The sequence below is a fragment of the Streptomyces sp. CA-251387 genome, from assembly GCF_050936625.1.
Lineage (GTDB): Bacteria > Actinomycetota > Actinomycetes > Streptomycetales > Streptomycetaceae > Streptomyces.
The window spans coordinates 337,732-394,422 of sequence record NZ_JBNJMJ010000001.1 but is presented as its reverse complement, the minus strand read 5'-3'; the positions used below and the strand labels follow the sequence as shown (position 1 = coordinate 394,422).

At 71.5% G+C, this 56,691-nt stretch carries 48 protein-coding genes and 3 pseudogenes (2 of these 51 cut by a window edge); 20 read left to right on the top strand and 31 right to left on the bottom strand.

What is annotated here, in order from left to right; translation table 11 throughout:
* Nucleotides 1-987, top strand: partial view of an L-glyceraldehyde 3-phosphate reductase gene (gene mgrA / locus ACQEV2_RS01815; protein WP_433035657.1) — the 3' portion only. The gene continues 9 nt to the left of window position 1, outside the view; the window shows 987 of its 996 coding nt (coding positions 10-996); its start codon lies off the left edge, out of view; it ends in the stop codon at nt 985-987.
* Here the strand turns inward: mgrA and ACQEV2_RS01810 are convergent.
* Both ACQEV2_RS01810 and ACQEV2_RS01805 read right to left on the bottom strand, forming a co-directional pair.
* Nucleotides 977-1,264: a DUF1905 domain-containing protein gene (locus ACQEV2_RS01810; RefSeq protein ID WP_433035654.1), complete on the bottom strand. Its 288-nt coding sequence runs from the start codon at nt 1,262-1,264 to the stop codon at nt 977-979. The genes mgrA and ACQEV2_RS01810 overlap by 11 nt on opposite strands.
* 82 nt (nt 1,265-1,346) lie before the next feature.
* Nucleotides 1,347-1,586 (bottom strand): annotated as a pseudogene (locus ACQEV2_RS01805) (nuclear transport factor 2 family protein); the annotation flags it as partial.
* A gap of 271 nt (nt 1,587-1,857) precedes the next feature.
* Between ACQEV2_RS01805 and ACQEV2_RS01800 the strand changes: the two are divergent.
* The 4 genes from ACQEV2_RS01800 to ACQEV2_RS01785 all read left to right on the top strand — a co-directional run bounded on the left by ACQEV2_RS01800 (nt 1,858) and on the right by ACQEV2_RS01785 (nt 6,266).
* Nucleotides 1,858-2,268 carry a hypothetical protein gene (locus tag ACQEV2_RS01800; protein ID WP_433035651.1) on the top strand — a complete coding sequence of 137 codons (411 nt, stop codon included), beginning with the start codon at nt 1,858-1,860 and terminating at the stop codon, nt 2,266-2,268.
* Between the two features lie 72 nt (nt 2,269-2,340).
* On the top strand, nt 2,341-4,698 hold the full coding sequence (locus tag ACQEV2_RS01795; protein WP_433035648.1) for an FHA domain-containing protein: 2,358 nt from the start codon (nt 2,341-2,343) through the stop codon (nt 4,696-4,698).
* Nucleotides 4,699-4,708: 10 nt separating this feature from the next.
* On the top strand, nt 4,709-5,278 hold the full coding sequence (locus ACQEV2_RS01790; protein ID WP_433035645.1) for a hypothetical protein: 570 nt from the start codon (nt 4,709-4,711) through the stop codon (nt 5,276-5,278).
* Nucleotides 5,268-6,266 (top strand): serine/threonine-protein kinase, encoded by a 999-nt coding sequence (locus tag ACQEV2_RS01785; RefSeq protein ID WP_433035642.1) that lies wholly within the window; start codon nt 5,268-5,270, stop codon nt 6,264-6,266. The genes ACQEV2_RS01790 and ACQEV2_RS01785 overlap by 11 nt, the downstream gene beginning before the upstream one ends.
* A gap of 12 nt (nt 6,267-6,278) precedes the next feature.
* Here ACQEV2_RS01785 and ACQEV2_RS01780 read toward each other — a convergent pair whose 3' ends face one another.
* The gene (locus ACQEV2_RS01780) at nt 6,279-7,565 is read right to left on the bottom strand and encodes a streptophobe family protein (protein WP_433035639.1); all 1,287 of its coding nucleotides are present in this window, start codon (nt 7,563-7,565) and stop codon (nt 6,279-6,281) included.
* A 145-nt stretch (nt 7,566-7,710) separates the two neighbouring features.
* Here ACQEV2_RS01780 and ACQEV2_RS01775 point away from each other — a divergent pair, with 145 nt between their 5' ends.
* From ACQEV2_RS01775 to ACQEV2_RS01765, 3 genes are all read left to right on the top strand, one after another.
* Nucleotides 7,711-8,913: a DUF6777 domain-containing protein gene (locus ACQEV2_RS01775; protein ID WP_433035636.1), complete on the top strand. Its 1,203-nt coding sequence runs from the start codon at nt 7,711-7,713 to the stop codon at nt 8,911-8,913.
* 98 nt (nt 8,914-9,011) lie between these two features.
* A complete protein-coding gene (locus tag ACQEV2_RS01770) occupies nt 9,012-9,467 on the top strand; it encodes an ATP-binding protein (RefSeq protein WP_433035633.1) in 456 nt (151 codons plus the stop codon).
* Nucleotides 9,468-9,528: 61 nt separating this feature from the next.
* On the top strand, nt 9,529-9,999 hold the full coding sequence (locus ACQEV2_RS01765) for a helix-turn-helix domain-containing protein (RefSeq protein WP_433035630.1): 471 nt from the start codon (nt 9,529-9,531) through the stop codon (nt 9,997-9,999).
* A gap of 15 nt (nt 10,000-10,014) precedes the next feature.
* Here ACQEV2_RS01765 and ACQEV2_RS01760 read toward each other — a convergent pair whose 3' ends face one another.
* The 3 genes from ACQEV2_RS01760 to ACQEV2_RS01750 form a co-directional block, all read right to left on the bottom strand.
* Nucleotides 10,015-10,617: a ClpP family protease gene (locus ACQEV2_RS01760; RefSeq protein ID WP_433035627.1), complete on the bottom strand. Its 603-nt coding sequence runs from the start codon at nt 10,615-10,617 to the stop codon at nt 10,015-10,017.
* 1 nt (nt 10,618) lies between these two features.
* The gene (locus ACQEV2_RS01755; RefSeq protein WP_433035624.1) at nt 10,619-11,257 is read right to left on the bottom strand and encodes a ClpP family protease; all 639 of its coding nucleotides are present in this window, start codon (nt 11,255-11,257) and stop codon (nt 10,619-10,621) included.
* Nucleotides 11,258-11,368: 111 nt separating this feature from the next.
* Nucleotides 11,369-12,580, bottom strand: a complete 1,212-nt coding sequence (locus ACQEV2_RS01750) for an epoxide hydrolase family protein (protein WP_433035620.1) — start codon at nt 12,578-12,580, stop codon at nt 11,369-11,371.
* 123 nt (nt 12,581-12,703) lie between these two features.
* Between ACQEV2_RS01750 and ACQEV2_RS01745 the strand changes: the two genes are divergently transcribed.
* A complete protein-coding gene (locus ACQEV2_RS01745; RefSeq protein WP_433035617.1) occupies nt 12,704-13,186 on the top strand; it encodes a VOC family protein in 483 nt (160 codons plus the stop codon).
* A 17-nt stretch (nt 13,187-13,203) separates the two neighbouring features.
* On the opposite strand, the gene ACQEV2_RS01740 is transcribed toward ACQEV2_RS01745, so the two are convergent.
* From ACQEV2_RS01740 to ACQEV2_RS01720, 5 genes are all read right to left on the bottom strand, one after another.
* Nucleotides 13,204-14,127, bottom strand: coding sequence for an SGNH/GDSL hydrolase family protein (locus tag ACQEV2_RS01740; protein WP_433035614.1), 924 nt, complete (start codon nt 14,125-14,127; stop codon nt 13,204-13,206).
* A gap of 118 nt (nt 14,128-14,245) precedes the next feature.
* Nucleotides 14,246-15,124: a geranyl diphosphate 2-C-methyltransferase gene (locus ACQEV2_RS01735; RefSeq protein WP_433054123.1), complete on the bottom strand. Its 879-nt coding sequence runs from the start codon at nt 15,122-15,124 to the stop codon at nt 14,246-14,248.
* Nucleotides 15,125-15,174: 50 nt separating this feature from the next.
* Complete coding sequence (locus ACQEV2_RS01730; protein WP_433035611.1) at nt 15,175-16,230, bottom strand: family 2 encapsulin nanocompartment cargo protein terpene cyclase; 1,056 nt, start codon at nt 16,228-16,230, stop codon at nt 15,175-15,177.
* A 16-nt stretch (nt 16,231-16,246) separates the two neighbouring features.
* Nucleotides 16,247-17,689 (bottom strand): family 2B encapsulin nanocompartment shell protein, encoded by a 1,443-nt coding sequence (locus ACQEV2_RS01725; protein WP_433035608.1) that lies wholly within the window; start codon nt 17,687-17,689, stop codon nt 16,247-16,249.
* Between the two features lie 190 nt (nt 17,690-17,879).
* Nucleotides 17,880-18,887, bottom strand: a complete 1,008-nt coding sequence (locus tag ACQEV2_RS01720; protein ID WP_433054120.1) for a zinc-binding alcohol dehydrogenase family protein — start codon at nt 18,885-18,887, stop codon at nt 17,880-17,882.
* A 150-nt stretch (nt 18,888-19,037) separates the two neighbouring features.
* Here ACQEV2_RS01720 and ACQEV2_RS01715 point away from each other — a divergent pair, with 150 nt between their 5' ends.
* Together ACQEV2_RS01715 and ACQEV2_RS01710 are read left to right on the top strand one after the other, a co-directional pair.
* Entirely contained in the window at nt 19,038-19,838 is an 801-nt protein-coding gene (locus tag ACQEV2_RS01715; protein ID WP_433035605.1) for a VOC family protein, read from the top strand.
* A 65-nt stretch (nt 19,839-19,903) separates the two neighbouring features.
* Nucleotides 19,904-20,581, top strand: coding sequence for a ribonuclease H family protein (locus ACQEV2_RS01710; RefSeq protein ID WP_433035602.1), 678 nt, complete (start codon nt 19,904-19,906; stop codon nt 20,579-20,581).
* Nucleotides 20,582-20,622: 41 nt separating this feature from the next.
* Here ACQEV2_RS01710 and melC2 read toward each other — a convergent pair whose 3' ends face one another.
* Both melC2 and melC1 read right to left on the bottom strand, forming a co-directional pair.
* Nucleotides 20,623-21,447, bottom strand: coding sequence for a tyrosinase MelC2 (melC2, locus tag ACQEV2_RS01705; RefSeq protein WP_433035599.1), 825 nt, complete (start codon nt 21,445-21,447; stop codon nt 20,623-20,625).
* A 36-nt stretch (nt 21,448-21,483) separates the two neighbouring features.
* A complete protein-coding gene (gene melC1 / locus ACQEV2_RS01700; RefSeq protein WP_433035596.1) occupies nt 21,484-21,861 on the bottom strand; it encodes an apotyrosinase chaperone MelC1 in 378 nt (125 codons plus the stop codon).
* 358 nt (nt 21,862-22,219) lie between these two features.
* Here melC1 and ACQEV2_RS01695 point away from each other — a divergent pair, with 358 nt between their 5' ends.
* Complete coding sequence (locus tag ACQEV2_RS01695; RefSeq protein WP_433035593.1) at nt 22,220-23,431, top strand: FAD-dependent monooxygenase; 1,212 nt, start codon at nt 22,220-22,222, stop codon at nt 23,429-23,431.
* Nucleotides 23,432-23,438: 7 nt separating this feature from the next.
* Here the strand turns inward: ACQEV2_RS01695 and ACQEV2_RS01690 are convergent, their stop codons facing one another.
* Nucleotides 23,439-25,130, bottom strand: a complete 1,692-nt coding sequence (locus ACQEV2_RS01690; protein ID WP_433035590.1) for a cholesterol oxidase substrate-binding domain-containing protein — start codon at nt 25,128-25,130, stop codon at nt 23,439-23,441.
* A gap of 136 nt (nt 25,131-25,266) precedes the next feature.
* Here ACQEV2_RS01690 and ACQEV2_RS01685 point away from each other — a divergent pair, with 136 nt between their 5' ends.
* On the top strand, nt 25,267-26,250 hold the full coding sequence (locus ACQEV2_RS01685; RefSeq protein ID WP_433035587.1) for an aldo/keto reductase: 984 nt from the start codon (nt 25,267-25,269) through the stop codon (nt 26,248-26,250).
* 84 nt (nt 26,251-26,334) lie between these two features.
* Nucleotides 26,335-26,832: a DUF6328 family protein gene (locus tag ACQEV2_RS01680; protein WP_433035584.1), complete on the top strand. Its 498-nt coding sequence runs from the start codon at nt 26,335-26,337 to the stop codon at nt 26,830-26,832.
* Between the two features lie 41 nt (nt 26,833-26,873).
* Here ACQEV2_RS01680 and ACQEV2_RS01675 read toward each other — a convergent pair whose 3' ends face one another.
* The 9 genes from ACQEV2_RS01675 to ACQEV2_RS01635 all read right to left on the bottom strand — a co-directional run bounded on the left by ACQEV2_RS01675 (nt 26,874) and on the right by ACQEV2_RS01635 (nt 37,859).
* Nucleotides 26,874-27,908, bottom strand: a complete 1,035-nt coding sequence (locus ACQEV2_RS01675) for a hypothetical protein (protein ID WP_433035581.1) — start codon at nt 27,906-27,908, stop codon at nt 26,874-26,876.
* 119 nt (nt 27,909-28,027) lie between these two features.
* Nucleotides 28,028-28,999 (bottom strand): LLM class F420-dependent oxidoreductase, encoded by a 972-nt coding sequence (locus ACQEV2_RS01670; protein ID WP_433035578.1) that lies wholly within the window; start codon nt 28,997-28,999, stop codon nt 28,028-28,030.
* A gap of 114 nt (nt 29,000-29,113) precedes the next feature.
* A complete protein-coding gene (locus ACQEV2_RS01665) occupies nt 29,114-30,709 on the bottom strand; it encodes a protein kinase domain-containing protein (protein ID WP_433035575.1) in 1,596 nt (531 codons plus the stop codon).
* A gap of 156 nt (nt 30,710-30,865) precedes the next feature.
* Complete coding sequence (locus ACQEV2_RS01660; protein ID WP_433035572.1) at nt 30,866-31,825, bottom strand: threonine/serine dehydratase; 960 nt, start codon at nt 31,823-31,825, stop codon at nt 30,866-30,868.
* A gap of 39 nt (nt 31,826-31,864) precedes the next feature.
* Complete coding sequence (locus tag ACQEV2_RS01655; protein WP_433035569.1) at nt 31,865-33,052, bottom strand: polyprenyl synthetase family protein; 1,188 nt, start codon at nt 33,050-33,052, stop codon at nt 31,865-31,867.
* Nucleotides 33,049-34,113, bottom strand: a complete 1,065-nt coding sequence (locus ACQEV2_RS01650; protein ID WP_433054117.1) for a tetratricopeptide repeat protein — start codon at nt 34,111-34,113, stop codon at nt 33,049-33,051. The genes ACQEV2_RS01655 and ACQEV2_RS01650 overlap by 4 nt, the downstream gene beginning before the upstream one ends.
* Before the next feature lie 185 nt (nt 34,114-34,298).
* Complete coding sequence (locus ACQEV2_RS01645; protein ID WP_433035566.1) at nt 34,299-34,976, bottom strand: AIM24 family protein; 678 nt, start codon at nt 34,974-34,976, stop codon at nt 34,299-34,301.
* A gap of 175 nt (nt 34,977-35,151) precedes the next feature.
* Nucleotides 35,152-36,522: a CAP domain-containing protein gene (locus ACQEV2_RS01640; RefSeq protein WP_433035563.1), complete on the bottom strand. Its 1,371-nt coding sequence runs from the start codon at nt 36,520-36,522 to the stop codon at nt 35,152-35,154.
* A gap of 89 nt (nt 36,523-36,611) precedes the next feature.
* Nucleotides 36,612-37,859 (bottom strand): serine hydrolase domain-containing protein, encoded by a 1,248-nt coding sequence (locus tag ACQEV2_RS01635; RefSeq protein WP_433035560.1) that lies wholly within the window; start codon nt 37,857-37,859, stop codon nt 36,612-36,614.
* Nucleotides 37,860-38,053: 194 nt separating this feature from the next.
* Here ACQEV2_RS01635 and ACQEV2_RS01630 point away from each other — a divergent pair, with 194 nt between their 5' ends.
* From ACQEV2_RS01630 to ACQEV2_RS01615, 4 genes are read left to right on the top strand one after another with little or no spacing between them, the layout of a single operon-like run.
* Nucleotides 38,054-39,232, top strand: a complete 1,179-nt coding sequence (locus ACQEV2_RS01630; RefSeq protein WP_433035557.1) for an ROK family protein — start codon at nt 38,054-38,056, stop codon at nt 39,230-39,232.
* Between the two features lie 32 nt (nt 39,233-39,264).
* Nucleotides 39,265-41,073: an alpha-galactosidase D gene (locus ACQEV2_RS01625; RefSeq protein WP_433035554.1), complete on the top strand. Its 1,809-nt coding sequence runs from the start codon at nt 39,265-39,267 to the stop codon at nt 41,071-41,073.
* A gap of 47 nt (nt 41,074-41,120) precedes the next feature.
* Nucleotides 41,121-43,481 carry a glycosyl hydrolase family 95 catalytic domain-containing protein gene (locus tag ACQEV2_RS01620; protein ID WP_433054114.1) on the top strand — a complete coding sequence of 787 codons (2,361 nt, stop codon included), beginning with the start codon at nt 41,121-41,123 and terminating at the stop codon, nt 43,479-43,481.
* Nucleotides 43,478-44,674 carry an SGNH/GDSL hydrolase family protein gene (locus ACQEV2_RS01615; protein WP_433035551.1) on the top strand — a complete coding sequence of 399 codons (1,197 nt, stop codon included), beginning with the start codon at nt 43,478-43,480 and terminating at the stop codon, nt 44,672-44,674. The genes ACQEV2_RS01620 and ACQEV2_RS01615 overlap by 4 nt, the downstream gene beginning before the upstream one ends.
* A 73-nt stretch (nt 44,675-44,747) precedes the next feature.
* On the opposite strand, the pseudogene ACQEV2_RS01610 reads toward ACQEV2_RS01615, so the two are convergent.
* From ACQEV2_RS01610 to ACQEV2_RS01595, 4 genes and pseudogenes are all read right to left on the bottom strand, one after another.
* A pseudogene (locus ACQEV2_RS01610) lies at nt 44,748-47,689 on the bottom strand (ATP-binding protein).
* A gap of 117 nt (nt 47,690-47,806) precedes the next feature.
* Nucleotides 47,807-48,160 (bottom strand): UBP-type zinc finger domain-containing protein, encoded by a 354-nt coding sequence (locus ACQEV2_RS01605; RefSeq protein ID WP_433035548.1) that lies wholly within the window; start codon nt 48,158-48,160, stop codon nt 47,807-47,809.
* Nucleotides 48,157-49,601 (bottom strand): annotated as a pseudogene (locus tag ACQEV2_RS01600) (ATP-binding protein). Before ACQEV2_RS01600 ends, ACQEV2_RS01605 begins: the two are co-directional and overlap by 4 nt.
* A complete protein-coding gene (locus ACQEV2_RS01595) occupies nt 49,598-51,274 on the bottom strand; it encodes an FAD-dependent oxidoreductase (RefSeq protein WP_433035545.1) in 1,677 nt (558 codons plus the stop codon). The pseudogene ACQEV2_RS01600 and the gene ACQEV2_RS01595 overlap by 4 nt, the downstream one beginning before the upstream one ends.
* 290 nt (nt 51,275-51,564) lie before the next feature.
* On the opposite strand from ACQEV2_RS01595, the gene ACQEV2_RS01590 reads away from it, so the two are divergent.
* Nucleotides 51,565-52,446, top strand: coding sequence for a universal stress protein (locus ACQEV2_RS01590; protein ID WP_433035542.1), 882 nt, complete (start codon nt 51,565-51,567; stop codon nt 52,444-52,446).
* A 19-nt stretch (nt 52,447-52,465) separates the two neighbouring features.
* Here ACQEV2_RS01590 and ACQEV2_RS01585 read toward each other — a convergent pair whose 3' ends face one another.
* The 4 genes from ACQEV2_RS01585 to ACQEV2_RS01570 form a co-directional block, all read right to left on the bottom strand.
* Nucleotides 52,466-53,701, bottom strand: a complete 1,236-nt coding sequence (locus tag ACQEV2_RS01585; protein WP_433035539.1) for a DUF4032 domain-containing protein — start codon at nt 53,699-53,701, stop codon at nt 52,466-52,468.
* A 41-nt stretch (nt 53,702-53,742) separates the two neighbouring features.
* Nucleotides 53,743-54,489, bottom strand: a complete 747-nt coding sequence (locus ACQEV2_RS01580) for an MBL fold metallo-hydrolase (RefSeq protein WP_433035536.1) — start codon at nt 54,487-54,489, stop codon at nt 53,743-53,745.
* A gap of 49 nt (nt 54,490-54,538) precedes the next feature.
* Nucleotides 54,539-55,720: an acyltransferase family protein gene (locus ACQEV2_RS01575; RefSeq protein ID WP_433035533.1), complete on the bottom strand. Its 1,182-nt coding sequence runs from the start codon at nt 55,718-55,720 to the stop codon at nt 54,539-54,541.
* Between the two features lie 109 nt (nt 55,721-55,829).
* Nucleotides 55,830-56,459, bottom strand: a complete 630-nt coding sequence (locus ACQEV2_RS01570; RefSeq protein ID WP_433035530.1) for an alpha-ketoglutarate-dependent dioxygenase AlkB — start codon at nt 56,457-56,459, stop codon at nt 55,830-55,832.
* 125 nt (nt 56,460-56,584) lie between these two features.
* On the opposite strand from ACQEV2_RS01570, the gene ACQEV2_RS01565 reads away from it, so the two are divergent.
* Nucleotides 56,585-56,691: the beginning of a TetR/AcrR family transcriptional regulator gene (locus tag ACQEV2_RS01565; protein WP_433035527.1), read on the top strand. The gene runs 520 nt beyond the window's last position; only the first 107 of its 627 coding nucleotides appear in the window; the start codon lies at nt 56,585-56,587; its stop codon lies beyond the right edge, outside the window.

Below are 56,691 nucleotides of genomic sequence, written 5' to 3'. Positions count from 1 at the left end.
GCACACACCGACCGCTACGCGGACATGCCCTACCGGCGCACCGGACGCAGCGGCCTCAAACTCCCCGCGATCTCGCTCGGCCTGTGGCACAACTTCGGTCCGGCGGACCGCACGGTCGAGACCCAGCGGGCCATCCTGCGCCGTGCCTTCGACCTCGGCGTCACCCACTTCGACCTGGCCAACAACTACGGCCCGCCGCCCGGGGCCGCCGAGTCGGCGTTCGGCGAGGCACTGAAGACGGACTTCGCGCCGTACCGGGACGAGATGATCATCTCCACCAAGGCCGGCTATCTGATGTGGCCCGGCCCGTACGGCGAGTGGGGCTCCCGCAAGTACCTGCTGTCCTCGCTCGACCAGAGCCTGCAGCGGATGGGCCTGGAGTACGTCGACATCTTCTACTCGCACCGCCCCGACCCGGACACTCCGCTGGAGGAGACCATGGGCGCGCTGCACTCGGCGGTGCAGCGGGGCAAGGCGCTGTACGTCGGCATCTCCAACTACTCGGCCGAGCAGACCCGCGAGGCCGCCCGAATCCTCGGCGAGCTGGGCACCCCGCTCCTGATTCACCAGCCGCGCTACTCGATGCTGGACCGCCGCCCCGAGGACGAGGGCCTCCTCGACGCCCTGGACGAGCTCCAGGTCGGCTCCATCGTCTTCTCCCCGCTGGAGCAGGGCGTGCTGAGCAGCCGCTATCTCGACGGCATCCCGGAGGACTCGCGGGCCGCGAGCGACAGCCCGTTCCTGAACTCGGACAAGCTCACCGAGGAGCTGGTGGGACAGCTGCGTGCCCTCGACGACATCGCCAAGTCCCGCGGCCAGACCCTGGCCCAGCTGGCCCTGGCCTGGGTCCTGCGGGGCGGCCGGGTGACCTCCGCGCTGGTCGGCGCGAGCAGCGTCCAGCAGATCGAGGACAGCGTCGCGGCCGCCCGCAACCTGGACTTCGACGCGGAGGAACTGGCCCGGATCGACGCGGTGATCAAGGGCTGAGCCGTTCCGTCAGGTGAACGGTCACGGAATCGCCCTCCTGCTTCCCGATGGCCTTGCGTACATCGGCCTTGACGGGGAGCCTGTGGGTGCCGTCTCCGAGGGCCATGAACGAACTCTGGAACGGATGTCCGTCGACGGTCCCGCGGATCTTGACCAGTCCGCGGGTCCCGAAGAAATCGACGGACTCCGGCCAGACGACATACGTCCAGCCGCCCTTGCTCGGGCTCTTGCGCAGGACGGCGGTGAATTCCGCGTCCACTTTCCCGCTGGTGGCCATGGTGTCCTCCGTTCGCGGCGGTCTTTCCCGGCCTCTCCGGCCTTCACTGGTCAAGACCGCCGAACGGTGCGGAATTCATCGCTCACGTCCCGGCGGGCAGCCGGTCCAGGAATCCGAGGACGGACGTGATCCGTCCCTCGGCGTCCAGAGTGATCACGTCCGACCCGGCCCCCGGCGCCGATCATCCCCGGACGGGTACCCCCGCCTCGCTCGTCGGCTCCCAGGAGAAACGTGCCGTGTCGTGGTGGCCGTCGACGGATCCGGTGAGGCGGAAGACGAACCCGGGGGCCCGTGCGGGCGCCGCCGCGGCGACGGCCACAATCACCGCAGACAATGCCCGCGCTCGACGGGAAGTTCGATTACCTCCGAGGGAATGAAAGCGGCGTTGACCTGTCCCGTCGCATTTCGGCCATCAAGGGCTGTGAATATGCCAGGAGACTGGCCGGAAAGTCGTGGTGACAGTGTTTCAGTAGTGAACATACTCACTACGAGGGAGCCTCACATGGGGCGACGGCGCCCTTACACACCGCTCACGAGCCGCATGGAAAGCGAGGCCCGCCGGCAGGCGAACACGGCAACACGGGGGAGGCTACGTGCACGACGAGTTTCTGTGCCATGTCACCGCATACGGAGTCTGCGGAGGCCGGCGCATCGGTGTACCCCTGGGAACCTACCGGGCGCCCACCCTGGCCCTGGCCCTGTGGTGGTTACGCGACCGTGCTTCCTGGATCGCCCAGCGATTAGACCCGCAGCCCGACGCCGAGCACTTCCCGCCGAGCGCGCTCGTCCCGGTCGCCGACAGCGTGCTCGACGTGCCGGCCGTGCTGCGCGCCTGGTGCAGCGATGTCGGCCAACAGGATCTGGTCGCCGACGAGTTGGCGGCCGGACGGCTGGTACGGATCGCAGTGAGCGACGACACCACCGAGTACGAGCTGCTCGCCGAGTCGGTGGATGCGCTGCGTATGCAGCGGACCATCCCGGCACTGGTCGTACCCGTCGCCTGACCCGCTGTCGCGAGGGCGTTCCGCCCCGAGCGCAGGCAGGCGCATACAGGGACAGATCGATAGAATCCTGGCATGGCGGAGCGACCGGTCGCACCGACTGCGCCCGTACTCGTCGTGGAGACCGAGTCGGGCTCCACCGTGATGATCCCGGGCCGTGACTACCACGTCGGACGCGACCCGCTCAGCGACATCGTCATCGACGACGCCCGCGTCTCCTGGCACCACGCGGTGCTGCGCCCCGAGGCCGGCCACTGGACCCTCGAGGACGAGAACAGCACGAACGGCACCTACACCGAAGGCCACCGCGTCCACGCCTGGGACGTCGGCCCCGGCACCGTCATCCGCTTCGGCAACCCCGCCGACGGCCCCCGCGCGGTACTGCTCGACCGCCGCCCCGCCCCGGCAGCCGCGCCGGTACGCCCCTCGTCGGTCCCGGGCGTTTCGAGGCCTGGCCTGACCGGCACCTTCCGGCGGCCCACCACCGTCCGCCCGCTGCCCACCCGAACCGTCCGCATCGGCCGCGCCGCCGACAACGACCTGGTCATCGACGACCTGATCGTCTCCCGCCACCACGCCGAACTGCGCGCCCTGCCCGACGGGACGTACGAGATCGCCGACCTGGGCAGCCACAACGGCACCTACCTCAACGGCAGCCGGGTCACCGGCGCCCCGGTCGGCCCCGGTGACATCGTCGGCATCGGCCACTCCGCGTTCTGCCTGGTCGGGGACCAGCTGCAGGAGTACGTCGACACGGGCGAGATCTCCCTGGAGGTGCAGGACCTCGCGGTCGCCGTCGACCACGGCCGCAAGACGCTGCTCGACCACGTCTCCTTCCCGGTGGGGGAGAAGTGCCTGCTCGCCGTCGTCGGCCCGAGCGGCGCCGGCAAGTCCACGCTCCTGAACGCCCTGACCGGGCAGCGCCCCGCCGACCACGGCACCGTCCTCTACGACGGCCGCGACCTCTACCGCGACTACGCCGAGCTGCGCCAGCGCATCGGCCTGGTCCCGCAGGACGACATCCTGCACGCGCAGCTCACCGTCCGCAGCGCCCTGTCCTACGCCGCCGAGCTGCGCTTCCCCCAGGACACCGCCAAGGCCGAGCGCCGGGCCCGGGTCGACGAGGTCATCCGCGAACTGGGCCTCGAGCAGCGCGCCGGGCAGCCGGTGCACAGCCTGTCGGGCGGGCAGCGCAAGCGTGTGAGCGTAGCCCTGGAGCTGCTGACCAAGCCGTCGCTGCTGTTCCTGGACGAACCGACCTCCGGGCTCGACCCCGGCATGGACCGCTCGGTGATGCACATGCTGCGCGGGCTGGCCGACGACGGCCGTACCGTCATCGTCGTCACCCACAGCGTGCTGAGCCTCGACGTCTGCGACCGGCTCCTCGTCCTCGCACCCGGGGGACGGATCGCCTACTACGGCACACCCCAGGAGGCCCTGCTCTTCTTCGGCTTCGGGAACTGGCCGGAGGCCTTCGAGGCCTTCGAACGCGACCGGGACCGGGACTGGGCGGGCGACTACCGGACCTCGCTCTTCCACCAGCAGTACATCACCGACGCGACCGGACAGCCCAGCCGGCCCCGCTCCGGCCCGGTCGTCATCACCCCGCCGGCCCGGCCGCGCAGCCGCGGCGCCCAGCTCGGCACGCTGATCCGCCGCTACGCCACCGCGCTCGGCGCCGACCGCACCTTCCTCGCCATCATGATCGCCCTGCCGTTCGTGATGGGCGCCATGGCCCGCGCCCTCGCGGGCAGCAAGCTGACCCAGGAGACGGCGATGAACGCGCTGCTGATCCTGTGCGTCGGCGGCGTCCTCACGGGCGCGGCGAACGCCGTGCGCGAGCTCGTCAAGGAGCGCGTCATCTACCAGCGGGAGCGCGCCGTCGGCCTGTCCAGATCGGCGTACCTGATGTCCAAGGTGGTGGTGCTGGGCACGATCACCGTGCTGCAGGCGATCGTGCTGACCCTGGTCGCCCTGCTCGGCGTGAACCTCAACGCTCCCGGCGGCGAAGGCGTGTTGATGCCGCCCCTTGTCGAAATCACCGTCGCCGTCGCCCTGCTGGCCTTCACGGCGATGATGCTCGGCCTGGTCGTCTCCGCGCTGGTGCGCAAGGAGGAGGTGACGATGCCGCTGCTGGTGCTGCTCGCCATCGTCCAGGTCGTCTTCTGCGGCGCCCTGCTGAAGCTGCACGGCGTTCCCGGCCTGGAGCAGCTGTCCTGGCTGGTGCCCGCGCGGTGGGCGCTCGGCGCGATGGCCGGCACCGTCGAGCTGTCCCGGATCGTGCCCGGCGACCTGACCGGCGATCCGCTGTTCGAGCACTCGGCCGGAACGTGGCTGCTCAACGTGGCCATGCTGGTCGTGCTCTCCGTGGCCTTCGGCTACGTCGTCTCCCGGCTGCTGCGCCGGCACGAACCCGTCGTGATGCGGAAGTAGGCGCCCGTCCATGGCTTCCCCCGGTTTCCGGCCCACCCACGTCGTCCCCCGGCAAGGCATGCCCGCCTGGGAGGCCCCCGACCCCGCCCGGCCCACCGTGCCCCTCGACCCGTTCCTGCCGGTCCAGCTCGTCGAACGGCGCGGCGACTGGGGGCACATCCTGTGCGCCAACGGCTGGTCGGCCTGGGTCGACGGCCGCTTCCTCGTGGCCGTACCCCAGGACCCGCCCACCGCCGAGGGCGGCCCGCTCACCCGCACCGCCGATCCGCGCCCGCTGCTCGCCCGCGTCGAGCGGGTGCTGGCCGGTTACCGGTCCGCGGTCGAGGACCTGGCGGCCGGCGGCCTGGGCGGCGAGGCCTTCCGCGTCCGCACGTCGGGGCTGCGGATCGGGGTCGTCGTCGACGGGGAGTCCGTGTGGTTGTACGACGCCGAGCACGGGCGGTGGGTCTACGCGGACGGCACGCGGCTGAGCACCTACGCCACGGACGACGGCCCCCGCGCCACCGAGGACCCGGGCCCCCGCGCCCCCGCGGCCCCCGACCATGCCCCGACCCAGGTCGTGATCCCCGATGGACCGTGACAGCAGCCTCTTCTCGGGCCGGCCCTCCGAGCTGATCGGCCGGCAGGTCGCGGGCTACCGCATCGAGCGCGAGATCGGCCGGGGCGGCATGGCCGTGGTCTACCGCGCGCGGGACCTGCGTCTGGAGCGCACCGTCGCGCTGAAGCTCCTCGCCCCCGAACTCGCCCGCAACGACACCTTCCGCCGCCGCTTCACCCATGAGTCCCGGGTGGCCGCCGCGATCGACCACCCGCACATCGTGCCGGTCTTCGACGCGGGCGAGACGGACGGCGTCCTCTACATCGCCATGCGCTACGTCTCCGGCAGCGATCTGCGCCATCTCCTCGACCGCCAGGGACCGTTGCCGTCCGCGAGGGCCCTGCGCATCGGCGTGCAGGTCGCCTCCGCCCTCGACGCGGCGCACGAGCACGGGCTGGTCCACCGGGACGTGAAACCGGGCAACGTCCTCGTGGCCCGCGGCACCGACAGCGACCACCCCGAGCACGTCTACCTCACCGACTTCGGCCTGACGAAGAAGTCGCTGTCCCTGACCGGCTTCACGACCGTCGGCCAGTTCGTCGGCACGCTCGACTACGTGGCCCCCGAGCAGATCTCCGGCAAGCCGGTCGACGCGCGCTGTGACGTCTACGGCTTCGCCTGCGTGGTCTACGAGTGCCTGGCGGGCCGGCCCCCGTTCCGCCGAGACGACGACATGGCCCTGCTGTGGGCCCACCAGTACGACGAGCCCCCGCCGCTGACCGAGGCGCGCCCGGACCTCGCCCCGCCTGTGGACGCCGTGTTCGCCAGGGCCCTGGCGAAGAGCCCCGACGACCGCCAGGCCTCCTGCCTCGCCTTCGTCGCCGAGCTGCGCGCCGCTGTGGCCGGGGGCGCGGCGGCCGGGCATGCGCCGACGGAGGTGGACCTGAGGGTCGTAGGAGTCCCGGAGGAGTCCGCGAAGGAGACGCCGAAACCGCCGCCCCGCTGGGCCGAGCCGGTCTTCCCACGGTGAACGCCGGCCCGCTCACCCTTCCGGGCGTGCCGTGACCTCGCCCCGGTGCCGCACGCGCCGCGCGAGCAGGCCGCCGAGGAACCCGGCGATCAGCCCCCACAGCAGCGCAAAGCCGACGGCGGTCCACACCTCGGGCCGCAGGAACAGCTCGCCGCCCAGATCCCCGCCGAGGTCGCCGATGCCGAGCACCGACAGGCCGTAGTGCGCCGAGATGCGACCGACGAGGCAGATCATCACCACGGTGAGCGCGAGCGCGACCGCCAGGTGCACGGCGTGCTGCCAAGCGCGCATCCGCGCCGGTGAACGCCTCGCCATCAGGAACGCCGCGCCCAGCAGCAGCACCGCGTCCACGGCGACCAGCCACCACACCCGGCCGTCGTGCTCGGCGAGCGTGCCCAGATTCAGCTCGGCGACATCCCGGCCGCGCAGCACCTCGTCGAGCACATGCGGCATGGGCAGCCCGAACGGCCCCTCCACCCGGCCGTTCCAGGTCGCGCCGAGGCCGATGGTGAGGGCGAGCCACACCAGGTTCGGCATGCCGAGCAGGATCACCGCGAGCGTCTCGGCCGCATGAGGGCGGGTCGCCGCGACGACCAGCCCGATGACGACACCCAGCACCACCCATGCGAGCAGCAGCACCACCATGGCGTACGCGGCCGGCCGCACCGACTCCTGAAAGCGCAGCAGCCGGCCCGGCAGCGGAGCCCCGCGCGAGACCAGCAGGGCCAGCAGCAGCACGCCCGCCAGCCACAGCAGGCCGAAGAACAGCGTCGCGGGGACGTCCGTGGTGAAACCGACCTGCGGAGAGATGCCGAACAGATCGCCCAGGTCGCCGAGCGCGTCCTCCCCGAGGTCGCCGAGGGAGAGCGAGAAGGTCTGGCGGGCGGCGAACGACAGCGCCAGAAGTCCCGCCAGCCACAGTACGGCGATCCTGGCCGCCCACCCGGCCAGCTCCCCGGCGCCGGCGACCGCCCGGTGCCGCAGCGGCCGCAGGAAACCGGCGGCCAGGACGAGGGCGCCGACGAGCGTCACCGACAGCGGGATCACGGTCAGCCCGGCATTGGACTCGGCCAGCCCTCCGGCGTTCCCCGACAGCTCGATCGTGCCGCCGACCGCCGTGACCACGGTGGCCGCGACGACCCTTGGGAAGGCGCCGTCCGGAAGTTCCGCGGCCCCGGCCGCCCACAGCCCCAGCGCGGCCACCACTCCCATCGAGACCAGCCCGGCCAGCACCGCGGCGACGGCCTGGAGCCAGCCATGCCGGGCCACGGCCGGACGAGAGGCTGTCAGCACGCTCACCCTGCCCACGCTAAGCAGCGCCCCTCGGACGCGCCCGCCGGGAGGTCCGTCCGCGTCGGCTTGCGGGCGGCGCGGGACCGGGGCACAGAATGGATCAAGCAGAAAGCGACAAAAGCGTCAATTACCCCGTAGGGAAGAAGGCTTCGTGAGCGTCGAACCTCCGTCGTCCGGCCGCCCCACAGGACCGCCCTCGGGCCCCCTGTCGGGCCCCTCCCAGCCGCCCTCCGGCCCGCCCTCGCAGCCCCCGGGCAGCGGCGGCGGGGGAGCACCCGGCCCCGGCCCCGAACCCCACCACCCCTGGTGGAGGTCCGTACCCCGCCTCGCGCTGCTCACCGCCGTGGTGGTGGGTGCGGTGATCGTCGCCGTCGTCCTGTCGCGCGGCGGCGGTGGCGGCGGCACCGCCCAGGGCGGCGAGGTCTTCCTCCAGGCGGCGGGCAAGTCGGGCCCCGACCCGTTCACCGAGTCCACGGCGACGGACAGCTCCGCCCCGCCCGTCACCCCGTCCGCGGCCACGGAGTCGGCGCCGTCGAACGCCGTACGCGGTGTCGACGGCGGTGCGGCCGGCCTGTACGGCGGCAGCCGCAACGTCGCCGCCTGCGACGTCGAGAAACAGATCGACTACCTCCGGGCGGCCCCGGAGAAGAACCGGGCGTTCGCGTCGGTCGCCCGCGTCGACTCGTCCGACGTCCCCTCCTATCTGCGCTCGCTCACCCCCGTCCAGCTGCGCATGGACACCCGCGTCACCAACCACGGCTACCGCGACGGTGCCGCCACCGGCTACCAGGCCGTCCTCCAGGCCGGCACCGCCGTCCTCGTCGACGGCCGCGGAGTGCCCCGGGTGCGCTGCGCCTGCGGCAACCCGCTGACGCCGCCGGTCGCCCAGCAGGGCACCCTGAAGCGGACGGGTGACTCCTGGCCGTCGTACCGCTCCTCGAACGTCGTGGTGGTCTCACCCTCGACGACGGTCATCAACGTCTTCGTCATCTTCGACCCCGACCGCGACGAGTGGATCTCCCGGCACCGCGGCGACGACGGCGACAAGGACAAGAAGACCCACCGGCCGGTGAAGCCCTCCCCGTCGGTCAGCGTGTCGACGCCCAAGCCGCCCAGCTCGCCCTCCACGTGCGTCTCGCTGCCCGACGACGCCACGGAGACGCCCGCCGGTTCGGTGTCGCCCTGCCCGCCCACGTCGACCGCCCCGTCCTCGCCGTCGCCGAGCCCCGAGACGTCCACGACGGAGCCGGAGTCGCCCGCGACGACGACCTCCGAGCCGCCGCCGGACGAGGACACGACCACGACGTCACAGTCGGCGTCCACCGCGAGCGCGCCGCAGTCGCCGCCGCTGTGACGTACGGCGCCACCTGCGCGGTGACTGCGCGGCTCTGCTCTGGGTACGAGGACTGGTGCAGTAGTGTCCGGCCAGTCCGGCTTCCGAGAGAGAAACGCATGATCGAGCACGTGGACGGGGCAGTGATTCCAACTGGTTTCGACGTGCCCGTGGAACCGCTTCGGCGGGCGGCGCACTACAGCGGTGAACCGGGGTGCATCGCCGAGGCCCGCTCCTTCGCCGCGCTGTTCCTCGGCCGGCTCAGGACCGAGTGGTGCGCCACCATCGGCGAGCCCGCCCAGGACAAGGTGCTCCTGGTCGTCAGCGAGCTGGTCACCAACGCCGACCGGCACAGCAACGGCCCGTACATCCTGGACCTGGAGGGCACGGACGACGCGGTGACGGTCAGCGTGTACGACAGCAGCTCCGCCCTGCCCCGCCGCTTCCCCAGGGATCCGGAAAGGGTCGGCAGGCACGGGCTGGAGATAGTGCACGCGCTGGCGGCGGAGGTCGCCGTGGAACGGGTGCCGGTGGGCAAGCGGGTGCGTGCCGTGCTGCGGCTGAGCGACGAGTGATTTCCCCCAGGGCGGAATGCTGATCCCTTCCCCGGGCGTCCCACGCTTCTAGGCTGGGGAGGTGAGCACACAAGCGACGAACGAAGCCCGCGTCATCCCCCTGCACCGGGGAACGACCCGCCCCGCGTCCGAACGCCCTGCCACCGCGGCACCCGAGACCCCGCCCGCCGCCAACAAGCCCTCCGCCGTGCCCCGGTCACCGGAGCCCAGCACGCCCGCGCCCAAAGAGCCCCTGTGGCGCGACCTGGTCGGCGACGTCCTGCGCCGTGAGCGCCTCGCCCAGGAGCGCACGCTCAAGGACGTGGCCGACGCGGCCCGGATCTCCATGCCGTACCTCTCGGAGGTCGAGCGCGGCCGCAAGGAGGCCTCCTCGGAGGTCCTCGCGGCCGCCGCCCACGCCCTGGGGCTCGGCCTCGGCGACCTGCTGTCGCTGGCGCAGGGCGAGTTGGTCCGGCTCACCAGCCGCCGCCTGCCCAACAGCCGCCGTGGCAGGGCACGTTCGTCCTACGACGGGCTGTGCCTGGCGGCGTGAGGCCGCGCCGGCGCCTCAGACCGTCACGAGGCGCCGGCTCACCACCTCGTCCGCCAGGCCGTACGCCACGGCCTCCTGCGCGGTGAACACCTTGTCGCGGTCCATGTCCGCGCGCAGCGTCGCGATGTCGTGGTGGGTGTGCCGGGCCAGCACCTCCTCGACCTGCGAGCGGATCCGGACCATCTCCTTGGCCTGGAGGGTGAGGTCGGAGATCGAACCCCGGCTGCCGCCGGTGGCGGGCTGACCCAGCAGCACGCGCGCGTGCTCCAGGACGAACCGCCGCCCCGGATCCCCACCGGCCAGCAGTACGGCGGCCGTGGAGGCCGCCTGCCCCACGCAGAACGTGGAGATCGGCGCCTGCACGTAGGTCATGGTGTCGTAGATCGCCATGAGCGAAGTGAACGAGCCGCCGGGGGAGTTGATGTAGATCGCGATCTCGCTCTCCGGTGCCGCCGACTCCAGATGGAGGAGTTGCGCGATGACGACGTTGGCGACGCCGTCGTCGATCTCGGTGCCGAGGAAGATGATCCGCTCGGACAGCAGGCGGCTGAAGACGTCGGAGGAGCGCTCGCCGTGCGCGGTCCGCTCGACGACGTACGGAATCGTGTAGTTCCCCATGTCACAGCCCCATCCGTCGCTTCGAGGCGGCCGGGCGGACGTCCGCGAGGGACTCCAGGACCCGGTCCACCATGCCGTACTCCTTGGCCTCCTCGGCCGTGAACCAGCGGTCGCGGTCGCCGTCCCGGGCGATGGTCTCCGGGGTCTGACCCGTGTTCTGGGCGAGGAGGCGCTCCATGGTCCGCTTGCTGTGCTCCAGGTTCTCCGCCTGGATCTCGATGTCGGCGGTGGTGCCGCCGATGCCCGCCGACCCCTGGTGCATCATGATCCGCGCGTTCGGCAGGGCGTACCGCTTGCCGGGCGTGCCGCCGCAGAGCAGGAACTGGCCCATGCTCGCCGCGAAGCCCATGGCGAGCGTCGAGACGTCGTTGGGGATCAGCCGCATCGTGTCGTAGATGGCGAGGCCCGCGTACACCGACCCGCCCGGGCTGTTGATGTACAGGCTGATGTCGGTGCGCGGGTCCTCCGCCGACAGCAGGAGCAGCTGGGCGCAGACCCGGTTGGCGGAGGCCTCGGTGACCTCGGTGCCGAGGAACACGATGCGCTGTCCGAGCAGTTGGGCGGCGAGATGGTCGTCGAGGCGCGTCGGCGGGGTGTCGCCCTCCTCGGCGCGGGGAGTGAGCGTGCTGAGTGGAGTCATCGGTTCTCCTCGTGGTGGCGGGAACTGCCGTCGACTCCACTGTTGACCTCGGACGGGGCCGGAATGCGGTTTCTCTGCCCGCGGCAGATTCGCTGCGGGCAGAGCGGGTGCTCAGCCCTTCTCGCGCAGTTGCCGGAAGAAGGCGCGTACGTCCGCCACCAGCAGGTCGGGCTCCTCCATGGCCGCGAAGTGCCCGCCCCGGTCGAGCTCCGTCCAGCGGACGATGTTCTCCGTCCGTTCCGCCTTGTGGCGCAGCGGGATCTGCGGGTCGCCGGGGAAGGACGCCACCGCGGTCGGGGCGGTCGAGGGCTCGTGCGGGGCGGCGACCCGGTCCCCCTGGGCGTGGGCGCGCTCGTAGTAGACCCGGGCGGACGAACCCGCCGTGCCCGTCAGCCAGTACAGCATCACGTTCGTGAGCATCAGGTCCCGGTCGACGGCCTCCTCTGGCAGTTGCTCGGAGTCGGTCCACTCCCGGAACTTCTCGACGATCCAGGCGAGTTGGCCGACCGGCGAGTCCGTGAGCGCGTACGACAGGGTCTGCGGCCGGGTGGACTGCATATGGAAGTAGCCCGTCCCGTCCCGGAACCACTCCGCCCACCGGCGCCACGAGGTGAGCGTCCGCTCCCGCTCGGCGGGGCTCAGCGCCTCCAGTTCCTCAGGGGCCGGCTCGGTGGTGGCCTGCGCGCCGGGCAGCAGATTGAGGTGGATGCCGATGGCCCGGTCGGGGTGGACACGGCCCAGCTCGCGGGAGATGGCCGCACCCCAGTCGCCGCCCTGGGCGCCGAACCGTTCGTAGCCGAGGCGCGTCATCAGCTCGGCCCACGCATCGGCGATCCGCCGTGCCTCCCAGCCGGTCTCGCGGGTGGGCCCGGAGAACCCGAAGCCGGGAATGCTCGGCAGTACCACGTGGAAGGCGTCGGCGGGGTCGCCGCCGTGCGCGGCCGGATCCGTCAACGGACCGGCGACGTCCAGGAATTCGGCGAACGACCCCGGCCAGCCGTGCGTGATGATCAGCGGGGTGGCGTCCGGTTCGGGTGAGCGGATGTGCGCGAAGTGCACGTGCGCGCCGTCGATCTCGGTCGTGAACTGCGGCCACTCGTTCAGCCGCGCCTCCGCCGCCCGCCAGTCGTAGTCGTGCCGCCAGTAGCGCACCAGCTCGCGCAGGTAGTCCGACGGCACGCCGTACGCCCATCCCACCCCCGGCAGCTCGTCGGGCCACCGCGTCCGGTCGAGGCGGTCGTGCAGGTCGTCGAGGTCGCTCTGCGGAATGTCGATGCGGAAGGGGTGCATGCTGTCGCCGTGGTCGGCGGGCGAAGACGTCATGACCGCGATGCTAGGTCCGAACGGTGTAACGGCCACCTGGATTATTCGGCCAGTGACCGATGAGTTTCGCGGCGAGGACCGGTCGACACAGATGACAGCGCATCCACGCTCCAGGAGGTACTCATGGCATCCGACGGTTTCACCACGTGTCTCTGGTTCGACGGCCAGGCCGAGGAGGCCGCCCACTTCTACGTCTCGATCTTCAAGAACTCCAGCATCGGCAAGGTCGCCCGCTACCCCGAGGGGGCGTTCCAGCCCGCGGGCAGTGTCATGACCGTCGAGTTCACGGCCAACGGACACAAGTTCCTCGGGCTCAACGGCGGACCCCAGTTCAAGTTCACCGAGGCCGTCTCCTTCATGATCTTCTGCGAGAACCAGGAGGAGATCGACTACTACTGGACCAAGCTCACCGAGAACGGCGGCGAGCCCGGACCGTGCGGCTGGCTCAAGGACAAGTACGGCGTGTCCTGGCAGGTCGTCCCGGACCGGCTCGACGAGATGATCACCGACCCGGACCCGGCGAAGGCGGCCCGCGTGACCAAGGCGTTCATGGCGATGAGCAAGTTCGACATCGCAGCCCTGGACAAGGCGTACGCGGGGGAGTGAAGCCTGGCCCGGGGGCGCTAGCCCTCCAGGTTCTCGCGGATCACCCCGGTGATCTCCCGGGCGATCCGCAGGATCCCGGGGGAGCGGACCGGGCACGGCTTCGGCGTCGAGGTCGTGGGCGCCAGGCAGAAGTGCAGGTAGTCGTCGTCGCGGTGCAGGGCGGTGCGGTCGCGGTCCGGCTGGGTGCAGTACTCGGCGTGTGCGTGCTCGTACGCCGTGCACGGCAGGTACTGGACCCAGGTGTGGCGGGCGCCGGGCGCACTCAGCACCTTGGCCGCGTCGGCGAGCAGGTCGTCCGAGGCGCCGGCCCGCAGCTCGTACAGGGCGTTGACGCGCCGGACCCGGTCGGGGGTGATCGGGTCCGGGCCCTGCAGCACCCAGACGATCCGGATGTCCCCGGCCGCGGAGATCTGGTCGGTGAGCCGCTTCAGGTCGGCCTGGTAGCGCCTGAAGTACTTGTCGGGGGAGGCGTCGTGGGTGATGCCGTCCATGCAGGGCGTGTAACCCCACGCGTTCCCCCAGAACTGCAGCACCACGAAGTCCGGCCGCAGCCTGCGCACCAGGGCGGCCGCCTTGTCCGCGACCGGCACGAGGGACCGCTTGCCCGTGCCCTCCAGGTAGTCGCAGAGGGTGGTCCCCGAGTACGGCGCGCTCGCGTACGTGGCCCCGAGCTCGCGGCGCAGCTCCTGCCCGAGCACGTTCTGTGCCTCCATCGCGAGAGAGTCGCCCAGATACAGCACGGTCGGTGCCTTCGCGGAGACGCTCGGACTCTTCCCCCGCCTCCCCGGAGCGCTCGGCGAGGCGGGCGCCTGCTGCCGCGTGGTGGCCGACGCACCCGGCATCCGAGGGGGAGGCCCGGCCTCCGGCTCCGACGCGGGATCCCCGCACGCGCCGAGCAGCACGGCGGCCAGCAGCACCCCGACGAGCCACGGCTTGCGCATACGGCAACTCCCGCCCCGGACACCGAAAACGGTTCCCCAGGCAAGCACAGCCGGGCCGAAGGGGGAAGACCCGCGCCGGCCACGCAACAGCGGTGGCCGACGCGGGTCCGACCCTTGCTCAGACGCGGTCCGCCGCGATCAGCAGGTACTGGAAGCTGCCGTTGCGGTACGCGCTCAGGAACGTGTCCTCGATGCCCGTCATCAGGTGGTCCGCCTCTCGGCGCAGCTCCCAGTAGGGGATGGTCGCCTCGGTCAGGTCCTGAACATGGACCGGCACGAGCCGGTTGCGGGCCATGGCCCGGAAGTACGCCGAGCGCGGATGGATGTCGCAGATGTAGTGGGCGTTGATGAGGGACACCTCGCGGGAGGCACGTCCGTAGGTGTCGTTGTAGCAGCCGGTGATGACCACATAGCGGCCGCCGCGGCGCAGCAGCCGGGCGTGCTCGGCGAACAGCAGGTCGAGCTCGACGTACATGGTCGACTCGTTGTTCCACGAGGCCGCGAACGCCCCGGACGGCAGCCCGGTGTCGAGCATGTTGCGGCAGTGGTAGCGCACCCGGTCGTCGATGCCCCGCTTACGGGCCTGCTCGTTGGCGAACTCGGCCTGCTTGGCGGAGAGGGTGACCCCGTCGGCCTGGCAGCCGTAGCGCAGATGGGCCACGACGCTGCCGCCGCCGCGTCCGCAGCCGGCGTCGAAGACGCGGTCGTCGGGTGTCAGCGGGCCGAGCCGGTCGGCGAGCAGTTCCGCCTGGGCGTGTTCCAGCCGGTGCAGTTCCGCGGTGATGCGCTCCCGGCGCCGGACGGGGTCGGGTTCGTCGAGCACGGAGCGGTCGGCGTCGCCGATGCCGTAGTGGTGGTGGTACAGGTCGTCGATCTTTCCGAGTTCGAGGTTGACCGGGTTCTCCTCGGCGTTCCAGTAGTCCGCGACGCGGGTCTGGTACGTGGACTGGGACGGCACCTGGGCGGCCTTGGTGCCGGCTTCGGGGGCGATGGTCAACGGTGACTCCTCGTGCTGGTTGCTGTGACGCTCTGTCATGCGATCGCGCTTTACCAGTAGTTGGGCAGGTGGTAGCGGTGGGTGTTGGTCGCGTGCCACTCGTGGTTGCCGGCCACCCAGTCGGACAGGCCCCGCGCGTAGCGCTCCACGAGGGGCGAGGTGGCGGACAGCAGGGCGGACTCCTCCTCGAAGGCCGCCATGATCCGGTTGTGGATCTCGACGGCCTTCAGATAGGCGGCCTTCAGCCCGCAGCGCTCGTTCGCGGCGATGACCTGCGGCAGGTTGAGATGCGTGGGGTCGCTCGCCAGCTCTTTGGTGAAGGAGTACAGGTCGTTGACGATCGTGGTGGCGTTGCAGGCGAGCGCCGTGATCCGCTGGATCTCCGGACGGGCGTAGAGCGCCTCGGGCAGCTCGTAGCCGTCCACGGCGTCCACGATCGACAGACAGGGACGGAAGTTGTTGAACTGCCGCATCACCAGGTACTCCCAGACCCGCGGCACATAGCGGGTCTCGGCCCAGGCCGCCTCGGCGAGGTAGCCCAGGTGCAGCCGGGCGATGTCGTGGACGAAGCGGTCGGTCTGGCTCGGGGTGGCGAAGGCGGCGTAGTCCTGGAGGGCGAAGTGGTACGAGCGCAGCGGACCGTCGGCCCGCACGCCGTGGCGCCACTCCTCCTCCAGCTCGGGAATGCCGTGATACGGGTCGAGCGCCGACTGGGCCATGATCAGGCGGCCCCCGAGACCCCGGCGCGCTCCGCCCCGGCCCTCGTCCTCCTCGCAGTAGCAGGAGTCGACGACGTTCTCCGCGAGCAGCAACTCGCCGGCGGCGGTCAGCCGGTCCAGATCGAGCGCCTCCGGATGCTGGAGCACCACGGCCCGGCCGAACTGGAACCCCGAGAAGTCGCCCTTCCACGCCTCGGGGAACAGATCGAGGCGCCGGGCCCAGGCCTCCAGCCTGCGGTCGACCTCCGCGGCCTTCACGGGGTCGGCGGGGGCGACCTGCCGGTACCGGAGCCCGGGGATCGCCCCGCCGCGCCGGGTGCGCAGCGTGCTCGCGATGTTCGGTGGCCCGGGCAGCGCGAAGTCGGAGGTGGGGGTGGACGTGCTCATCGGGTGCTCCACGCGGTCACTCGGCCGTCCGGCCGATCTGGGCGTTCTCGAGGATCCCGACCGCGTCGGGGACGAGGATCGCCAGCGAGTAGTAGGCGGTGACGAGGTAGCGGATGATCGAGTTGGTGTCGATGCCCATGAACCGCACGTTCAGGCCGGGCTGGTACTCCTCCGGGATCCCGGTCTGGTACAGCCCGATGGCGCCCTGGTCGCCCTCGCCGGTGCGCAGCGCGATGATGCTGCTGGTGTGCTCCCGGCTGATCGGGATCTTGTTGCAGGGGAAGATCGGAACACCGCGCCAGGCGGGGATCTCGTGCCCCTCGACGCTCGCCGTGCCGGGTACGAGGCCGCGCCGGTTGCACTGCCGGAAGAACGCCGCGATCGCCTTCGGATGGGCGATGAACAGCTTGGTCTTGCGGCGCATCGACAGCAGCTCGTCCATGTCGTCCGGGGTCGGCGGCCCGGTGAAGGTGCTGATGCGTTGCCCGTAGTCGGCGTTGTGCAGCAGCCCGAACTCGCGGTTGTTGACCAGCTCCCACTCCTGGCGTTCGCGGATCTCCTCGATGGTCAGGCGGAGTTGCTGCTCGGTCTGGTCCATCGGGTTGTTGTAGAGGTCGGCGACCCGGGTGTGGACGCGCAGCACGGTCTGGGTCAGGGACAACTCGTACTCGCGCGGGGCGAGGTCGTAGTCGACGTAGCCGCCGTTGATCGTCGGCTCACCGACATGGCCCGCCTGCACGGGCACGTCGGCCTCGCCCTTGCGGTTCATGGGCAGGCTCTGCCGCGCGGCGTAGGCCTCCAGGTGCGCGGCGAGGGACGGCACCCGCCCGGTGAACTCCTCGACCACGGCCCAGGGGAGCACGAGCAGCACCCCGGCCGTCTCCGCCCGCACCGAGCTCAGCCACAGAGGGTCGGGCTGTCCGATGGCCTCGTCGCCGATCTGGTCGCCGTCGGTGACGACCCCGAGGATCTCCTCATCGCCGTACTTGCCTTCCGTGAAGCGGGTGAAGCGGCCGTGCACGATGAGGTAGGCCTCCGTGACGGGCTGCCCGGCCTCGACGAGCACTTGGCCGGCCCGGACCTCCCGGACCCGGAAGCGGGTGGAGACCTCCCGGAGTACGTCCATGTCGTCGTAGCCGCGCAGGACCGGAAGCTCGGTGAGGGTCTCGGGGATGACCTTGATGTCGTCGGCGCCGTTCTGGTCGAACTGCACCCGTCCCCGGCCGACGCGCAGCTGCAGACGGCGGTTGACCCGGTAGGTGCCGCCCTTCACGTCCACCCAGGGCAGCATCCGCAGCAGCCAGCGCGAGCTGATGGCCTGCATCTGGGGTTCGGACTTGGTGGTGGTGGCGAGCTGACGGGCCGCCTGGGTGCTGAGACTGGTGAGCTGTCCGTCGGACTGGGGATCGGGAGCGGGTTCGTCGATGGCGGGTCCGGTGGCGCTGTCCGGTGTGGACACATTCCCTCCCGGGAGGTGAGCGGGCTGGCCGTGCGCGCGTCCTAGCCAAACAGCCGCCGTGACACCTTGATCAGGGCGTGAAGGGGGCGACTTCAGACCCTGGAGGTACAAACCTGGCCTGTGAGGCAGTGGACGCACCCTGGGTGACCTTGCTCCCCTCCTGTGCTCCCGCACGCCCGAGTGGCGGCGCTCAGGACAGGTCGTTCACCAGCACCGCCGCCCCGTCGAACCGGCCCGCCTTCAGATCCCGCAGAGCCTCGCCGGCCCGCGACAGCGGATAGGTGTGCGTCGTGGCGTGTACGGCGTGCTCGGCGGCGAGCGCCAGGAACTCCCGGCCGTCCTCGCGCGTGTTGGAGGTGACACTGCGCAGTTGCTTCTCGTAGAAGAGCTCGCTCTCGTAGCGCAGCGCCGGCACGTCGCTGAGGTGGATGCCCGCGATCGCCAGCGTGCCGCCCCGGTCGAGGGCCCGCAGCGCCACCGGGACCAGATCGCCGACCGGCGCGAACAGGATGGCGCTGTCCAGCGGCTCCGGCGGCGGCTCGGCCGGGTCGCGTGCCGAGGCGGCACCCAGGCCGAGTGCGAGCTTCCGGGCTGCCGCACTCCGCGTCAGCACGTGCACGGTGGCGCCCTCGGCGATCGCCACCTGCGCGCACAGATGGGCGCTACCCCCGAAGCCGTACAGCCCCAGCCGCCCGCCCGCGGGGAGCGCCGACCGCCGCAGCGCCCGATAGCCGATGATCCCGGCGCACAGCAGCGGTGCGAGGGTCACGTCGTCGAGGTCGCCGGGCAGCCGGTAGGCGTACGCCGCCGGGACGGTCGTGTACGGAGCGTATCCGCCGTCGGCGTCCCAGCCCGTGTACCGCGAGGCCGGGCACAGGTTCTCCGCCCCGCGCGCACAGTAGGGGCAGATGCCGTCGGTGCGCCGCAGCCAGGCCACCCCCACCCGCTCCCCGACGCCGAAGCCGCGCACCGCCGTCCCGAATCCGGCCACGACGCCGACGACCTCGTGCCCGGGCGTCACGCCCGCCCGGTGCACCGGCAGATCCCCCTCGGTGACATGCAGATCCGTACGGCACACCCCGCACGCCCGCACCCTCACCAGCAGTTCGTCGTCCCCCGGCACCGGAACCGGCTTCCCGACCAGCCGCAGGGACCCCGCCTCGACCGGCCCCGGCTCGACCACCGACCACGCGCGCATCGACCTGTCCGCCATACCGTGCCCCGTCCGTCGACCGGCCGCGTATGCCCCCAGTCTGGAACGGAAGCAAGCATTCGGCGCGCGACCGCACTGCCGGGTGGCTAGCGTATGAATCCGGACAACTCACCGATCCGGGAGAGGGCCGCAGCCATGGCCGTGAAACCTGAGGGAACCCCCATCTGGGCCGACGCGATGTTCAGCGACGTGGAGGGAGCCAAGAGCTTCTACGGCGACGTCCTCGGCTGGACCTTCGGCGAGGCGTCGTCGGAGTACGGCAACTACACCCAGGCCTACGCGAACGGCAAGGCCACCGCCGCGGTCGTCCCGCCCATGGCGGGCCAGGAGGGCCAGTCGCAGTGGTGTCTCTACTTCGCCACCTCCGACGTCGACGCCACCGCCGCCAAGATCCGGGAGAACGGCGGCGAGATCCTGATGGAGCCGATGGCGGTCGGCGAGTTCGGCAGCATGTGCCTGGCCCGCGAGCCCAGCGGTGCCGTCTTCGGCCTCTGGCAGCCTGGCACCCACGAGGGTTTCGAGGCGCCGATGGACCAGCCGGGCGGATTCTGCTGGGCCGAGGTCTTCACCCGCGAGCGGGAGAAGCCGGACACGTTCTTCCCGGCCGTCTTCGGGTACGGCGCCAAGCAGATGGAGGACGACGCGGTCGACTTCCGCCTCTACACGGTCGGAGACGACATGGTCCTCGGCCGCATGCAGATGACGGACGAGTTCCCGCCCGAGGTCCCCTCCTACATCAACGTGTACTTCACCGTCGCCAACTGCGACGACGCCGTGGCCAAGGCCACCAAGCAGGGCGCCGTGCTGCGCTTCGGGCCGATGAGCTCGCCGTTCGGCCGGTTCGCGGCGCTCACCGATCCGCAGGGCGCGAACTTCTCGGTGATCGACGTCACCACGACCGAGGGGGAGATGCCGAAGACCACGGACGTCTCCTGATCCTCGACTGATCCACGAGGGCACGTGCGACCGGACGGCCTGCCGGACCATGGCATGATCGGCCCATGCTTGAACGAGTTGTGGCCGCGTGCGACGGGGCTTCGAAGGGAAACCCCGGGCCGGCGGGCTGGGCCTGGGTCGTCGCCGACGAGACGGAGACCCCGACCCGATGGGAGGCCGGGCCGCTCGGCAAGGCCACCAACAACGTCGCGGAACTCACCGCGCTGGAACGGCTGCTCTCGGCGACCGACCCCGGCGTACCGCTGGAGATCCGGATGGACTCGCAGTACGCCATGAAGGCCGTCACCAGCTGGCTGCCCAACTGGAAGCGCAACGGCTGGAAGACGGCCGCCGGCAAGCCCGTCGCCAACCAGGACCTGGTCGTGCGCATCGACGAACTGCTCGCCGGCCGCACGGTCGAGTTCCGCTACGTCCCCGCCCACCAGGCTGACGGCGACCCGCTGAACGACTTCGCCGACCGTGCCGCCAGCCAGGCGGCCACCGTGCAGGAGCCGGCGGGCAGCGGCCTCGGCTCACCTCAGCCGCCGCCCTCCCCGGACACGCCGGCCAAGGCACCGCGCCGCAAGTCCGCGGCGCCCCGGAAGAACGGCAGCTCCGCGCGCACCATCAAGGCCAAGTTCCCCGGCCGCTGCATCTGCGGCCGCTCCTACGCGGCGGGCGAGCCCATCACCAAGAACGCCCAGGGCTGGGGCCACCCGGAGTGCCGTACCGCCGACGCCTGACCGGCGGCCGGGCACGGACGGAGAGCGGACCGGGCGCAGTCTCAGGCCGCGTCGAACGTGTAGTGCGCCGTGTGGTCCAGCAGGTCGGCGGGACGTACGTCGTTCCACGGCTTCATCGTGTCGTTGAGGTCGACCACGTTCGGCGTCCCGGCAACCGGCACATAAGCGGAGCCGGGGTGGCGCCGCTGCCAGTCCGCCCACAGCTTGTCGATGTAGGCGTGGTGCAGCCAGAACACCGGGTCGTTGGGGGACACGCCGGTCGCCATCTGCCCGCCCACCCAGACATGGACGCGGTTGTGCAGATTGACGCCGCGCCAGCCCTCGAGATGGTTGCGGAAGCCGTCCGACGCGCTGTTCCAGGGCGCCATGTCGTACGTCGGCATGGCGAGCACGGACTCCACCTCGGCCCGGGTCGGCAGCTCCCGTACGGCGGTGCCGAGCGACCGGCGCAGAAACGTACGCCCGTCCACGCGCACATTGATCGGCCAGTTGCCGGTCGACGCGGCGAACGGCCCGTCCATCACCCGGCCGTCGAGGCTGCGCCCGGTGCCGCCGAGGAAGTCGGGCGCCCACAGCGAGGACCGTATCGAGCGGTCGGTGCTCCAGTCCCAGTACGGCAGCGCGACCGAGGCGTCCACCTGCTGCAGCGCGCGCTCGAACTCGAGCAGGAATCTGCGGTGCCAGGGCAGGAAGGACGGTGAACGGTGGCCGGTGCGTTCCCCGTTGTCGGTGTCGCCGACGATGAAGGCATTGTGCGTGGTGACGAACTCGTCGTAGCGGCCGCTGCGCTTCAACTCCAGCACGGCGGCGACGAATCGGCGCTTCTCGTCGGCGGTCAGCAGGGCCTGGTTCTTGCGGACGGTCATGGTGGCGGGTGCTCCAAAGTGCGCGCGTGCGGCAGGTCAGTTGGCGTTGGCGGGGAAGGGGAGGAGTGGGGCGCCCTGCAGCTCGTCGACGGCGGCGCGGGCGGCGGCGCGCGGGGTGGGCACCGGGTCGTAGTGGCTGACGACGCTGATCCAGGTGCCGTCGGCGTTGCGCATCACATGCAGCTCCACCCCGTCGACGAACACGGCGTATCCGGCGCCGTGGTGCTCGTGACCGGCGCCCGAGACCGGCCGACCCTGTATCCGGCGGCCCTTGTAGACCTCGTTGAAGGACGCCGGGGCGTGGTGGTCGCGCCCGGCGGCGGTGGCCCCGGGGGCGGCGACGGTCTGGACGCCGGCCGCGGTGGCGAGGGCGGCTGCGGCGGTGAGCGCACGGCGACGGCTGAGTTCCGGCATACGGATCTCCTGGGTTTGTTCGGTTGACGACTCCGCATGCCTATCGGGCCGCATGAGAGCGGGAGAAATCGGTCGGCAGTGGTTGGCTCTGATCCGGACAAGTAGCCACATGTCGTGCAAGCTTGAATCAAGATGATCTTGCCGTGGTGGCGTCCACGGGTCACCGGAACGGGGAATTCCTCCCTCTGTAGGCCGCGTTCCGGGTGATCTTTCGCGGGTGAGCGTGTCGCCAGTGGTCTACTTCACTCGCCGAAACTGGCGCGATCCGGAATGCGACGGGACGGCACACTTGCCCTGTTACTCTGCGAGCTGCTCCGCGAATCGAAATATCCGATTTGAGTCATGCTCAGGGGTGTGTGTGAAGGTCGCCTGCGTCGGCGGCGGTCCCGCCGGCCTGTATCTCTCGATCCTGCTGAAGCTGCGGGACCCGTCCCACGACATCACCGTCCACGAGCGCAACCCGGAGGGCTCCACCTACGGCTGGGGCGTCACCTACTGGCGGGGCCTGCTCGACCGGCTCCACGCGCACGACCCCGAGACGGCCCGCGCCATCGAGGAGAACTCGGTCCGCTGGAGCGAAGGAGTCGCCCACATCCGGGATCTGACAACCCGTCGGCCCGGCGACCAGGGGCACGGGATCGGACGCCACCGGCTCCTGGACATCCTCGCCGCCCGCGCCCGCTCACTGGGCGTACGCCTGACGTTCGAGCACGAGATCACGCCGGACCGCCTGCCCGCAGCCGACCTGGTCGTGGCGGCCGACGGCGTCCACAGTGCCTTGCGCACCCGGCACACCGACCACTTCGGCACACGGGTCACGGCGGGCCGCAACCGCTACATCTGGCTCGGCACCAGCAAGGTCTTCGACGCCTTCACCTTCGCCTTCGTCGAGTCCGACCACGGCTGGATCTGGTGCTACGGCTATGGCTTCGGCCCCGAGTCCGGCACCTGCGTCATCGAATGCGCCCCCGAGACCTGGACCGGCCTGGGCCTCGACACGGTGAACGAGGCGGACGGACTGTCCCTGCTCGAGAAGCTCTTCGCCGACGTCCTCGACGGCCACCCCCTCATCGGCCGCTCGTCCGCCGACGGCAGTGCCCAGTGGCTGAACTTCCGCACCCTCACCAACCGCACCTGGCGCTGCGGCAACCTCGTCCTGCTCGGCGACGCCGCCCACACCACGCACTACTCCGTCGGCGCCGGCACCACCCTCGCCCTGGAGGACGCCATCGCCCTCGCCCGCGCACTGCACGAGCACCCTGCCCTCCCACAGGCCCTCGCCCGCTACGAAGAGGAGCGCAAACAGGCCCTGTTGTCCCTCCAGAGCGCGGCCCGCTACAGCGCCCGGTGGTACGAGAACCTGCCCCGCTACATCCAGCTGCCCCCGCACCAGATGTTCGCCCTGCTCGGCCAGCGCCACTCACCCCTGCTGCCCCTCGTGCCGCCCCAGCTGTACTACCGGCTCGACAGGGCGGCCGGGCAACTGGAGACGCTGCGCCGCTTCAAGCGCTGGCTGGGCCCGAAGGTCGCGCGCACCGTGCACGCCAGGGCACTGGCGTCCCGCAGGTAGCCGCACCTCACCGGAACAGCCGGTCGAGGAAGGCGTTGCCGAACACCCGGTGGGGGTCGAGCCGGTCGAGCACCCCGGACGCCTGCCCCCACGCCTCCTCGCCGATGGACCCGGGCACGACCGTGTCCAGCACCTCTGCGTCGCTCCAGGCGGCCACGTCCGTGTAGGCCCAGCCCTTCGACCACTCGACCCGGGGCATGGCATACCCGCCGTCGAAGGTGCGCAGCACGAACCGCTCGATCTCGCGCAGGAACGCCTCCGCGTGCGGAGTTCCGGGCAGCGTCAGGATGTTGAGCCAGACGGCGGTGTCCCACTCGGTCCGGTCGCCGCGCGGCCGGAGCGCCGACAACAGCGGGGTCCGCGCCCCCTCCAGGCCGACCTCCGCCGGATCGTCGAGGCCCGTCACGCGGATCTCCACCGAGCCGTTGACCGGGAACTGCCCCCGGCCGGCGTACGCCGCGAGCCGCTCCCGGTAGAAGGCGGTGAACTCGGCAAGAACACGCTGCACTTGGGCCCGGCTGGTGAGCACCGCGTAACCGTTCGTGGCAATCCTCAGCGTCGTCGGCCGCAGATACAGCAGGGTGTTCTTGGACGGCCCCCAGATGTCCGCCGACAACGTCGCCACCAGCCCGAGCGCGGCCGTGTCGTACTGCGCGTTGCCGAGCACCGGCGCCAGATACCAGGCCCCGTCCGCCACCATGCGCCCGACCAGCTCCGCCACCGGGCGCGGGACGTTGTCGGAGAACGGGTAGTTGTACGGCGTCGTCACGTGCCGCGAGGTCAGCGGCCGGCTGGGGGAGACGCTCCACACCTTCAGCCACGGGCACTCGGTGAAGGCGAACCAGATCGCCTCGACCCGCCCGGCCCGGTCCAGGAAGCTTGCGAGCGTGCGTCCGTCGGTGCCCGGCGCGGCGAAGAGCTCACCGGCCGGGATGTCCGTACGGCTGACGCACCGCAGGTTGGTGTCGGCGCCCACGCGCAGCACGACCTCGGTGATCAGGGACCGGCCGAGATGGGTGAGCAGCGCGGCGCAGTCCGCCTCGTCACGGTCGTAGGTCCGCAGTGCGTACGCGCCACTGGCCTCGTCCCAGACGACGGCCGTCAGGGACACCACCAGATTGCTGAGTGAGCCGTACGTGTGCCCGGGCAACCGCTGTTCACCCCGCGCCGGTACGGCGGTGCCGTGCGCGTCGATGGCCAGGGCGCCGCCCAGGGTGAGGTTGCCGGGCGCCGGGGCAGCGGTGACGCCGAGACCGTGCTCCTCCAGGTAGGTGAGCAGGGCCTCCAGGGTGACGCCGGTGCCGGCGCGCACGGAGGTCGGCGACTCCAGGGAAAGGCCGGTGAGGTGCGAGGCGGTGTCGACGAGGAGGACCGGTGTGTCCGGCGGTGTGTCCCGCGTGATGGTCAGCGGTGACCAGCCGTGCGAGGAACCGCGGGCGCGGACCCTCCAGCCGTGCCGCCAGGCCCAGTTGACGACGGCGACCACCTGGTCCGGGGTGGCCGGCGCGCAGGCCCACAGCCCGTCGGCGGTGATCTCACCGACCCAGTTCCGGTATGCCGAGCGGTACAGGGCGACTTCGGGCGGGAAGTCCGGTAACTCCTGCGCCGCGACGGCCGGATCCGCCGGGAGAAGAGTCGGTACGGCGGCCAGGGCTGCAGCGGTGCGCAGGAAGCCCCTGCGGCTGAAGGCGTCGGTCACGGGTCCACGCTAGGGACCGGCTTGACGTCGTCCGTCAGCCTGTCGAAATGATTCACCTATGTGAGTGACGATTCACAGGTGGCTGCGCGGAGGGGCCCGTTCCGCGCACGCGCATGACGAATGACACACTGACGCCATGGACGAGCGTGTAATCGGTAGGTCGGGTCAGCGGGCATCCGTCGTCGGTCTCGGGACGTGGCAGCTGGGCGCCGACTGGGGAGACGTCGACGACAAGGAAGCGCTGGCGGTGCTGGACGCGGCGGTCGAGTCGGGGGTGACCTTCTTCGACACGGCCGACGTGTACGGCGACGGACGCAGCGAGCAGACGATCGCCGCCTTCCTGCGCGGCAGGCCCGACCTGGACATCTTCGTGGCGACCAAGATGGGCCGCCGCGTCGACCAGATCCCCGAGAACTACGTCCTGGACAACTTCCGCGCCTGGAACGACCGTTCCCGGCGCAACCTGGGTGTGGACCGCCTCGACCTGGTCCAGCTGCACTGCCCGCCGACCCCCGTCTACTCGACGGACGAGGTGTTCGACGCCCTGGACACCCTGGTCCAGGAGGAGCGGATCGCGGCGTACGGCGTCAGCGTGGAGACCTGCGAGGAGGCGCTGACCGCGATCGCCCGGCCCGGTGTGGCCGGCGTGCAGATCATCCTGAACCCGTTCCGCATGAAGCCGCTGCGCGAGGTGCTGCCCGCCGCCCAGGAGGCGGGCGTCGGCGTCATCGCCCGTGTCCCGCTGGCCTCAGGCCTCCTGTCGGGCAAGTACACCAAGGACACCGTCTTCCCGGCCAACGACCACCGCACCTACAACCGGCACGGCGAGTCCTTCGACGTCGGGGAGACCTTCTCCGGTGTGGACTACGCGACGGGCGTCGAGGCCGCCGCCGAGTTCGCCGACCTCGCCCCCGAGGGATTCACCCCGGCCCAGCTCGCGCTGCGCTGGATCATCCAGCAGCCGGGCGTGACCACCGTGATCCCGGGCGCCCGCTCGCCGGAACAGGCCCGCGCGAACGCGGCCGCCGCCGCGCTGCCGGAACTGTCCGAGGACACGCTCACCGCGATCCGGGACCTCTACGACCGGCGGATCAAGGACCAGGTCGAGAGCCGCTGGTAGGACGAACGTCGGCCCGGCCGGACAGAATCGCCGCTCACGGGGTACTCGCGGGACAGGACTCAGGCAGTTCCGACCCGGGAGGACATGGTGACGGCCACGGAGAGTGGAGAGACCAGGCGCAGGGGACGCAACGAGACCGAGGAGGAGAGAGCCGACCGCATGTGGGTCGAGCTTCTCCAGGAGGTCCGGGTGGCCCAGATGGGCGTGCAGATCCTGTTCGGTTTTCTGCTCACCGTCGTGTTCACACCGAAGTACGACGACCTGAATCCGACGGACCGGGCCATCTACATCGTGACGGTCGTGCTGGGCGCCGCCGCCACCGGCGCCCTCATCGGTCCCGTGTCCCTGCACCGCCTGGTGTCCGGGCGGCGCATCAAGCCGCAGACGGTGGAGTGGGCCTCCCGGCTGACCTTCGTCGGGCTGGTCCTGCTCCTCGTCACGATGGCGTCGTCGCTGCTGCTGATCCTGCGGGTCGCCACCCACGACGGCTTCGTGCCCTGGCTGGTCGCGGGCGTGGTCGTCTGGTACGTCGTGTGCTGGTTCGTGCTGCCTCTGTGGACCCGCCACCGCTACACAGAGTGAGCGGTGGCGCTCGGACGGTGTCTCGGCGGGTGTGAGGCCGGCTACGACTGCGGCGCCGTGCCTCCGCGCGCCCCGCGCAGCGCCGAGATGCACGTGGCGATGGCCTGCTGGAGCTCCTCCAGCTGCTCGACCATGTCGTCCTCGACGAACTCCTGCACATCGTCGAAGGTCAGCTCCTCGAAGACCTTCGTCGCCCGCTGCAGGCTGCTGTAGAACTTCGTCCGCCGCTCCTGCACCCGCAGCTCGGGGTCGGCCTCCACGGCTTCCACGACGAGGGACTTCATGGTGTCGTAGGCCTCGGTGGCCCACTCGCCGCTGTCCTCGTCGTCGTGCAACTCCTCGATGAGCGACAGGTGCCGCTCGGCCTCCTGGCGCAGGTCGACGGGCGCGTCGACGGTCTGCCCGGCCGGGGTCTTGATCTGGCCCGACTCGGCGATCTGGCGGACGTAGCCGATCCGGTCGGCGGCCCGGCTCTCGCCGGCCACGGCCTTCTTCAGCTCCTCGGTGCGGACCACGTCACGCGCCAATTCGGCCTGCAGTTCCGGGTCTTCGCGGACCCGGTCCAGGAGCGCCTGGCGGGCCGCGCGGGCGGTGGAGGGGTCGGCGAGGATCGCGGCGCGCAGCGCGGTGGGGTTCTCGGCGACCTCCAGGGCCTTCGTCGGACGGATGCCCTCGGCCTCGGCGGCCTCGGCGATGGCGGTGCCGCGCTCGGAGGTGGCGCTGTTGCGGGAGACGTAGTAGCTGAGCCACACGTCGGCGTCCGGCAGCTCCACCTCCTGGCCCGGCGTGAGCGCCTCGAAGTGCGGGACGAGGCCGTCGTCGGCGGCCCGGTCCCAGGCCTTGTAGTAGCGCATGACGCGCTCGGCGGAACACCCGGCGAGCTCGGCGAACTCCTTCGCCGACACCTTCGGCGTCTCACCCGCGCCCTGGCCGCCGGGCCGCACGCTGCGCGCCACCATCAGGCCGAAGGCCCAGCCTCCGGTCCGGGCGTAGACCCCGAACTCCCGGGCGTCCCGGGCGACGAGGTCGGACAGGGGCACGGGGGACGTGTCGGACGGGACGATCGCCAGGCTCACGGATGACTCTCCTGTACGGCTGCTCGGACGGCAAAAGTGCAGACCAGCAGCCTATGGCACCCGCACACCGTGCTCGGTCCGCCCCGGTGCCGCCCCGTGCCGTTGTGGTGCGCGAGCTGTCATCCGAAGGCGTCCCGCAGCGCGGGCAGCAGCGTCTTCTCCGCCCAGTCGAGATACGGCAGCTGTGCCTCGCCCCCGATCTGCACCAGGGCGATCTCGTCGAACCCGGCCTCGGCGTACGGGCGTACTGCCTCGACGAAGGCGTCCGGGTCGTCGCCGCACGGGATGGAGTCGGCGACGTCGTCCTGGGTGACGAACTGCGTCGCCGCCTCGAAGGAATCCGGGTGCGGCAGCTCCGAGTTGACCTTCCAGCCGCCGCCGAACCAGCGGAACTGGGAGTGGGCGCGCTTGATCGCGGTGTCCCGGTCGGGGTCGTGGCACACCGGAAGCTGCCCCACGCGCGGCTTGCCCTCGCCGCCGTGCCGGTCGAACGCCTCCAGCAGGCCCGCCTTGGGCTCCGTGGCGATCACCAGGTCGCCGAGCCTGCCCGCGAGCTCACAGGACTGTTCCCCGGAGACGGCGATGCCGATGGGCGGCGGCTGGTCCGGGAGGTCCCACAGGCGGGCGGACTCCACGTCGAAGTGCGTGCCGCGATGGTTCACATGGCCGCCCTTGAAGAGCGCCCGGATGATCCCCACCGCCTCCTCGAGCATCTCGTGCCGCACGTCCACGGGCGGCCAACCGCCGCCCACGACATGCTCGTTGAGGTTCTCGCCGGAGCCGAGGCCCAGCCGGAACCGGCCCTCCGACAGTAGTTGCATCGTGGCGGCCTTCTGTGCCACCACCGCCGGGTGGTAGCGGACCGTCGGACACGTCACGTACGTCATCAGCGGAATCCGCGACGTGGCCTGGGCGGCCGCGCCCAGCACACTCCAGGCGTACGGCGAGTGACCCTGCGCACGCAGCCACGGAAAGTAGTGGTCCGAGGTCACGGAGAAGTCGAAGCCCGCCTCCTCGGCACGGACCAGGTGGTCCACCAGCTCACGGGGGCCGGCCTGCTCGGTCATCATCGTGTATCCGATCTGCACCATGCGGGCCGAGTCCCCGGACACGGGGTGACGAAAACGGGACCGACGGGGGCAGGAGCGAGGGCGCGGGAGAAGAGATCCGGGAGAGACTCGGGCGCGCCCCGCTCGTCCGCCTGATCAGTCCTCCGGCACCCGGAAGCTCCGCAGGAAGACGTCCAGCGCCTGCTGGTTGTCCGGGTCGTCCCAGTCGGCCTCCGGGGTCGTCCAGCGCAGGGAATAGCCGCGGTGGTCGCCGATGAGGAAGCCGCGGCCGAAGGTGTGCAGACGGGTGCCGTCCTGCACGGAGAGCCACTCCATGTCGGCCGCCTTGTATCCCTGGTACGTGGTCGCCTCGATCTCGCCGATCCGCTGGAACCCGCTCCGCTCCTCCAGATCAGGCTCGACGTCGTCGCGCCACACGGCGACGGGGTCCGGGCCCACGGCCTCGCTGTAGGTGACCGCCAGTGTGCGCGTATCGCCGTCGGCACTGAAGAAGATCCGGTACGCCACGTCCGAGGCACGCGTGGTGCCGAGCGGCTTCCAGCCCTCGGGCAGGGCGACGGAGAAGCCCTCGGGTGACGTGTACGTCCGGTAGCCGGAGGGCAAGGCCGTTCCGGAGGGGGAAGCGGTGGGCGTCCCTGACTCCGTCGCGTCCTGCGTAGGGGACGAGCTGGGCGTGGGAGTGGGGGACGGGCCGGTCGGTGCCTCGGCCGAGGCCGACGGACTGGGTGCCGTACCGGCCGCCGACGAGGCCGAGTCGTCCGGCCCGCCGTTGGTCACCACGAGGACGGCGGCCGCGACGGTGACCACGGCGAGGGCGATGCCGACGACCATGGTGCGTCTGCTCCAGCCCGGGGCCACGGCGTACAGACCGCGCAGGCGGGGGTGGTGCGTCGCCTGCGAGGACGGCTCCGGGTCCTCGTTCAGGACACGGACGAGCGCATCGCGGACCACGGGTCTGCTCAGCCGCTCCCGGGAGTCCTTGCGCAGCAGCCCCTGTACGGCCTGGGTGAGCGGCCCGGCACGCACCGGGGCGCGCAGCGGCAGCCGGTCCACCCCCTTCAACGTGGCCTCGGGCCGGTCCCGTTCGCGGTACGGCGGACGCCCCTCGACCATCGTGTAGAGGATGGCGCCGAGCGCCCACAGATCGGACGCCGGCCCGATGCGCTCGTCACGGGCCTGTTCGGGGGACGCGTACGACGGTGCGGCGACCCGGGGCGCGAGGGTGGCGCCGGCCAGCCCGAAGCCGGTGACGACGACGGAGCCGTCGTCGCGCACGAACACCTGGCCCGGGCTCAGCTCGCCGTGTGTGATGCCCGCGACATGCGCCGCCTCCAGCACATCCAGCAGTTCGAGGCCGATGCGGGCGGCCCGCACGTAGTTGAAGGTGCCCTGCTGGGTGACGAGCTCGCCCAAGGGTTCGCCGTCGATCCACTCGGTGACGATCCACAGGCTGCCGGACTCCTCGACGGCGTCCAGGACGGTGGCGACCCGGCCCGGACGCAACAGCCCCATCCGTTCGGACGTCCGCAGGATCCGCGAGGTCGCCCGGCGCCGGTCGTCCGGACCGGGATCGTCGGGCAGACCGACCTGACTGAGGAGGCACGGGCGTTCGGTTTCCGTGTCCTCGCCGTAGTAACTGACGCGGTTCGTCTCGCGATGCACGACATCGACGAGCCGATACCTCCCGGCGACCAACTCGGCTGTGGAGACGCGCGCCTTGACCATGGCCATCCCTCGCTGAACCCCTGGCTCTCATTTCCCCCAGGAAGTACGGGAGATGTGACGGGCTGCGTTCAACGAAATCCTCAACTAAAGGGCGCTTCTTTTCCTTTGCTTCTTACGCGCGAGTAAGCTGACGAAAAGTTAAGGGAATTGATCCGGAATGCTTCAGCGAAGGCCGAAATCGGCCGCCCAGCGCAGCACGTCCGAGGTCGTCGCATTGCCTCCGCACACGACCAGCCCGAGCCGGGCGCCGTCCCCGACCCGCTCCAGCACCCGCCGGGCCGCGGGCAGCAGACAGCCGGCAGCCGGCTCGGTCCACACCTTGGCGTGTTCGGCCAGGTCGAGCACCCCCCGCACCGCCTCCCGGTCCGGGACCACGAGCACCTCGTCGACCAGGGCGGACACATGCTCGTACGTCAGCCGGGACACGCTCGGCGCGCTCAGCGTGGACACGATCGACGACAGCGCCACCGGCACCGGGCCGCCCGCCGCCAGCGCTTCGGACATGGCCTCGGCGCCCTCGGTCTCCACACCCCAGATCCGCACGCCCGGCCGGCGCGCCCGCAGCGCCACCGCGACACCGGCGACGAGCCCGCCGCCCCCGACGCTGACGAGTACGTCCGTGAGGTCACCGGCGTCGTCGGCGAGCTCCAGCCCGACAGTGCCCTGCCCGGAGATCACCAGGGGGTCGTCGAAGGGGTGGACGAGCGTCAGTCCCTCGTCGCGCAGCCTCGTGACGAGCGAGAACGCCCCGTCCATGTCGTCCGTCAGCCGCACCGAGGCTCCGGCGTCCCGGGCGATCTCGACGGCGCGGGCGGGCGCCGAGCGGGGCATCACCACGGTGGCCTTCACATCGAGGACGGCGGCCGTCATCGCCAGGGCGATTCCGTGGTTGCCGCCGCTGACCGCCACGACCCCGGCCGCACGCTGGGCGTCGCTGAGCGACAGCAGCTTCGCCGTCGCCCCGCGCGCCTTGAACGAGCCGGTGCGCTGGAGGAGTTCGAGCTTCGCCGTGACCGGCACGCCGAGCAGGGCCGACAGGCCGGGGCTGGGGACGGTCGGGGTGTGCACGACGTGTCCGGCGATGAGGTCGGCCGCGGCTTCGACGTCCGAGATCCCGATCAAGGCAGTCACCTTTCCGGCGTGGGGCGGTGATCCACGCTTTCACAGGTCGCGCCGCACGAGGAAGTCCAGCAGCGACCGCAGCTCCTCGACGGCCCCCGCCTCCAGCGGTACGCCGGCCAGAGCCGCCTCGGCGGCGGTCATCTGGCGCCGGGCCTCGGCCAGCGCGGCCCAGCGGCCCCCCGCCTCCTCGATCAGTGCGGCCACCTCAGCCGGTTCGGCGGCCGACTCCAGCAGCGCTGAGAGCCGACCGGCGGCGGGGGAGTCGAGCGCGGCCAGCACAGGGAACGTCTTCTTCCGCTCCCGCAGATCGCCGTACACCGGTTTGCCGGTCACCGCCGGGTCGCCCCAGATGCCCAGCAGATCGTCGACCACCTGGAAGGCGACGCCCAGATGCCGTCCCGCACGATCGAGGGCGGAGACCGTCGCGGGCGGCGCCCCGCCGAGCAAAGCGCCCAGCGCCGCCGCACACCCCAGCAGGGCGCCCGTCTTGTGCTCGGCCATCGTGCGGTACTGGTCCGGCCGCACCCGGCCCGGCCCCGTCCAGGGACGGGTGGCGAACAGCAGGTCGTCCGCCTGTCCGCGCACCAGGTCCTGCAACGCCACGGACAGCAGCCGCACCGCCTGCGGCCCCGCCGGCGCCACGGCGAGCGTCTCGACGGCCAGCGCGAACAGTGCGTCCCCCGCCAGTACGGCGGGTCCCGTGCCGTACGCCTTCCACACGGTGGGGCGGCGCCGTCGGGCCGTGTCGCCGTCCATGATGTCGTCGTGCAGCAGGGAGAAGGCGTGCACCAGCTCCACCGCGACCGCGCCGGGCACCGCGACCCGCCCGGGCGCACCGGCCGCCTCGGCGCCGAGCACGGCCAGCGCCTGCCGTACGCCCTTCCCGCCGGAGGCGTCGGCCGGTGCGCCGCCCACCTCGCACCAGCCGAAGGAGTACCCGGCCATCTCACCGACCCACGGATGCGTGCGCCCCACGGCCTCCCGCAGCGCGGGCCGCACCAAGGCGCGGCAGCGGTCGAGGACTTGGTGGGCGTCGGCGGGAGGGTGTGCCGGTGAGGGGGTTTGGCGGGCGTCGGCCGGAGGGTGCGCGGGTGAGGGGGTTTGGCGGGCGTCGGTGGGAGTCTGCGCGGGTGAAGGGGTTCGGCTGGCGTCGGCCGGAGCGTGTGCCGGCGAGGGGGCCCGACGGGCGTCGTGCGGAGTCCGAACCGCTGAAGAGAACGCCGTCACTGTACGACCACCGCCCCAGCGCCCTCCAGCGCATCGTCCGAGACGCCGAACTCCTCCTGCGCCCGCGCCACCATCTCCCGCGCGTGCCGCAGCCCGATCCGCTCCAACACCACGGCCAGCTCGGCCAGTTCGGCCGCGGTCTCGGCACGGTCGCGCCCCAGCCGGGCCCGCGACTTGACCAGCCCCAGCCGGGACAGCGCCTCCCCGCGCGGCTCGCTCATGGCGCGGAACTCCGTGAGCGCCTGCTCGTACAGCTCCCGGGCCTCGGCGTAACGCCCCGCGCGGTAGAGGACGTTGCCGCGCATCTTGTGGTTGTAGGCCAGCGCGCTGGAGAGCTTCATCGTCCGGCACGTGGTCTCGGCCTCGGACAGCAGGGCCAGTGCACGCTCGGTGTCGCCGTCGCGCACGGAGACGATGTCGGCGAGCCCGCGCAGCGCCCAGGCGTGCCCGCGCCGGTCCTCGGCCCGCGCGGCGATCTCGGCCGCCTCCTCGAACAGGGCGTACGCGGTGTCGTAGGACCCGGTGTTGCGGTGGATCTGGGCGATGCCCTCCAGCGCCCACACGGTGTGCCGCGCCTCGCCGCGCCGCCGGGCCTCGGCCAGCAGCTGCTCGTGCAGCCGGCGGACCGCTTCGTAGTCCCCCTGGATGCGGCCCGTCTCCGCCAGACCGGCCAGCGAGTAGCCGCGCACGACGATGTCGCCGCCGCGCTCGCCGAGGTCGGCCGCGAGCTGGAGCAGCCGACGGGCCAGGGCGAACGCACCGCGCTGCCGGGCCAGCGTGCCGCCGCTCCACAGCGCCCAGGCCATCGCCGCGGTGTCACCGGCCTCCCGGGCGGCGCGGTAGCTCGCCTTCCACGCCCGGTCCGCGTCCCCGACCTGCCCCAGCCGGCGGTGCGCCTCGGCGACCGCGAGCCCCGAGCGCGCCGCCTCGCCGTGCTCCCCGGCCCGCTCGGCCGCCCGCAACTGCTCCGTCCCGGCGGCGAGCACGTCAGTGAGCGACGAGTTGACGGACAGTGTGGTCAGGGCGCCCTGGTACTCGGGGGCGAATGCCTTGCCGTACATCGATCCCTCTCGGTTCATATACATGCGGTGTATGCACTATGTGTATACGTCATGTGTATACATCGCGTGTATAGAGCGTCGAAAAGCCGCCCTGGCCCAGGGGCCAGGGCGTCACCTGTTGCCGATCAAGACGCCGACACGACAGAGAGGGTTGCCCGTGAGGCGCAGATCACTTCCGGGGGCGGTCAGTGCTGCTGGGCCTTCTGCGGCGTCGCCTCACTCGGCCGTACGACGACATAACCCTGCCCCTGCAGCATCAGCTGGACCGCCTCCCCGGACCCACCGCGCAGCATCGAACCGAGGGACTGCGAGCGGTGCAGCGACGTCTGCAGTCCGGCGGTCCAGCCGACCACCGCGTCGGTGTCGACGTACACCGGGTACTGCGGCGAGACCGGGATGACCAGCGGGTTGCCCTCACACACCAGCCCCAGCCGGCCGTGCCCCGTGAAGACGCTGTTGAACAGGCCGCCGCCGGCGATGCCCGCGCCCTTCACCGTCGCTATCCGGTACGCCAACGAGGCGTCGAAGCACAGGACGTTGCGGCCGTTGACCGTGAACTCGTCGCCGGGGTCGACGTCGACGATGAAGCAGTTCTGCGCCTCGTGCGCGAACCAGGCCTCACCCTGCCCGCGCACCGCCATCAGCGGCAGCCCCTCACCGGTCATGGCCCGCTTGAGCATGCCGCCCACGCCCTGGCCCTTGCGCTCGAACTGGAGGTTGCCGCGGTAGGCGATCATCGCGCCCTGCCGGGCGTGCATCTCGCCGTTCACCGCGTACTTGATGCACTTGGCGTTCTCGATCGTCATGCCCGGCGCCGTGGCGGGCTGGACCATGTGCTCGCTGGAAAAGAGGTCACCCTTCATGCGGGCATCCTGTCCCGGACGGTCCCGTTCCGACCAGATCGCGGCGTGTCGTCTCCCGGATGAACCGGTTCCGGCCGGTCGTGGCGTGTCGCCGTCCTGTGCCCCTGCACGGCGGGCCCGAGCTCGACCTCGTCCCGAGCTGACCTCGTAGCGGGTGACCGTCCGCCCGCGCGCGTCAGGCGCCGAAGAGCTGTGTCCAATACGTGCCCGCCGGACCGCCACCCGCGAAGCCGATCCCGATGTGGGTGAAGTCGCGCTTGAGGATGTTGGCGCGGTGGCCCGGGCTGTTCATCCAGCCCTCCACGACCTCGGCGGGGGAGCGCTGGCCGCATGCGATGTTCTCGCCGATCGTGCGCATGCGGGAGCCGGCGGCCGCCCGGTCCCATGGTTGGCTTCCTTCGGGCGAGGTGTGGGAGTAGAAGGCGCGGGCTGCCATGTCGGCGCTGTAGGCCTGCGCGGCGGTGGTGAGCGCCGGATCGACGGCGAGGGGACGCAGTCCGGCCCTGGCGCGCTCGCGGTTGGTGAGGTCGACGACCTCGGCGGCGGTGCGGGACAGGCCGCCCGGTGTGAGTGGTCTGGCCCACAACGCCGTCCAGTAGGTGTCGCCCGAGCGGCCGCCCCTGACGTACGCCAAGGCGGCGTGGGTGAATGCCGGGTCGTGCAGGGTGCGGCGGGCCTGCTCGGTGCGCAGGCAGTACGCGACGAACTCGGCGGGTGCGCGCGGGCCGGAGACCAGGTGTTCGCCGACGGTGACATAGGTGTGCCCGGCGGCGGTGATGCGCTGGTACACCGAGACGCCGTCAGGGCCCTCGACGCCGAGTCGTCCTGCCGTGGCCATGGCGGAGGCGTGGGACCGGGCGGCGGAGGCGAGGCGGGCGTCGAGGGCGACGGCAGGCGAACCGGCTTCGGAGCGCGCCGAGTTGACCAGACCGAGGAAACCGTCGGGGTCGGCGTCGGGGGAGGGGGCCGACGGGGTGCGGACGGCGGACGGGGTGTGCAGCGTGGACCGTGCGGCGGACGCCGGGCGCGCGGTGGGCATCGGCTCCGGCGCCGGGGACGGCGTCGCGTCCTCGATGACGTCCACCCCGAAGTCGCGCGCGAGCCCCGCCAGCCCGTCCGCATACCCCTGCCCCAGTGCGCGCAGCTTCCATCCGTCGCCACGCCGGTAGATCTCCGCGAGCAGCAGCACCGTCTCCTGCCGCGGGCGCGGCGGGACGAACCGGGCGATGGCGCGGCCGCCCGACCCGCTGACATGGAGCGTGGGAGCGGGCAGCCGGCCCAGGGGAGTGCCGGGGTCGGCCGGGCTGACGACCACCGTGACCCGGGTGGCCCCGGGGCGCAGTCGCGGCGGGTCGACCGTCAGGGTGTCGTCGTGGAGCCGGGCGCCCGACGCGGACGGCTGGTTGTAGAACACGAAGTCGCCGTCGCCCCGGACCTTGCCGCTGTCGTCGGTGATGAGCGCGGACACGTCGAACGGGCCGGGCACCCGGACGGTCACACTGCCGCCGGGGAGGGGCAGATGGCCCCCGGGAACCAACTCGCTCATCGTGCCGTCCTGCTGGGTGCTGCGAGATCCGATGGGGATGTCCGGAAAACGTCCACCGGATCTCGCGGGTTCCCGCCCGGCGTGTGGGCTCAGTTCGCCTTGGGACTCACCGGGGTCTGCGGTGCGATGTCCTCATGGCGTTCGACGGTCCCGGACCCCTTCCGCGCCTTCGCCTTCTTGCCGCAGAACGCGGACTCCAGCGTGCCCCGCAGAGAGTTGAGGACCGTGCCGTTGTTGGAGGTGTTGGCGAGCGCGGCGAGGCTGCGCTCGCCGTCCTTGGACGCGAACGCGTAGGTGTAGTAGCCCTGGACGGCGCCCGTGTGGCCGTACACGGAGATCCCGCACGACAGGTCGCGGCGCCGCAGCCCGAGCCCGTACGCCTGCGAGCCGCCCGCCGGCACCCACCGTTGCATCTGGGCCAGCTGCGCCCGCGACGTCAGCCGGCCGGCGAGCAGAGCGGACAGGAAGGTGTTGAGGTCCCGTGTGCTGGAGATGAGGGCGCCCGCGCTCTGCGCCCAGGACACCGTCTGCTCGGTGGAGTCGACGAGCGCGGCGTCGGCCGTGTCCGGGGTGAGATAGCCGCGGGCATGCCGGCCGGGGATCTTCGTGCCGGGGTGCACATAGAAGGTGTCGCGCAGGTGCAGCGGGTCGATGATCCGGTTCGTGTACTCGGTCCGCACGGAGTGGCCGGTCAGCTTCTCGATGAGCATTCCGGCGACGACGAAGTTGGTGTTGGAGTAGGAGTACGCGCCGCCGGCCCTGGTGGTCCTTGGCTTGTCCAGGGAGCGGTTCACCAGCTGCCGGTAGGTGAAGACCTTGTTGCGGACCGCCTCGAAGCCGGGAACCGTCCGCGCGAACATCTCGTTGGTGTAGTCGTGCAGGCCGCTGCGGTGGCTCAGCACATGCCGCACCGTGATGCGGTCGTCGGGCAGCAGCCCCGGCAGATAGCGGTTGACCGGCGCGTCGAGCTCCAGCTTCCTCTCGTCGGCCAGTTGCAGCAGGACGACGGCCGAGAAGATCTTGGTGACGCTGCCGATCCGGAACCGGTCGGCGTTGCTGATGGTCCGTCCGGTCCTGCGGTCGGCTACACCGGTGGCCGCCCAGTGGACCGCGTCGCGGTCGTCGAGCCGCGCGATCGCGCCGGGGGCGCCCTGCCGCCGCGCCGTGCGCAGGACGTCCCACAGGCCCCTGACGTCGGGTTCGGGCAGCGCGCTCGTCGCGGCGTCGACCGCCGTGGTGCCGGGTACTGCCGGGGGTGCGGCGTGCGCGGGAACCGCCAGGAGTGACACGAGGGCCGCCGCCGTCGCCGTACCTCGGACCACCGTTGCTGAGACCATGCGGCTTCCTCTCGCTCGCGTCGATGTGCTGCTGATACGAGAACGATCACCTTCGCGCGGGGCAACTTTCGCGGACCCGTCACATCGCCACAGACGACGCACAGTTGGACAGTCGTGCGTCACCGGGCGCGAGTCATCGATCGAATCCTGCTTCTTTTATTGACGGCGGAAAATAAGGGCTCTAGGTTCCGGGCATGCCCTCGATCCGCCGCGCCGAGACGTTCCCGGCGAACACCCCGGCCGCCTCGCAGATCTTCACCACGGTCCTCTCCCACGGACCGCTGACCCGCCTGGAGGTGGCCCGGCGGGCGGGACTGTCACCGGCCGCCGTCACCAAGGCGGTCCGGCCCCTCATCGAGGCCGGCTACCTGGTGGAGGACGTGGACGAGCAGGCTCGCCCGGCGCTCGGCCGCCCCGCCAACCTGGTGCGGGTGGACGGGGGGCGGGCCCTGTTCATCGGCGTCAAGGTGACCGGCGACGAGATCATCGGCGTGCTCACCGACCTGTGCTGCCGGATCCGGGTCGCCCGTCACTCGGGGCTGGTGGACCGTGAGCCGAAGGGCGTGCTGGCCTCCGTCGCCGAGCTGGTGGGCGAACTGCTCGCGGCCGCGGGCGACTTGAACGTGCCGGTCCTGGGCCTCGGCATCGCCGTCTCCGGTGACGTCGACCGCGGTGCGGGAGTCGTCCGTTACTCGCCGTTCCTGGAGTGGCGGGACGTGCCCCTCGCCGAACTCGCCGCCACGACCACCGGGTTGCCCGTCACCGTCGACAACGACGTACGGGCCCTCACCGTCGCCGAGCAGTGGTTCGGCGCGGGCGTGGGGCTGTCCGACTTCGCCGTGGTGACGGTCGGCGCCGGCATCGGCTGCGGCCTCGTCGTGCACGGTCGGGTGGTCGCCGGTGCGCACGGCGTGGCGGGGGAGATCGGGCATGTGACCGTCGACCCGGCCGGACCGCCCTGCCACTGCGGCAACCGCGGCTGCGTGGAGGCGATCGCGGGGGACGCCGCGATCCTCCGGCGGATCCGTGAGACCACGGGCGTCGAGGTCGCCGACACGGCGGAAGCCGCGGCACTCGCCCACCGCGGCGTCGCCGGAGCACGCGAGGCCTACGCGCGCGCGGGCGAGGCGATCGGCCGCGGCATCGCCACCGTGGCCAACCTGCTCGGCCCCGAGCGCGTGATCATCTCCGGCGAGGGCCTCGCCGCCTACGACCTGTTCGCCGAACAGATCCGCGACGCCCTCGCCGCGGCCGCGTTCGGCTCCGCCGCCCAGTGCGACGTACTGACCCGCCCGCTGCCCTTCGAGGAGTGGGCGCGCGGGGCCGCGGCCACCGCGATCCAGTCCTTCATCAGAGCCGACGACCAGCGCTAGAGCCGCTGGACCGACCCCGGGAGGTACGACCCATGCGGTCATCCTCGTACTCCGTCATGCCCGCCCGCGCCCTGAGAGCCCTGGTCGTCCTGGCGCTCACCGCGGGTGCCACCAGCGCCGTCCCCGCCGCGCGAGCGGAGACCGCCGCGCCGGTGGAGAGCACGGCCCTCGCCGCCAAGCCCTACATGGGCTGGTCCAGCTGGAGCATGCAGTCGTCGAAGTATCCCGGCCTCAACCCGGACGGCGACTACAGCTACCTGACCGAGGCGAACGTCATCAAGCAGGCCGACGCCATGGCCGCCAAGCTGAAGAAGTACGGCTACGAGTACGTCAACATCGACGCCGGCTGGTGGCGCGACAACACCTGGAAGCCCCGCTTCGACCAGTACGGCCGCCAGCAGGCCGACCCCGTCCGCTTCCCCAGCGGCATGAAGGCCGTCGCCGACCACATCCACGCCAGGGGCCTCAAAGCGGGCATCTATCTGCCGGTCGGCCTGGAGAAGGAGGCGTACGGCGACGGCAAGGTTCCGATCCGGAACGCCGACGGCTGCACCACCGCCGACATCGTCCACGACGACCTGCGCACCACCAACGGCTGGGACAGCTCCTACAAGCTCGACTTCTCCGACCCCTGCGCGCAGAAGTACGTCGACTCCCAGGCACGGATGTTCGCCGACTGGGGCTACGACTTCCTCAAGCTCGACGGCGTCGGCCCCGGCTCCGGCAAGAGCGGCGACCAGTACGACAACGTTGCCGACGTGGCCGCCTGGCAGAAGGCCATCGCCGCCACCGGCCGCCCCATCCACCTGGAGCTGTCCTGGTCGCTCGACATAGGCCGCGTCGCCGACTGGAAGAAGCACTCCCAGGGCTGGCGCATCGACATCGACGTCGAGTGCTACTGCAACACCCTCGTCAGCTGGGAGAACTCCGTCGACGACCGCTGGGACGACGCCCCCGGCTGGACCCGGCACGCCGGCCCCGGCGGCTGGAACGACCTCGACTCCCTCGACGTCGGCAACGGCGCCATGGACGGCCTCACCAAGGCCGAACGGCAGAGCTACGCCACCCTGTGGGCCATCGCCAAGTCCCCGCTCTACACCGGCGACGACCTCACCCGCCTCGACACCTACGGCCTGTCCCTGCTCACCAACCGCGAGGTCATCGCCGTCAACCAGGGCGCCACGCCACCCGCACGCCCGGTCACCCCCTCCGACCCGCAGCAGGTCTGGGCCGCGAGGAACCCCGACGGCACTTACACCGTCGCCCTGTTCAACCTCGCCGACGCCCCCGCAGCCGTCACCGCCCACTGGGCCTCCCTCGGCTTCACCGGCAAGGCCACCGTCCGCGACCTGTGGAACCACGAGAACCTCGGCACCTACCAGAACAAGATCACCCAGGCCCTGCCCGCCCACGGCTCGCGCCTGTTCACCGTCACCCCGCGCGGCAGCGCCCTCACCACGACCGCCTACGAGGCCGAGTCCCCCGCGAACACCCTCGGCGGCAACGCCTCCGTCGCCGACTGCCCGGCCTGCTCCGACGGCCGCAAGGTCGGCAACCTCTACCTCGGCGGCACCCTCCGCTTCAACGACATCGTCGTCGACAAGGCCGGCACGTATCTGATCAAGGTGGCCTACGTCAGCGGCGACCCGCGGTCGGCCGACGTCTCCGCCAACGGCGGCGGCGCCACCCGCCACAAGTTCCCCTCCACCGGCGACTGGGGAACCGCCGAGACGGTCAACGTGCCCGTGACCCTCAAGGCGGGCGCCAACACGATCACCTTCGACAGCGGCACCGGCTACGCGCCGGACATCGACCGGATCGACGTACCGAAGTCGTCCTGAACGACCCGCAGGAGCCCGAAGACCGACTGCCAGGAGCCGCCATGGACATGGACACCTCCCCGTCCGACCGCCTGCCCAGACGCAACCTGCTCGCCCTCGCCGCGGCGACCGGGGCCCTCACCACCCTGCCCGCCTTCACCGCGTCGGCCGCACCACAACGCCCCATGGACTCGCCCTTGAGCACGGGCAGTTCACGCCACCAGCTGTGGTGGCAGGCCCCCGCCGACGAACACTCCATGATCGAACAGGGCCTGCCCGTCGGCAACGGCCGGCTCGGCGCCCTCACCGGCAACGACCCCGGCCGCGAACTCCTCCTGATCACCGACGCCACGATGTGGACCGGCGGCCTCAACGACACCCTCGACGCCGACGGTCAATTCCACTACGGCCGCGAGAACTTCGGCTCCTTCACCCTGCTCGCCCGCCTCACCGTCGACCTCCCCGACCACGACCTGTCGACCGTCAACGGCTACCGCCGCAGCCTCGACCTCGCGCAGGGGCTGGTGACCACGTCGTACACCCGCTCCGGAGTGACGTACCGAAGACGGATCTTCGCCAGCCGGCCCGACGATGTGATCGTCCTGCACTTCACCCAGAGCGGAGGCGGCCGCTACACGGGCACGGTTGTGCTGGAGGGGACGCACGGTGAGGAGGCCGCGGTGTCGTTCGGCGCCGCCTTCCCGAACGGTCTGCGCTACGGGGCCGCCGTCACGGCGTACGGCAGCGGAGGCCGGGTCACCGTCAGCGGCTCGCGCATCGACTTCACCGGGTGCCGGGAGCTGACCGTCGTGGTGAGCGGCGGCACCAACTACGCGCCCGACGCGGCCAAGGGCTACCGCGACCCGTCCCTCGACCCGCGGGGTCTCGCCCGCACCAAGGTCCGTGCCGCCGCCGCCCACTCGGCCGACACCCTGCTGCACACCCATGTCGCCGACTACCAGACCCTGTTCGGGCGGATGGACCTCTCGCTCGGCACGTCGACCGCCGCACAGCGCTCGCTGGACACCTGGGAACGGCTCAGGGCGCGTGCCCGGGACGGCGAGCCCGACCCCGAACTCGAGGCCGTATACGTGCAGTTCGGCCGCTACCTGATGATCTGCGGCTCGCGGAGCAGCCTGCCTCTCGCTCTTCAAGGACTGTGGCTCGACGGCAACGACCCGGACTGGATGGGCGACTACCACACCGACATCAACATCCAGATGAACTACTGGATGGCCGACCGGACGGGCCTGTCGCCCTGCTTCGACGCCCTCACCGACTACTGCCTCGCCCAGCTCCCGTCCTGGACCGACCTCACCCGCCGCCTGTTCAACGACCCGCGCAACCGCTACCGCAACTCCACCGGCAAGAACGCCGGCTGGACCGTCGCCATCTCCACCAACCCCCACGGCGGGGGCGGCTGGTGGTGGCATCCGGCGGGCAACGCCTGGCTGTGCACCACCCTGTGGGAGCACTACGAGTACACCGGGTCCCGGGAACACCTGCGGAAGATCTACCCGCTCCTCAAGGGGGCGTGCGAGTTCTGGGAGGCCAGGCTGCTCACCACCACGCTCCCCGATACCTCGCGGGAGGTCCTCGTCGCCGACAGCGACTGGTCACCGGAGCACGGCCCGCTCGACGCCAAGGGCATCACCTACGCTCAGGAACTGGTGTGGGCGCTCTTCGGGAACTACTGCACCGCGGCGGCCGACTTGCGCACGGACGCCGACTACGCCGATACGATCGCCGCACTGCGCAGAAAGCTGTACCTGCCACAAGTCAGCCCGACCACCGGCTGGCTGGAGGAGTGGATGTCCCCCGACAACCTCGGCGAGACCACGCACCGGCACCTGTCCCCGCTCGTCGGCCTGTTCCCCGGCGACCGCATTCGCCCCGACGGCTCCCCCGCCGACCTCGTCGCCGGCGCCACCGCCCTGCTCACCGCACGCGGCATGGAGAGCTTCGGCTGGGCGAATGCCTGGCGCAGCCTGTGCTGGGCCCGCCTGAAGCACGCGGACAACGCCTACCAGCTCATCGTCAACAACCTCCGCCCGTCGACCGGCGGCAGCAACGGCACCGCACCTAACCTCTTCGACATCTACGAAGTGGAACGCGGCCGGGGCATCTTCCAGATCGACGCCAACTTCGGCACACCGGCCGCGATGGTGGAGATGCTGCTGTACTCCCGGCCCGGACACATCGAACTCCTCCCGGCGCTCCCCGACGCCTGGGCCCACTCGGGCTTCGTCAGGGGCGTGGCCGCGCGCGGCGGCTTCGAGGTCGACCTGCTCTGGCGCGACGGGACACCGACCGAGGCCCGGATCCGCAGCGTCGGCGGCCGCACCACGACGGTCGCGTACGGCGGTGTGTCCCGCAGCGTCACTCTGCGGCCCGGCGCGTCCGTCACGCTGAAGGACTTCGCCCGGTGAGGGCCCGGCTCCCGCTCGCCGCCCTCCTGTCGACGGTCGTCGCCTGCCAGTCCGCGCCCGCGCCCGCCGGGGCGACCGGCGACCCGAGCGGCGTGGTCACGTGGGCGGCGAGCGCCGACCGCATGGCCGACGGCGTCGCCGGGCGCAGCTACCGGCTGGTCGTGCACACGAGCGTGGGCGGAACCGGCCTGCGGATCCGGCTCTCCAACGCCTTCGGCGACCGGCCGCTGACCCTCGACAGCGTCTACGCGGGCCTTCAGAAGCAGGGCGCCGAACTGCGGCCGGGCAGCAACCGGCGCCTGACCTTCGGCGGTGAGCGCACGGTCACCGTGCCGACGGGCAGCACCGTGTGGAGCGACCCGCTGCCCGGCAGGCTGCCCGCCGCGACGAACCTCGTCGTCAGCCTGCACAGCCCGGACGCGGGCGGACCGGCGAGCGGCCACTGGATGGCCCTGCAGACCTCGTACGCGACCCAGGGCGACCACACCGCCGAGGAGAGCGGCGCCGCCTGGACCATCCCGACCGGCTCCTGGTTCTACCTCGACGCCGTCTCCGTACACGCCCCCGAAGGCACCGGAGCCGTGGCCGCCCTCGGCGACTCCATCACCGACGGCTGGCAGTCCAGCACCGGCCTCAACCGCCGCTGGCCCGACTACCTCGCCCGCCGCCTGCAACGGGCGGACACGGCCGTGAAGGGCGTGGCCAACGAAGGGATCTCCGGGAACAAGGTCCTCGCGGACGGCCCGGGCCAGAGCGCGCTGAACCGGCTGGAGCGGGACGTACTGTCCCAGCCGGGCGTGCGGACCGTGTTCCTCTTCCAGGGCGTGAACGACATCAAGGCCCATACGGGCGTCACCGCCGACGACCTGATCGAGGGCTACCGCGAGATCGTCGACCGGGCGCACGCGGCCGGCAAGTGTGTCGTCGGCGCGACCGTCGGCCCCTTCAAGGGCTGGCACGAATGGGACCCGGCCGCCGAGGCCGTACGGCAGGAGGTCAACGCGTTCATCCGCAGCAGCGGCGAGTTCGACGCGGTGACCGACTTCGACCGCATCCTCCGCAGCCCCTACGACCCCGAGCGGATGCTTCCCGCCCTCGACGGCGGCGACCACATCCATCCCAACGACAAGGGCATGCAGGCCATGGCCGACGCCGTCGACCTGACCGCCCTCGACTGCGACACCAGCGGGTGACGAGGCGCGGTGACGAGGAGGAGACCGTGCCGTGCTGCGCGCCGGCGGTGTGGCGCAGGACGCGGGCGTGGCGTCAGCCCACCGTCTCCTCGCGCGTGATCAACCCCTCCCGGTAGGCGATCGCCACCGCCTCCGTGCGGCTCGCGGCGCCCAGCTTGGCGAGGATGTTGGAGACGTGGACGCTCGCCGTCTTGCCGGTGATGTACAGCTCCTCGCCGATCTGTCGGTTGCTGCGGCCGAGAGCGAGGAGGCGCAGGACGTCCTGCTCGCGGGCGGTGAGCGGGGAGGAGCGGTCGGCGACGGTGTCCGCGAGGCGGCCGCGGCGGACCAGGGCGTCCAGCCGCTCCAGCAGGAGCGTCGCGCCGAGCCGGGCCGCCGTCTCCCGGGCGGCCCGGGCCTCGCCGGCCGCCCCCTCACGGTCGCCCTCCGCCAACAGGGCCTCGGCGTGGCGCAGCCGGCACCGCGCCCGCTCGTACTCGTCGCCGTAGTCGAACGCGGCCACCGCCTTCGCCCACGCCCGCACGTCCGGCCCGGAGACCGCCCGCACCCACTCCGCCTCCGCGCGGGCCAGCCACGCCATGCCCTCCGGGCCCTGCGGCGAGCCGCCCGTGCCCCGTGCGGCCGTCGTCCGCGCCGACTCGACCAGCTCGGTCGCCGTGTCCGCCCAGCGGCGCGCCCCCGCCTCGTCGCCCGTCAGGCGCAGCTCGGCGGCCCGGTCGGCGACCGCGGACAGCGCGAGGGCGGCGAGCCGGACCGTGGCATCCGGCGGCGTCCCCGCGTCGTCGGTGAGGGCCGTGACCGTGGACCGCATCCGCTCCACGGCCGCCTCCGCATCACCGCGCAGTGCGGCGGCGTCCGTGAGCGCGATCCCCGCGATGAGCGTGCCCATCCAGTCGAAGGGGCCCTCCAGCAGAGCGCGGGCCTGCTCGGCGGCCGCGAAGTCGCCGCGCGCGAGAGCGACGTACAGCGCCGGACCGGCCGTGTAACCGCCGGCCGCCGGGAGCACCTCGGCATCGCTCGACGCCACGCTCAGGCACTCGTCCCAGCGGCCCAGCGTGTACAGCACCAGCAGCTGCAGATACCGCATCTCCAGCGGATACACGGAGGACAGCAGTCCGGCACGCCGGGCCCGGTCCAGCCCCTCCCGCAGCCAGGGCAGACACGCCTGAAGGTCACCGGACTCGAAGAAGCCGACGGCGAGGTTGAACAGGGCGCGCATCTCCACCGGCGCGTTGCCGGAACGCCGCGCCAGCTCCCGCGCCTCACGGAGCCGTTCCCGGCCCTCCGGCGAGCGGCGGCCGCCGCCCTCGAGAGCGGCCAGCGAGATGAGCAGATCCGCCCGCGCATCCGTCACCTGGAGCTCCTCGGCGGTGCGCAGGGCCGCGCGGGCGACCCGGAGCGCGGTCTCCGTCTCCCCGACCTGACGTGCCGCCAGGACATGCGTGGCCGCCGCCCACACCCAGGTACGTGACGGAGGCTCGGCCGGGATCAGCGCGAGCGCCTCGCTGCTGTAGGCGTACGCCGCCGTCAGGCTGTCGACGCCGATCAGATTGTCGGCGAGCGTGTAGCGGACCCGGGCGGCGAGCTCGCTGTCCGTCTCCTGGCCGACGCCCGCGAGCGCGGAGCGGGTGAGGGAGACCGCGCGGTGCGACTCCCCGGCATGAGCGGCCGCCGCCGACGCGCGCAGCGTGAGCGTCACCCGGTCGTTCCCGTCTCCCGAGGGCCGCGCCGACGGCTCCACCGACGACCACAGGTCCAGGGCCGCCTCCAGATGCCGTAGCTCCTCGGCGGGCGCCCCGACCCCGTGCGCCTGGTCGGCGGCCTCCAGCGACGCCGCCAGCGCCTCGGCCAGGTCGTGGCTCTCGCGGTAGTGGTGGGCGCGCTCGGCTGCCGTCTCGGCCGGACGGCCGCGCCCGGCGAGCAGCCGGGCGAACGTGCCGTGCAGCCGCGCCCGTTCACCGGGGAGCAGATCGGCGTACACCGCCTCGCGCGCGAGCGCGTGCCGGAAGGCATACGTGTCGCCGTCGCCCGGCACGAGCAACTGCCGTCCGACGGCCTCACGCAGCGCCGACTCCAGCTCGTCCTCCGGGATGCCCACGGCACCCCGCAGCAGCTCGTGCTCGACGCGCCGCCCCGCGACGGCGGCCGTGCGCAGCACCTGCTGAGCGGTGTCGGACAGCTGCTCGAACCGGATCAGAAGAACGTCGGCCAGCCCGCTGGGCACGCCGCCGGCTTCCGTGTCCGTGGCGGCCACCAACTCCTCGGCGTAGAAGGCGTTGCCCTCGGCACGCTCGACGATGCGCCGGACCGTGCTCTCCGCCAACGGCCGCTCCTGCACGGCCCGCACCAGCCGGGCCACCTCGGCATCGGCCATGGGCCGCAACTCGAGCCGCTCGACGGCGGGCAGCCGCACCAACTCGGCGAGCAACGGCCGCAATGGATGACGCCGGTGCAGATCATCCGCCCGGTACGACGCGAACACCGCCAGCCGATGCCGGGGCGCCCCACCCGCGGGCCGCTGCAGGATCCCGCGGCTGAGCAGGAACCGCAGCAGATCCCGGGACGACTGGTCGGCCCAGTGGAGGTCTTCGAGGACGAGCAGCAGCGGTGCGATGTCCGCGAGATCGGCCAGCAGCCCCGCGATGCCCTCGAACAACCGCAGCCGGTCACTCACGGCGTCGGTCGGTCCCCCAGCAGCCGGTCGACCACCGGATACGCGGCGAGGACGCCCGCGAACCGCTCATCACCGGCCAGCTCCCCCAGCACCTCGGTGAACGGCAGGTACGGCAGCCCGACATCACCGAGATCGACACAGTGCCCGGTAAGCACGGTCATCCCGTCCCGAGCAGCACGCCCCACCGCCTCGTCGAGCAGCCGGGTCTTGCCGACCCCGGCGTCCCCGGCGATCAAGACGGCCCGAGCGTCGCCGCCCTGGACACGCTTCAGCACCCCGGAGAGCCGGGTGAGCTCGTCTTCTCGCCCGATGAGCGGTGTACTGAAGGAGGTCTGGGACACAGCTACATCCTGTCACTCACCACTGACAGCGCCTGTGCCGACCTTTTTGGAGCGCGGGGAACCGCGCGACCAGCCCCCACCAGCCGCAGCCGCGATCGAACACAAGGTCCCGAGCCCTTAGGCACGCAACGTCTTCGCCCAATCCGCAGGCACCCGCCCCTCCGGCCCAGGCGACGGCTGATCCACCGGATGACTCACCGGAGGCGCCAGTTCGGGCCCCGATTCGTACAACTCGTCCGTGTCGTAGTTCCAGAACCACTCCTCACCCGGCTCGAAACTCTGCACGAACGGATGCCCCGTCTCCCGGAAATGCGCCGTCGCATGCTTCGCGGGCGAACTGTCACAACACCCCACATGCCCACACTGAGCACACCGCCGCAGATGGAACCACCACCCACCCGCCGCATCGCACTCGACACACCCGCTCCCACTCGGCGGAGCACTCGGATCGATCCCGTTGTCGATGGTCATGCAGATTCCTCCTCGACGGATGTGAGCGGCAGCAGCACCTGGAACCGCGTGTCACCCGGCTCCGACTGCACCTCGATGCTTCCGTGATGCTTGTTGACCACGATCCGCCAGGAGATGTCGAGCCCGAGCCCGGTTCCCTCACCCACGGGCTTGGTCGTGAAGAAGGGATCGAAGATCCGTCCCCGGTTCTCCGCCGGGATTCCGACCCCCGTGTCCCGGAACTCCACCAGCAGCCGGTCGTGATCCGGCGCCGTCCGCACGGTCAACGTCCCTTCGCCGCCCGCGCTGTTGATCGCCGAGACGGCGTTGTCGATCAGGTTGGTCCACACCTGGTTGAGCTCCGCCGGGTACGCCGGGATCTTCGGCAGCGAACGGTCGTACTCCTTGACCACCTTGATCTGCGGGCCGATCTTGCCCGACAGCATCAGCAGGGTGCTGTCGAGCAGTTCGTGCACATCGGCGTTCTGGAAGGGCGCGCGGTCGAGCTGGGAGTACTGCTTGGCGGCGTCGACGAGATGCGAGATGCGCGTGGTCGAGTCGTTGATCTCGTCCATCAACAGCTCGGTCTCGACGGTGTAGTTGAGCCATCCGATCGCACTCGGCAGGATCTCGTCGTCCACCGCCGCAGCGACCTGGTCCAGCCAGTCCTCGTCGAGACCGGCCTGGACGAAGGTGGGCGCGATCCGCCAGCCGTCGGGGATGCCGTGGTCGTCGAGCCAGTCGGTGAGTGTGTCCTCCCGGTCGGAGGCCTCCAGTGGGCTCAGCGTGGGGGCTTTGGCGACTCGCTCGGCGGTGCGTTCCTGGAGGTCGATGAGGTTCGCCATGACCTCGGGGAGTACGAACCCTGCGCGATGACGGCCAGCTTGTGCCGCATCTTGCCCACCCGCTCCCGCAGCGTCGCGGTCGCCCGTACGGCCGCCGCCGCGGGGTTGTTGAGCTCGTGCGTGAGACCGGCGGACAGCGAGCCCAGCGCCAGCAGCCGTTCGCGCTGCCCGATGGCCCGCTGGGTGTTCTTGGAACCGAAGAAGAGCCCCTCCAGCAGATGGACCGCCATCGGGAACCACTCCTGCATGATCTCCGCGAACGTGTCGGCGGGCAGCACGAAGAACCTGGTCGGCTCGGTGACGCGCATGGAGTTGTTGTAGACCTGCCGCACCCGGTCACCCAGGTACGCCTGCATGGACCCCGCGTACACCCCGCGCTGGGAGGTCCGCGTCACCTCCACGTCATCGCCCCCGACGCGGCGGTAAAGGACGACCGTGCCCTCGACCATCACATAGAAGCAGGTGGCGGGGTCGCCCTCGGTGTAGACGGGACCGGGCTCGAACCGCTCCACCCGTCCGGCGCTGCACAGCCTGCCGAGCTGCTCGGGGGTGAGCTTCTCGAACAGGAACAGCGACCCGATCTCCTCGGGGTTGCACGGCATCAACTGCCCGCTCATGACTGCTCCAGATACCGGTGGACGAGCATCACGGCCATGGCTCCCTCTCCGACGGCGGACGCGACCCGCTTCGCGGACTCGGCGCGCGCGTCGCCCGCGACGAACACGCCGGGAACATTGGTCTCCAGGTGGTACGGCGGCCGGTCCAGCTCCCAGCCCGCCGGTGGTCGCCCGTCGGCGGTCAGGTCGGGCCCGGCCAGGATGAACCCGCGTTCGTCGCGCAGCACCGTGTCGTCCAGCCAGTCGGTCAGCGGGGCCGCGCCGATGAACACGAACATCCACTGGGCGTCGACGAGTTCGGTCTTCCCGCTCTCCACGTCCCGCAGGGTCAGCTGCTCCAGGTGGTCGGAGCCGTGCGCGGCCTCGACGACCGTGCCCGTGCGCACCGAGATGTTCGGCGCCTCGTCGATCTGCTGGATCAGGTAGTGCGACATGGAAGCCGACAGCGACGAACCACGCACCAGCAGCGTCACCGACTTGGCGCCCCGCGCCAGATACATCGCCGCCTGCCCGGCCGAGTTGGCGCCGCCGACGATGTACACGTCCTGGCCCTGGCAGGCGGGCGCCTCCGTCAGCGCCGACCCGTAGAACACTCCGCATCCGGTCAGGTCCTTGCAACCGGGCGCCGCCAGCTGCCGGTACGACACGCCGGTCGCCAGGATCACGCTGTGCGCGGCGAGCGCCGAGCCGTCCGAGAACCGTACGACCCGGGCGGCCCCGCAGACCTCCAGCCCCGTCACCTCGCGCGTGGTGAGGATCTCGGCGCCGAACTTCGCCGCCTGCCGCCGGGCCCGGTCGGTGAGCTGGGCCCCGGACACACCGTCCGGGAAGCCGAGGTAGTTCTCGATCCGGGAGCTCTGCCCGGCCTGCCCGCCGGTCGCCGACCGCTCCACCAGCACGGTCCGCAGTCCCTCCGAGGCCCCGTACACGGCCGCGCCGAGCCCGGCGGGTCCGCCGCCGATGACGACGAGGTCGTAGAAGTCGGCCGTCGGCGTCGTGGCCAGCCCTACCTGCGCGGCCAGCTCGGGTGCATCGGGCGCCACCAGGGGCGTCCCCTCCGGCGTGATCACCAGCGGCAGCCGCTGCCCGTCCTGCCCGGCGGCGGCCAGCAGCCGCTGCCCCTCGGGCTCGTCGGCCGAGTACCAGCGGTACGGCACCTGGTTGCGGGCCAGAAACTCCCGCACCTCCGAGGAGCGCGCCGACCAGCGGTGGCCGACCACCTTGGTGCTGGGCACCGGCCGGTAGTCGCTGCGCCGCCACGCCTCCAGCAGGTCGTCCAGGACCGGATAGAGCTTCTCCTCCGGGGGATCCCACGGCTTGAGGAGGTAGTGGTCCAGGTCGACGACGTTGATCGCGTCGATCGCGGCGTTCGTGTCCGCGTACGCGGTCAGCAGCACGCGGCGGGCGCCGGGATACACGTCCAGGGCCTGTTCGAGGAACTCGATGCCGTTCATCTGCGGCATGCGGTAATCGGCCAGGATCACGGCGACGAGATCGCCGCGCAGCTTCAGCTCGCGCAGCGCCTCCAGCGCGGACTCGCCGGACTCCGCGCGCACGATCCGGTGCGACTCGCCGTAGCGCCGCCGCAGATCGCGGGCGACCGCCCGGGAGACCCCCGGGTCGTCGTCCACGGTCAGGATGACGGTCCGCGCTGCGTCGGCGGCCTGTGCCATACGTCTCCCACCCCGGGATCGGAACCAGGGCACGGCGTCCTCACGACCGCCGCGCCGACTCCGGCCCATCGTATGTTCGATCCGCCCGCTTCGCTCAGGTATGCAGGAGGCGGCGGTTTTCAGCCGCGCCGCACCCCGAGCACCCCGGGACCCGTTGCCCTCGGGATCCGCCCGAGAGCCTCCGGACCGGCCGCGCACACCCTCACACTTGCGCCCACTGCCCTGCCCTGCCCGCACTGTGGTGAAGACTGGGCTCGACGGCATGACCATTACATGAGGAGGCAGCCGGAATGACGCGCCCGATCACGGCAGGGGTGGACGGCTCGGAGGAGAGCCTCGCCGCGCTGGGCTGGGCCGCCCGGGAGGCGGTGCGCCGGGGGCTCGCCCTGCGGGTGGTGCACGCCTGGCGGTTCCAGCCGCACGAGGGGATCGACGCAGGATACGCCAAGGACGCCGACACCCAGGCCCAGTGGGTGCGGGAGGGGCTGGCGGAGGCCGCCCGTTCGGTGCGCGAGCGGCACCCGGGCCTCGAGGTCACCACCGACGTCCTCGACGGCGGGCCCGCCGAGACGCTGGTCGCCGCTGCGGCGGACGCCGAGATGCTGGTGCTGGGCTCGCGCGGCCACGGTGCGGTCGTCGGGTTCCTGCTGGGTTCCGTCGGGCAGCAGGTGATCGCCGGGGCCACGCGGCCCGTCGTCCTCGTACGCGCAGGGGACCAGGCGTCCGCCGAGGCCGCCGGACGCGAGATCGTCGTCGGTCAGCAGGGCGATGCGGACGACAGTGCCGCCGCGCTGCGGTTCGCGTTCGAGACGGCGGCGGCGCGCGGGGCGACCGTGCGCGCGGTACGGGCCTGGACCCTGCCGCCGCTGTTCGCCTACAGCCCGGGCTCCATGAAGCTCCTCGACGACGCCGGGGGCTTGGAGCCGTACGAGAAGAAGTCCCTGGGTGAGGCGCTGAAGCCGTGGCGGGACCGCTACCCGGACGTCCATGTCGTCGAGCACGTCGAGATGGGCAGCGCCGGGCAGGTGCTGCTGTCGGTCGCGGGGCGGGCCCAGCTGATGGTGGTCGGGCGCCGCGCCCGCCGTACGGCCGTGGGCGCCCGCATCGGCTCGGTGGCGCACGGCGTCCTGCACCACGCGGACTGCCCGGTGGCCGTCGTGCCGCACGACTGAATGACCGCGGACGACCGAGTCAGTCGGAGGTCGTCGGCTGCAGCGTCTCCCGCGCCTTGGGCAGGATGTTCTTGATGTAGTCCTCGACCACCGTGTCCAGACCGATGTCGTGCTGCGCCCGCTCGGACAGGTACCAGCGGTGTTCGAGCAGCTCGTGGTAGATCTCGGCCGGGTCCATGGAACCGCGCAGCTCCAGCGGTACGGCCCGCACGGTGGGGCGGAAGACGTCGCGCACCCACCGGTGGGCGAGCACCTCGGGGCGGGCGCCGAGCGGGTCGCCCGGGGCGTAGTCGTCCTGGGTGGCCATCCAGCTCTCCAGGTCGTTCAGGAGCCGGCGGGCCTGGTTCTCCTCGGTGTCCAGGCCCGTCAGGCGCAGCAGCTGACGCTGGTGGTGGCCGGCGTCGACGACCTTGGGCACGAAGGTGACCGTGTCGCCGTTGGCCGCGTGCTCGATCTGCATCTCGGCCACGTCGAAACCGAGCTCGTTCAGGCGGCGTATCCGGCGCTCTATGTAGTGGTACTTGCCCGCCGGGTACACCGAGGTGCGGGTCAGTTCCTCCCACAGGCTGCCGTAGCGCGCGCAGATCTCCATGCCGAACTCGATCGGGTCCACCGACGGGTGCAGCGCCCCGGACGCCTCCAGGTCCAGCAGCTCGCCGCTGATGTTGACCCGGGCGAGCTCCAGGTCGTAGTCGCGCTGGCCGGTGCTGAGCTGGGGGTGCAGATCGCCCGTCTCGGCGTCCACCAGATACGCGGCGTAGGCGCCCGCGTCACGCCGGAACAGCGTGTTGGACAGCGAGCAGTCGCCCCACGCGAACCCGGCGAGGTGGAGGCGGACCAGCAGCACGGCCAGCGCGTCCATGAGGCGGTGCATGGTCGCCGGGCGCATGGTCGTCTCGAACATCGAGCGGTACGGCATCGAGCCGCCCAGATGCCGGGTGACCAGGACCGACTCCAGCGAGCCGCCGTCGGCGTCGGTGCGGCCGGTGACCACGGCCAGTGGGTCCACCGCGGGGATGCCGATGCGGTCCAGGTCGCGCAGCAGCTCGTACTCGCGCAGTGCCGGCCGCTCGGCGAGCTCCTTGACGGCGATCACCTCGGTGCCGGCCCGGGCGTAGCGCACCACGTGCCGTGAGATACCGCGCGGCAGCGGGACGAGGACGTCCTCCGGCCACTCTTCCAGAGGCAGCTGCCAGGGCAATTCCAGCAAAAGCGCGGGGTGCTCCGGATTCGTCGCGCTGATCTGCAGTGCCATGGGCCGTTCGTCCTTGCCTCGCCGGTGATCGTCACCTCACCCTAGAGTGCGCGCTCCCGGGCCTGAAGAGCAGCTTCTCGCACCGAGCCCCGGTGCAGCGGCCCGTGCCCGGGCAGCAGGACGTCGCCCTTGAGGCCTTCGAACAGGTCCAGCGTGGCCACGGCCTGGGTCCGCTCGCGGTGGAACATGTCCGGCAGCAGCTGCGGCCCCTTGATCCGCGAGGTGGGGTGCCCGCTGACCAGGGCGTCGCCCGCGATCACCACGCCGGTGTCCGGCAGGTGGTAGGCGCAGTGGCCGTCGGTGTGTCCGGGCGTGTGCACCGGGACGGGGCGGCCCGGCAGGTCGAGTGGCCCCTCCGACGGGAACGGCTCGGGGGCGGTGACGGGAACGTGCGCGGTGCCGCCGGAGCGGATCGCGTGGACCGCCCAGGGCAGGACGCCCGGCCGCCAGCCGTTCCTGAGGACCGTCCCCACGGTCACCTGGTGCAGGAACTCCCGCCGGGCGTGCGGCACTTCGGCCTCGTGGAGGTATATGGGCGTGCCGTAGGTGGTGCGCAGGTACTCGGCGTTGCCCAGGTGGTCCGTGTGCGCATGCGTGATCAGTACGGCCCTGACCGCCTCCGGTGAACCGCCCACCTCCGCGAGCGAGGCGAGGAGCGTCGCCCGGTCCCCGGGATAGCCGGTGTCGATCAGCGTGACCTCGTCCCCCTCGGTCAGGATCACCCAGTTCGTGTTGCTGCCGTGCACCAGGTAGGTGCCGTCCGCGACTTGCTGCACATCTGCCCGCATGATCGTCCCGCGTGGTGAGGTCCGTGCCCGACGGACACAGCAAAGCAGATCAGGAGGGCGGTGTGACCGCCGGGTCGGGACGCATCCCGAACAGGAACCGCGTCAGTCGCGTTCTGCGCACCACGGCCTCGTACACCACGAAGATCACCGTGAGCGAACCCGTCACGATCACCACGTACTTGATCACGATCGGCGCGGACCAGCCCACCACGCCGTACGCCAGGGCGACCACGACCGGCTGGTGCAGCACGTACAACGGCAGGGCGGCGAGCCCGAGATACAGCATCGGTCGCGAGGGAGGCCGGGCCTCGCGCCGCCGGTCCAGCAGCCCGAGGATCGCCACCACCCAGCACCAGCCCGCCGCCCCGAACACCGCCCGGGTCACCAGCGCGAACGGGCTCCACTCGGTGAACGGGTCGTCAAGAGAGAGGAATCCGGGCGCGGTCCCCGCGAACAGGAGCAGCCCGAACAGGCCCACCGGCACGGCGAGTCGGCGCAGCGTGGCACGGACGTGACCGTCGTCGGCGAGGGCGTAACCGAAGAGGAAGAACACCAGGTAGGCCCAGCGGTTCCAGCCCGCGAAGCCCTCCTCCATGCCCAGGAACGCATTGATCGCGGCCAGCGGCAGGGCGGGCAGGAGAAGCAGGGCCGGGCGCCGGCCCACCGCCTGGGCCACGCGCTCCGACCGGGCCGCGAGCGGCGCCGCGACCGGGGCGAGCAGCAGGCTGAAGACGAGGAGGAGGACGACGAACCACAGATGGCCGGTCTCGAAGTGCTCCCCTTCGAGGACGAAGGGGAAGTCGGCCGCATCCAGGCGGACCGTGAGGAAGCGGGGCCAGAAACGAACGTACGGCTCGTCGTAGCCCGGGTCGGCGGCCCGCAGCCGCAGCCACTGGGGGAGCGGGCACAGGACGAGCGTCGCGAAGGCCAGCGGAACACCCAGGCGCACCAAGCGCTCACCCGTGAAGCGGGCAGGTCCGCGGCGCCGGATCGAGTAGCGGGAGCCGAGCCCGGCGACGAGGAACAGCATGGGCATCGCCCACACCACCCCGAATCCGGCGAGCACGGTCACGGCATCGGTCGTCTGCGGGTTCTTGACGTAGAAGTCGTCGTCCGGCGAGAAGACGAGGCCGGAGTGGAAGAAGACCAGCGCGAGAACGACGAAGACCCGCAGCGCGTCCAACTCGCCGCGCCGGGGAGCCGTGGCCGGTGCCCGGGTTTCCGCGCTCATCCGCCCCAGTGTGGGGGCACGACAGGGCTTCGCCCAGAGGAAGGGCTGCCTCCGGCACCGTCCGCCGGAGGCAGCCCCCGCGCGCACCCGAAGCGGCCGCCTCTCCGCCTCAGTGCACGCCGTGCGGGCGGAACTGGATGCTGATGCGCGGTCCCGCGGCGCGCGTGGTCTTCGGTACCGAGTGCTCCCAGGTCCGCTGGCAGGAACCGCCCATCACGATGAGGTCGCCGTGCCCCAGCGGACGGCGCACCGTCTCGCCGCCGCCCCGTATGGGACGCAGCAGCAGATCCCGGGGCGCGCCCACGGAGAGGATCGCCACCATCGTGTCCTCGCGCGCGCCCCGCCCGATCCGGTCCCCGTGCCAGGCGACGCTGTCCCGGCCGTCGCGGTAGTAGCAGAGCCCCGCCGTGGTAAACGGCTCCCCCAGCTCCTCGGCGTAGTGCGCCGACAGCGCGTCGCGGGCCTCCGCGAGGACGGGATGCGGGAGCACGTCGTCCGCGCCGTAGAAGGCGAGCAGCCGAGGCACGTCGACCACGTTGTCGTACATCTTGCGCCGCTCCGCACGCCAGGGCACCTCGCCGGCCAGGTGCTCGAACAAGGCGTCGGCCCCGGTGAGCCAGCCGGGCAGGACGTCGATCCAGGCGCCATGGGCGAGCGGGGTACGGCGGATCCCGGTGAGGGATGCGAGCCGCAGCTCGTCGGTCTGGTCGAAGAGGGAGCCCTGGAGGTGCGTGGCCATGCTCCCAGCGTACCCCCGAATCGAATATCTGTTCCCATTAAGTTCCTGGCTCCTCGGATTCTCGGCCTCCCCTTTGGATACGCTCATGTATCGGATACATTCCTGTATCGAATGGGGGTGCGGACATGCCGGTACAGGAAACGACCAGGCGCGTCACCAAGCGCCGCGTCCGTACGCGGGCCAATCTCCTCGACGCCGCGTTCGCGGTGTTCGCCGCCAAGGGGTTCGGCCG

Bases quoted from the DNA above. Each gene is read 5' to 3' on its own strand.
- ACQEV2_RS01680 (WP_433035584.1), top strand. From the start codon at position 26,335: ATGGTGACGGCCACGGAGAGTGGAGAGACCAGGCGCAGGGGACGCAAC.
- ACQEV2_RS01795 (WP_433035648.1), top strand. From the start codon at position 2,341: ATGGCGGAGCGACCGGTCGCACCGACTGCGCCCGTACTCGTCGTGGAG.
- ACQEV2_RS01740 (WP_433035614.1), bottom strand. From the start codon at position 14,127: ATGCGCAAGCCGTGGCTCGTCGGGGTGCTGCTGGCCGCCGTGCTGCTC.
- ACQEV2_RS01750 (WP_433035620.1), bottom strand. From the start codon at position 12,580: ATGACGTCTTCGCCCGCCGACCACGGCGACAGCATGCACCCCTTCCGC.
- ACQEV2_RS01625 (WP_433035554.1), top strand. From the start codon at position 39,265: ATGCGGTCATCCTCGTACTCCGTCATGCCCGCCCGCGCCCTGAGAGCC.
- ACQEV2_RS01620 (WP_433054114.1), top strand. From the start codon at position 41,121: ATGGACACCTCCCCGTCCGACCGCCTGCCCAGACGCAACCTGCTCGCC.
- ACQEV2_RS01715 (WP_433035605.1), top strand. From the start codon at position 19,038: ATGGCCGTGAAACCTGAGGGAACCCCCATCTGGGCCGACGCGATGTTC.
- ACQEV2_RS01755 (WP_433035624.1), bottom strand. From the start codon at position 11,257: ATGACTCCACTCAGCACGCTCACTCCCCGCGCCGAGGAGGGCGACACC.
- ACQEV2_RS01790 (WP_433035645.1), top strand. From the start codon at position 4,709: ATGGCTTCCCCCGGTTTCCGGCCCACCCACGTCGTCCCCCGGCAAGGC.
- ACQEV2_RS01720 (WP_433054120.1), bottom strand. From the start codon at position 18,887: ATGCGCGCGTGGTCGGTGGTCGAGCCGGGGCCGGTCGAGGCGGGGTCC.
- ACQEV2_RS01760 (WP_433035627.1), bottom strand. From the start codon at position 10,617: ATGGGGAACTACACGATTCCGTACGTCGTCGAGCGGACCGCGCACGGC.
- ACQEV2_RS01810 (WP_433035654.1), bottom strand. From the start codon at position 1,264: ATGGCCACCAGCGGGAAAGTGGACGCGGAATTCACCGCCGTCCTGCGC.
- ACQEV2_RS01670 (WP_433035578.1), bottom strand. From the start codon at position 28,999: ATGGTGCAGATCGGATACACGATGATGACCGAGCAGGCCGGCCCCCGT.
- ACQEV2_RS01605 (WP_433035548.1), bottom strand. From the start codon at position 48,160: ATGACCATCGACAACGGGATCGATCCGAGTGCTCCGCCGAGTGGGAGC.
- ACQEV2_RS01585 (WP_433035539.1), bottom strand. From the start codon at position 53,701: ATGGCACTGCAGATCAGCGCGACGAATCCGGAGCACCCCGCGCTTTTG.
- ACQEV2_RS01665 (WP_433035575.1), bottom strand. From the start codon at position 30,709: ATGGCCATGGTCAAGGCGCGCGTCTCCACAGCCGAGTTGGTCGCCGGG.
- ACQEV2_RS01575 (WP_433035533.1), bottom strand. From the start codon at position 55,720: ATGAGCGCGGAAACCCGGGCACCGGCCACGGCTCCCCGGCGCGGCGAG.
- ACQEV2_RS01570 (WP_433035530.1), bottom strand. From the start codon at position 56,459: ATGGCCACGCACCTCCAGGGCTCCCTCTTCGACCAGACCGACGAGCTG.
- ACQEV2_RS01745 (WP_433035617.1), top strand. From the start codon at position 12,704: ATGGCATCCGACGGTTTCACCACGTGTCTCTGGTTCGACGGCCAGGCC.
- ACQEV2_RS01730 (WP_433035611.1), bottom strand. From the start codon at position 16,230: ATGAGCACGTCCACCCCCACCTCCGACTTCGCGCTGCCCGGGCCACCG.
- ACQEV2_RS01595 (WP_433035545.1), bottom strand. From the start codon at position 51,274: ATGGCACAGGCCGCCGACGCAGCGCGGACCGTCATCCTGACCGTGGAC.
- ACQEV2_RS01580 (WP_433035536.1), bottom strand. From the start codon at position 54,489: ATGCGGGCAGATGTGCAGCAAGTCGCGGACGGCACCTACCTGGTGCAC.
- melC2 (WP_433035599.1), bottom strand. From the start codon at position 21,447: ATGACCGTCCGCAAGAACCAGGCCCTGCTGACCGCCGACGAGAAGCGC.
- ACQEV2_RS01640 (WP_433035563.1), bottom strand. From the start codon at position 36,522: ATGAGCGAGTTGGTTCCCGGGGGCCATCTGCCCCTCCCCGGCGGCAGT.
- ACQEV2_RS01770 (WP_433035633.1), top strand. From the start codon at position 9,012: ATGATCGAGCACGTGGACGGGGCAGTGATTCCAACTGGTTTCGACGTG.
- ACQEV2_RS01785 (WP_433035642.1), top strand. From the start codon at position 5,268: ATGGACCGTGACAGCAGCCTCTTCTCGGGCCGGCCCTCCGAGCTGATC.
- ACQEV2_RS01645 (WP_433035566.1), bottom strand. From the start codon at position 34,976: ATGAAGGGTGACCTCTTTTCCAGCGAGCACATGGTCCAGCCCGCCACG.
- ACQEV2_RS01635 (WP_433035560.1), bottom strand. From the start codon at position 37,859: ATGGTCTCAGCAACGGTGGTCCGAGGTACGGCGACGGCGGCGGCCCTC.
- ACQEV2_RS01710 (WP_433035602.1), top strand. From the start codon at position 19,904: ATGCTTGAACGAGTTGTGGCCGCGTGCGACGGGGCTTCGAAGGGAAAC.
- ACQEV2_RS01630 (WP_433035557.1), top strand. From the start codon at position 38,054: ATGCCCTCGATCCGCCGCGCCGAGACGTTCCCGGCGAACACCCCGGCC.
- melC1 (WP_433035596.1), bottom strand. From the start codon at position 21,861: ATGCCGGAACTCAGCCGTCGCCGTGCGCTCACCGCCGCAGCCGCCCTC.
- ACQEV2_RS01650 (WP_433054117.1), bottom strand. From the start codon at position 34,113: ATGTACGGCAAGGCATTCGCCCCCGAGTACCAGGGCGCCCTGACCACA.
- ACQEV2_RS01685 (WP_433035587.1), top strand. From the start codon at position 25,267: ATGGACGAGCGTGTAATCGGTAGGTCGGGTCAGCGGGCATCCGTCGTC.
- ACQEV2_RS01590 (WP_433035542.1), top strand. From the start codon at position 51,565: ATGACGCGCCCGATCACGGCAGGGGTGGACGGCTCGGAGGAGAGCCTC.